Source organism: Shewanella sp. 5_MG-2023 (genome assembly GCF_030547465.1).
Taxonomy (GTDB): Bacteria; Pseudomonadota; Gammaproteobacteria; order Enterobacterales; family Shewanellaceae; genus Shewanella.
Map to the genome: position 1 here is coordinate 1 of NZ_JAUORC010000012.1, position 57671 is coordinate 57671.

A 57671-nucleotide genomic window follows, 5' to 3' on the forward strand; every position below is an offset into this window, starting at 1 on the left:
CATATCAGGACGCTATACTTTACCTAATGGAAGACGTTGCTTTCAGAGTTTTAGCTCTAAATGATTTCTGTCCAAAAGTGATTTAGGCGCTTAAATAATACTTGCCTACAAACTTCTCTAATACAAAAAAAGCAGCTAACCACGGTTAGCTGCTTTTTAAAATTCTTTAATTCTTATGTGTATTCAGAAGAATAAGTTTCTGAATAAGTATGAGAATACAGTTCAAATAGGTTTCCAAATGGGTCTTCTAGATAGACCATTTTGTAAGGCTTATTATCATCTTCTGGATGATAGCGCATGATGTCCATTCTGACTTTACCGCCGAATTTTTCAACTCGCTCGATAACGCCTTCAAAGTCATCTGTTTCTAACGAGTAATGGAAGATACCGATTTTAGTGAAGTCGACATTATGTCTTTCTTCGCGGTCTTTCATTTCAAATAACTCAAAACCGATGCCATCTGAAGTGACGAGGTGGGCGATGTTAAAACCTTTAAAACCCTCACCAAATACCGCAATACACATTCTACCAATGGCAGTTTGTTTTTCTTCGATGACTGCTGAATTGCCCATGACAATTTCAAGACCTAATGCTTGGGTATAAAACTCGACGGCTTTATCCATGTCACCAACCATAATACCTACATGACTCATTTTCATAATAATCTCGCCTAATACGTTAATTGCTAAGTTGTTGCTTGTTCGTTTTGATGGAAGAAGTATAGGGCGAAGTAATTATTTAATAAAATTATCAAATTTTATAAAGATAATAATATTTTGTTATTAAATGTATAGTTGGATCTAGTGCATGCTTGGGTCAATTGTATGGTTGGAGCCGAAAGAGATTTGCTGAAGCGGTTCGTGGTTAAGGCTTAGCACCTTTCGCCAGTCATCAGCTAACTGGCTTTAAAGGAGGTTTTGAATATAAAAGTAGATTACTGAGCTTTCATTGAGCGCCAAAATAATTCAAAGCTTGCTTGGCGCTGACTTGGGTCATTGCCCCATTGCGGGTTGTCAGTAAAGTAGCGAATAGCGGCAAGGTATTGGCCGTGACAGTTTTCAAGCATTAGCGCAACTGGAAAATCAGCAATAATCTTTTGTTGCTGGCCTTTACTAATAAGCTGCACTACAAAATGCAAAATACCGTTCATGGCTTGACCGCGAATTGCCGCATCAATGTCGCTGGACATAGAAAATTGCAAAAAGAAGCGCTGCTTAATAGGGTGCTTTAAGGCCCAATCAATCGCTTGTTGCCAAAGGTATTCGGCATCGGTTTTTAAATCTTCGCCAGCATTGTCAAAGGTGGACAATGCTTGAGTAATGTCATCAGCAAATTCTTGTTTAATTGAAACAAATAAATGATTGAGTAAATCATCTTTACTGGGAAAGTGATGAAATAATGTCCCAGTGGCGACAGCGGCTTTTTTAGCGATGGATGCGGTGGATGTGCCATGAAACCCTTGCTCAACAAATAGCTGTAAAGCGCTATCGAGTATCGCTTGTTTCTTGTCTACTTTAGGTTTTTTGTTGGCTACAGTTTGGGTCATATGCTGTTCGTATTTTCAATGAGCTATTTATTAATGGGCTCTTTATTAAAGGAGTGTTGATGAATGAGCGATTTATTAATCGGGATTTTGAGCGTGCGAGTTTATCACCAAGGCGATAATCGCACACTCAATTATTGGCATTTATCTAGCGCATTAGCGTAAGAAAAACTTCATCAACAAGGCTTGGATTTTAGTGCCATAAGGCGGGTGCACCAGTAAACCTGAATTGAACTTGCCGCTTTTTAACACCGTTTTCGCATGGCTAAAAGTCAAAAAGCCTTCTTTACCGTGATAATGGCCCATACCTGATGGGCCAATGCCGCCAAACGGCGCGTCATCGGCTGCCACATGGAAGATAGTTTCGTTAATACATACGCCGCCAGAGTGAGTTTGTTGGATAATATTTTGCTGGGTTTGACTGTTAAAACTCATGATATAAAGCGCTAATGGGCGTTCATTGTTATTGATATATTCAATGGCTTCATCAAGGTCTTTATACCCGATTATCGGCAGTAATGGCCCGAAGATTTCTTGTTGCATAATGGCCATATCTGCACTGACATTGGTCACTAGCTGTGTTGGTAATTTACGTATTTCGCTATCAATGTTGAACTCAGTTGCGGGGTGAATGGTCGCGCCTTTTTGTTTGGCGTCATCAAGTACCGCGAGTAAGCGACTGTATTGGCGCTGGTTAATCACATTGCCATAGTCTTCATTACTGGCAAAATCTGGGTACATGTTATTAAAACGAGTTTTGTAGGCACTGATTAGCGCATCGATTTTGTCTTCTGGACATAAAATATAATCGGGTGCGACGCAGATTTGGCCTGCATTTAAACACTTACCGTAAATAAGGCGCTCAACAGCAGTATCGATATCAATATCAGGCGCTACAATGACTGGTGACTTACCGCCTAGCTCAAGAGTCACTGGGGTGAGGTTATCAGCAGCTGCGCGCATGACATGGCGACCCACTGTTGTAGAACCTGTAAATAATAGGTGGTCAAAGGGTAGGGCTGAGAATTGCGCGGCAACATCGGCTTCGCCTTCCACTACGACCACTTCATCTTGGCTAAATATCTCTGCTAATAAGCGAATCAATACTTGGTTGGTGGCTGGGGTGAATTCTGACATTTTAAGCATGGCGCGATTACCTGCCGCAATGGCGGTAATTAACGGGCCAACAGCCAGCATGACTGGGAAATTCCACGGCACGATTATGCCAACAACGCCAAGGGGTTGGTAATGCACTGTGACCGAAGAAGGGGACAGTAATAACCCGGCATGGCGTTTATTGGGTTTCATCCATGATTTTAGATGTTTCAGACTGTAGTTGATGTTATTCACACAAGGCATGATGTCTGAAATCATGGTGTCATTGGCTGAGCGATGGCCATAATCTGTGGCTAATGCACTAACAAATTGCTCACTATAACTGAGCAACCCGGCTTTGAGTTTATTGAGTTTATCAACTCTGGATTGGTAACTAGGCGCAGGCATTGACTGATAGGCTTGGCGTTGCTGCTGAAGTAATTGTTGTAATGGACTTTGCTGAACATTGTTAGCGGCCATATTCATAAAGCGCTCCTAGAGTGATATTGATACTGACATCATTTCAATAAATTATAAAAACCGACTGATTAGTCGGTTTAGTATGTGCTGAGTTAGGTCTAATTGCAAGCCTTTGGATTCTTGAGCTGGGTCAAGGTGGTTTTTTACTATTTGCACTACACTTTAATTAGGAGGATATTTAAGTAGTTTGTATCTGAAACTATCATGTTAACGATGGTTATTTTTTATAACTATGGTCATGATTACAGTGATGATGCTTATGGAAAAGTGACTGAAATTGTTCATACTTTTAGTTTACTTTATACCGCTAGCTATATTTACTTAAATAAGTGGGATAAGTTTGTTTAATGCTAAAGCTCACTTATTTTATCTACAGGAGGAACTCACATGCGTTCACGTTCAATATTATGGCCAACAGATTTTTCTGAAACGGCATCCCATGCGCTGCGATATGCCATTGAAATGGCCAATTTATATGAAGTGGGTATTCGTATTTTACATGTGGTTTCTCAGCCCCTTGGTGACGAGAACTACATGATTTTGGCTATTACTCCTGAGGAACTCGCTAAAAGCATGGAAGAGGCTGCAGCCACCAAAATGCAAAATTTACTTGCTGATTTAAATACTGACTTGAAGGTCGAAACCGTAATTAGGCGTGGTGATGCCATTGAAGAAATTGTCGATGAGGCCAACAAAGGCGACATTGGTATGGTGGTGATTGCCAGCCATGGACGCAGTGGTCTAGCGCATTTTCTGCACAGTAATGTTGCTGAAGAGGTGGCTAATCAGGCCAGTTGTCCTGTGCTTGTGGTTAAGTAGCGCTAGTTAACAAGTGCTAGTTAACAAGTGCTAACTAGCGCTAACTCGCATTGGTTGATTATTTAGAGCCAGTTATTCACCATTAGCCAATATGCCATTAAGATAAGCGTTTATATCCAATTACGGTAATCTTGCTTAATGGTTTGCATGGCTTTTTCGGCAATGAATAAGGCGTCTTTTTCAGCGATATAGGGCAGAGTTAAGCTGCCGCTAGCTAGGCCAATTTCGATATAGGCATGACCGCTGCGTTGTTGCCCTTTTGTTTGGGTGATAGATACGTGCTGTATTTTTTCATAAGGGATCCGTTTCCAATGATGGCCAAATAAGCCGCTATGTTGCCATAACACTTCATCTTCAATCACATAGCCCCACTGCTTGTACCGCAAAAATGTTAGTCCCATAACCGCAGTAGCAATCAATAAAGCCACTTCAGAGATCGGATTTAAGCCGGTAAAGATTAAAATTAATAGCGCTGGAATGTACATTAACAAGCCGCGTCTTAAAAACCATGCCAAAGCAATAGCTTGGTATCGCGCTGGGATATTAGTTGTCCCGCCTGCTAATTGCGGTATTTGCGCCAATATTGCGGCAATCTCAGCAGTTTTAACGCTGGGCAGTAACATATGCTCAGTAGTTTTTTGCTCAACCTCTTGGCCTTTAACCTGCTTAAAATACAGTGTCCATAAGCCTAATAATTTAGCTAAAAATGGCTGACTAAAGTGCACTAGCTGCACTCGGCGAATAGCTAATGCGTCTTGCTGGTGGGAGATCACCCCGCCGCTGCGCTGCAGGGTTTGTTGCTGTTTATCTAATGTATATGGATGATATTTAAGTACTGCCGCCACAATAGAAATTATCGAAAACAGGCAATACACCAACAACAATGTCAGCATAATGGCAATGGCTTGTAGAGCAATACTTGGGCCGCTATAGCTGACAACAGCGCTCCAAAATTGTTGAATAATAGGAAGCTCGACTATCTGCTCCCATTTAATTTGTCCCATTATGGGGCCTGCTATCACCGCAAACCAAATCAAATTATTCTGGTAAAAACCGAATTGGATCAGCTGCTTTAAATTACGCACTACAATCGTGTTGTGGGTTTTATCGCTAGGTGTGTTAACACTATTGGCAGTGTTTTTAGTGCTGATTTCATCGACAGCGTCATTAGTTGCAAGCTGCTGGGGAGCGAGTTGCAGTAATTGCTGTTTAAGCTTGCTGGCTTGGGCTGCATCTAGCGCCGATAAATGCGCTTCGTCATCTTTTGAGCCTGCAGTTTCAACGATTAAGGTGCCGAGCTTAAATGGCTTGAAATAAAATGGCTGGCTGTAACGAATATTTTGAATTTTGTTGAGTGGGATTTCATCTTTACGGGTAAAAAACAGCCCACGTTTAATATTGAGTTGTTGCCCTGAAAGCTTAAAGCGGTAGGTTCGCCATTGAATGAATGAGAATATAGTCAGTAAAAGTATTGCTACAACAAAGCCGAGTAGACCCATTTGTAAATCAAAACCACTCTGCCAACCGGCATACACCACAGGAATGATGGCGTAACCATTAGATAAAATGGCTTTTGCGCTGCCAAAAATAAAGCTTAGCATTGACCAAGGAGACAGCGATTGCCATTGGGTTAAGGCATTGACATTTTTGTCAGCTGTAGTGGATTTTGAGCTTGACGTTGAAGTCGCTTTTTTTGCTTGTGATGAAGGATTCTCAGAGGTTTGCAGTGAAGAATGCGCTACTGAAATCTTGTTATCTTTTTGAGGCTCATTTGGCTGGTTACTCATCAGCGGCCTCTTTTGTTAGCGGCTTTTCAGTGTTTATTGCAGGGCTTATATTTGAGCTTGTATCTGAACTTATATCAGAGGCTATATTAGAGCTTATGTCGGAGCCTAAATTAGAGCTTATATTAGAGCTTGTATCTGAGCTTATGCCAGAGCCTATATTAGAGCTTATGTCAGAGCTTATATCTGAGGAGAGCGGTTGTTGATGATAAGAGGCTTTATTCAGTAAGTGCTGCCTTAACTTTTCTGCCAAGGTAAAGCTCAGTCCCGGGAGGAAAATCTCTGCCGCGCCACTGCCAGCACTGAAGCACTTTATGGTGGCTAAGTTGAAGCGCCTTTGCAATGGGTTTTGCGACAAACTCACGTGCTGCAAGCGGCTATAAGGTAAAGCTGTGGTCTTTATCCACCATAAGCCTTGGCGTATTAATATTTCATGTTCAAGTACGCCGTAGCGCAACTTTTTAGCCGCCAAAAAGCGGATCAATGTCAGCACGACTCCGGCAATCAATACTCCACTAATGATGAGGTATTCATTACGCCCTAAGGCTTGGTTTAATGTCATGACGACAACTAACGCGGCTAATATTAACAGTAACAGCCCAATGCTTTGGCTGAATATTTGCTTCGGGTAGTTTTTATCTACCTTGGTTAATGTCACTTCTGTATAGCTCTGCCACTTTGCCTCAGCTATGAGCAGTTTTTCTGAGGTGCTAGCTACTGTCACATCTGATTCTGGTGTGGCCGACATATATAAATCCTTTTGCTAAGTTAGTCGCAACTGTTTGCTAAAAGCTTGTTTACTAAAAGCTTGATTGGTAGAGATTGATGAATAATAAGTGTCGATTAGTCTTTCTTAACCACTCATAATCCATTACTTTAAGCTTATATAGTATATGGGATTGAGTAATATGGAAAAAGTAACTGCTGCAGCGGCTAATAATGGATTTTTAGTGCGACCTGTCTCTAAAGCGCAAAAAGCATTTTTACGTAAAATCTATCTGGCGGGACTCATTGAGCAGCAACAGCATAATTTGTTGTCATTACAAAAGCAGACCCAAATGCCAAGACGCACCTTGCAAGACAACATAGCAGCTTTCACTGACATAGGCATTGATGTGCAATTTGTACAGCAGGGGCAAAGACACAATGCGGGTTTTTATCAGCTGCTGGATTGGGGGCCGATTAATGGAGCTTGGGTAAACAGTCATTTTGATAAAATTACATTAGCACTTGAGCTATCTTTAACTGGCGACGCTATGGGTTAATGCCTGTTCACTATTACATATTCTGTTTCTGCCGGCTCGTTTAGCTTGATATAGGTGTTTATCGGCTTGTTCAATTAAGGCTGGTAATTGATAGATTTCAGCATTACTGGTCACTATGCCAATACTGGCTGTAACCTGCACTTTAACGTGTTGGTGCTGCAAATTGAGTTTGGCAATATTTTCACAAATCCGCATTGCTAAACTATCGGCCTCTTGTGCAGCCGTTTGCGGTAAAAAAACAATAAACTCTTCGCCACCCCAGCGCGCTACCACGTCATTTTTTCGTAGGGTATCTCTAATGATAGATGCGACTTTAACCAAGACTAAATCACCAAAAATATGCCCATATTTATCATTAATATCTTTAAACTTATCGATATCAATCATTACGATAGAAGGGGTATTACTCGGCGATTCCATAGTGCCATTGGCTTGATTAAATTGCGGCTCCACTAATTGGTAAAAAGCGCGGCGATTATTAAGCAGGGTTAACGGATCCATTTGAGCCATCTTTTCTGCGATCAGTTTTTCATTTTCGATTCGTCTAAATCGCTCAGTTAATGCTAATGCCAGTAAAAGTACATCAATACCTACCCCTATTTCAGCAGCGCGATAAGTTAAGTCATTAAATGGAATATATGACCACACCGCAAGCGCGGTTATGGCAATACCTATCATTGATGATATTGAAGCCAGTAAAAATAACCGTGCGGAAATATTGCCGAAATTTAATGACAGCACCCCTAATACAATCATCAAGCCACTGAATAACAGCATCAAATCAAAAGCAAAAATCAACCCTAATACTCGGTCTTGCAGTATCACTGCCAACAGCATCAATATTGGAAAAAGTACGCATAAGCTTTTTAAGATCTTATGTAATAGCGGCAGTTGATATCGCAGACGTAAAAAGTGGCACGCGAATACAATGCCACTGGAGCAGAAGGTGACCATAAGGATTGGCACAGCCCATTGTTGCCAATAAGGCGAATTTGGCCAAAGCCATAACGAACCATGACCGCTATATGCCATATTTAATATTAGAAAGTTAAGCAGGTATAGGCAGTAGTAAAAGTAGCTTCTCAGACGTAAGCCTAAAAATAAAATAAAGTTATAAATCAGCAGCGCAATAATCGCGCCGTATAAAAAACCGTAACTATAGGAGTTAAATATACTGTTTTGAGCGCTTTGGCTTTCATCAAATAAATATACCGGAATGACCATGGCATCTAAGGTTTGAAGCCTAATTAATACCGTGGTTATACCTGGTGGATAGCTATATTGAAAATTATAGCTGGGTTGAAAAGTCGGTTGTTTATAAAATAGCGATAGATCACCTTGGTGCTCAAAATGAGCAATTCTATCTGAGCTTAGCCAATAAGCACTGACTTCATCGAGCCAGTAATTATCAAAGTGGATGATGCGGTTTATCTGAGTTTGAGTTGGATTATTAATGGATAGACTAATCCATACAGGGTTAGAGCCGATGCCGTAGTTGCTAATTTCCTCGCTGCCTGACTGGAAGTGGCCATTACGGAATAATTGATAAGCTTGCGATGCGTTAATACGATCTGTTTCGGTGTAATACCCTATAGATTGGCCTATTGGCGCGGTGTAAGTCTCAGTTAAGTTGAGCTTTTCAGCATGGGCATTGCTGATGTTGAACATGGCAATGCTTAAGCTGAACATAATGCTTAGATTGACAAGCAGATCCAATATCCATTTCATAAGTGCAATAAACTACCTTTATCTTTTATAGACTAACAGTGCTAAAACCGCCGATAAGATAGTGGCGGCGCTGCTGCAATGACGGTGTTGGGATAAACATTAAGGCGGTTCACCTAGCTTAATAAAACAGCTTACGTTGTAATTTTAGGCTCTCATAAAGTTTAGTGAGTTAATATTAAAAAAATGTAAAATAATTTATTGGTATACTAAAGGATTAGTCACAAAGTGTCGGTTGTCAACGTTAGCCTCTCTTTAAGAGGTAAAAGGAGGGCGGGGGTGAAACAAATCGAGTTTAAATTATCTGATCAGCACAGCAGTGACAATCAAAATAGCCCCTGCGCTAAATCCAAGAGCCATGGCGCGCCAATAACTGCGCCAATAACGTATATAAAGGGCTTTTTATCACGCGAGGAGCAGCAACAGTTGCTAGCCGATGCCGATAGCTACCCCTTTGAAAAACCGATAATTACGCTTTTTGGTAAACAGCATCCTATCCCTCGCGCTCAAGTATGGTTTGCTGATCCTGGTTGTGAATATCAATATTCTTCTTTATTAATTTCACCGCAGCCTTGGCCACACTTATTAGCAGATTTAAGGCAGCGGCTGCGGGATGAACTGCAGTTTAATTGCAACGGGGTATTGGTTAATCGTTATCAAAACGGTTTAGATTCTATGGGCTGGCATAGTGATGATGAGCCTGAAATAGTAGCCAATAGCGCAATTGTGTCAGTCAGTATTGGCGCCAGTCGAACTTTTGCCTTACGGCATAAAAGCCTCAATATAAAACAAAACGTTGAGCTTGAAAGCGGTGATTTACTCATTATGCATCAAGGGATGCAATCACAGTGGCAGCATGCAGTACCAAAGCGTTTAAAGGTTAAGAACTGTCGGTTAAATCTAACCTTTAGGCAGTTAATTGTCGGCTATCATCAATTGAAGGGATAATTCATCAGCGTAATCTTTAACTTACTAGGTTAGCTTGCATTGTTAACTAAAATTGCCACTTAAATCAGATTGCCGACTGGCTAGTTTGATTTATGGGGAGTTAAGCAGTAGTCTTCAAACTTTAAAATGTAGTTATAAAGAGTTTGTTATGTCAGTTGAACAAATCATTAGCGATAAACTGAACCAGTCTTTTAGTCCGATACATTTAGATGTGCTTAATGAAAGCAATCGCCACCATGTGCCGCCTAACTCAGAAACACACTTCAAAGTGGTGGTGGTGAGTGAGCAGTTTGAAGCGCAGCGATTAATTGCCCGCCACCGAGCAATAAATGCTGTGTTAGCGGATGAGTTAGCCAACGGCGTGCATGCACTTTCCATTAATGCATATACTCAGGCTGAGTGGCAAGCATTAGATGCAGTGCCTAAAACGCCAAATTGTAAAGGTTAATCCATAAGGCCATTTATGGTCATTGTAGATTAAGGCAAACTAGCCAAATTAGCTTAAAAATCAAAACCTCGTCTTTAGATGAGGTTTTTTGCTTTTTAGTCTTTAGTGTTTTAATAAAAGTAATAAGTATCGGTCATCAGTTTGTCACACAGACAGGTTATTACATGAAGATAACTCCGGTTTATCCCATGTTTACATAGCTGTCTGGTTTCAATTTTGATGCTATGATGCCAAACATCTTTTACTTAGCCTTAAGGAATGAGTCATGCCTTTACTTGATAGTTTCACTGTTGATCATACACGAATGGAAGCTCCTGCTGTGCGTGTCGCAAAGCATATGAGTACACCTAAAGGTGACACCATTACGGTATTTGACTTGCGTTTTTGTACGCCAAATAAAGATATTTTAAGTGAACGTGGTATTCATACCCTTGAGCACTTATTTGCCGGTTTTATGCGTGATCATTTGAATGGTGACTCGGTAGAAATTATTGATATATCGCCAATGGGTTGTCGCACCGGTTTTTACATGAGCTTAATTGGTCAGCCGACAGAGCGGGTTGTTGCCGATGCGTGGCTTGCAGCAATGGGTGATGTACTTAAAGTGGTTGAACAAAGTGAGATCCCTGAGTTAAATGAGTATCAGTGTGGCACTTATGACATGCACTCACTTGATCAAGCCCAAGATATTGCTCGTGCAATCATTGCCGCTGGTGTAAGTGTCAATCGTAATGATGACCTTAAATTGAGTGACGACATTTTAGGTACGCTATAGGCTAGCTGTTAATCCTAGGTTTTAGTTTGACACCAAAGCGGCTTCGGCCGCTTTGTTTTTTTTGTGGTTAATTTTATTAAAATACTGTTTTTATTTGCATGAAAACGTTATTGTTAAAAGTTAGTAATAGGATGTTATTTATAATAATAAAGGCGTAGCGGATTGCGATGCCGATGATGTATTTTGGGAGTTAACCATGTCTAAAGGCCAATTCAGCTTGTCTGTAATTGCTTCTGCTGTGCTGTTTGTGTGTCATTCTTCAAGTTTTGCTGCAAGCTCTGTGACGGCATCCTTGGATGAATCAAATAATACTGTTGTACTCGACCAGCCTCAGACAGCTCCATTTCATTATCGCAGCAGTACAATACCCCTAGCATTGTCAGGAATGACAATCATGCCTGCTGCCATGGGGCAAACCACTGACATCAGTCATCGCGGCGCGGTCAATGGCATTGCGATTTCTCAAGATAGAGTATCCTTTTCACCGTCTCCTTATTCAGCGCCTCATTTAGTGTTACAACCGAATTTAGCCTTACAAACCCAAGTGACTACAGCCAGCATGACTGGAGTGACAAAAGGCGGTAAAGGGGCTTTTGGTAGTGTGGATTACACCACGGCGCAGATCAGCCCAACAAAATTAGATGCTCAGGCTAACATCGAAATTAATGATAATGGTGGTGGCCGCGTGGGCGCCATTGCCAGTGGCTTAAATAAAGAATACGGCATGCTGTTTGCGGTGGATTACCAAAATACCGCCGAAGAAACAGGTTTTGTGACCAACCTTGATAGCGACCACAGCCAAACCGATATCATGTTCAAAATTAATGCTGATAGTCTTGCTGGCGCTAGAAACCCACAAACGACAGAGTTTATGTACCAATACACTAACTCAGAAAATGATCACTCCAATATCGGTTTAACCAGCCAAGATTGGCAGGCTAAACCGGGTAGGGCGTATTCGGCTACCGAAAATGATAACCGTGAAGGCCAGCGCCATAAGTATCAAGTGAGCCATATTGTTAATCTTAGTGATGGCTCGGTGGTGATGTCCGATTTTTATTACCAATCCTATGATGAGCAAATCTCGCAATTAAACTCGTTATCTGGCGTGTTTATTGGTACAACAGAATTATCAGCGATTTCAGCTTTTGATAAAGCCCCGACTACAGGCGGTTTGGCTTTAGGCTCTATGCTTGAAGATAATCAATATTCGGGCTATGGCTTGCAAACGGAAGGTGTAAGTCAATATGGCGCTCATCAAGTGACCTATGGTGCGCTGTTTCATTCAGATAAAGCCAAAATGCGTTTTGGCCAGCAAGATTGGACCTGGAGCCAAGATAGAAGTCTTGCGAGCACCAATATTGATAATGCGCTGCTAGCTTATATCGACGATGTTAACGTACTCATTACCAGCGCTGACGCCAAACTCAACTATGGCGCTTTGTCGATAAACTTAGGCTTGAGCTTTGAAAGTGTCAGTACTACTCGCGAAATTGACGTTGAAGCCTATGGCATAGAGGCGGCTGATTTTTCTGATGATGGCTGGATCCCGGCAATCGAAATTGCCTATACCACAGGTGCTTGGAAAGCGGCTGTTTCAGCTAAGCAAGCTTGGACAGCTGCATCAGCGGGCAATGCATTGCAACAAGCGCAGGAGTCGCTGCAGTATCAATTAGCACTTGGCTATAGCAATGATGCACTAAATATTGGTTTAAATGCTTACGTACAAGACTTTGATAATCAACATGTGACTTGTATGTGGAGTATGGCGTGTGATTATTCACAGCGTTATGTACAAGACAATTTTAACGATACGTCCGTTAACGGCATCGACTTGTCGGTCGATTACACTGTCGGCTTTGATAGCTTTTCAATCCCTCTTTCTGCTCAATACCAATACAGCCAAGCTGAGTTTGGAGACTCTGGTTTTAACGACTTAATCGGTCTTTATGTAAAAGGCGAACAACTTCCTTGGGTACCTGAGCAACAATTAGCTTTAAATGCGGGCTTAATAATGGGTCAATTTAGTGTCATCGCCCAAGCTTTATATCAATCAGAAATGGGTTATGCCACTGCCATTAATGGCGGTGAACAAATTGATACACAATGGAAGCTAGACTTAGCAGCTAACTATCATATTTCTAATGTGCACGAAGTTTATTTGCGTATAGAAAACTTACTTGACGAGGATTTAGTCAGTCAACAGTCTAATTTAGGCATTACTTCTCAAGGCGAGATGCTGAGTTACCTTGGATATCAGGCCAGATTTTAACTGTCTCACCTCTTCTTCCTCTTGTAGGTGCTTGTTTTAATTCTGCTTTAGTATGGGCTATTTTAGCTCGTACTAAAGCGAATTTTGTTAACAAATCCGTAAATCACTTCTTATATTATTTCTTTTAAAATTAATGTTATAGTGCCTGTGTTACTGAAATGTTGCATTCAATGACGTTAAATCAGACTGTTCCACACCCTATTTGAGTGAATTGTTTAAAAATGAACAATCTAAAAATTCAATCACTGGTTTTTTTCGTGGCGATAGCGCACATTTTGGGGTAAAATGCGCGCGACCAGCGTGATTGCGATCGCATTTCCGTGATAAATCTGCGCTAGCTCAACACTGAAGTGTTTGTTAACACTTTGTTTTCTTTTGGGTAGGAACGCGGCGCATTGTCTTTCCTTCAAACGTAGTGCTTGTGGATATGATTACAATAAAGAAAGGATTGGAACTACCTCTAGCAGGTGGCCCTGAGCAAGTTATCCATAATGGCCCAGCCATTAAGAACGTAGCGACTTTGGGTGAAGAGTATATTGGCTTACGTCCAACGATGAAAATCAAGGTTGGCGAAAAAGTCTTGAAAGGTCAGGTGATTTTTGAAGATAAAAAGAACCTTGGCGTTAAATATACTGCTTTAGCTAGTGGTACTGTATTAGAAATTAACCGGGGTGCGAAACGTGTACTTCAGTCAGTGGTTATTGGCGTTGAAGGTGATGATAAAGTCAGCTTTACTCAATATAGTGCTGATGAACTTAACACGTTAGATGCTAACGTTGTCAGAGAAAACTTGATTGAATCAGGTCTTTGGACAGCTTTACGAACTCGCCCTTTCAGTAAAGTACCTGCTGTTGATTCAGTCGCTGCAGGTATTTTCGTCACCGCAATTGATACTCAACCACTTGCTGCAGATCCTGCTGTAGTGATTGCTGAGCATAAAGATGATTTTGCTAACGGCTTGACGCTACTAGCGAAATTAACAGAAGGCAAACTTTTCCTTGCTAAAGCGCCTGGTGCTGATATCCCTTCTGGCAATGCTCAAGTTGAAGAGTTTGCAGGTATACATCCTGCTGGCCTAGTGGGCACTCACATTCATCATCTTCTTCCTGCTTCTGCAACACGTACGGTTTGGCATATTGGCTACCAAGACGTGATTGCTGTTGGTCAATTATTCACTCAAGGTGAACTTAACACTCAACGTGTTATTGCGATTACTGGCCCTGAAGCTAAAAACCCACGTTTAGTTCGTACAGTATTAGGTGCTAGCACTGTTGAATTAACTGCTGGAGAAATTGAAACTGACAATGTTCGAGTTATCTCAGGTTCAGTATTAAGCGGGCGCCAAGCGGCGGGTCCTCATGGCTATTTAGGTCGCTATCATCAACAACTTAGCTTGTTGAAAGAAGGCAATGAAAAAGAATTATTTGGTTGGGCTATGCCTGGTGCTGATAAGTTCTCTATCACTCGCGCATTCTTAGGTCACTTAAACCGTACAGGTCTGTTCAATATGACCACAACTACGGGTGGTTCAGATCGTGCCATGGTGCCAATTGGTAACTATGAACGTGTTGTTCCATTAGATATCTTACCGACAATGTTACTTCGCGATCTTGTTTCTGGTGATTATGACGGTGCTGCTGCACTGGGCGCACTAGAGCTAGATGAAGAAGATTTGGCATTGTGTACCTTCGTATGTCCAGGCAAGTATGACTATGCATCATATCTGCGTGATTGTTTAGATACGATCGAGAGGGAAGGCTAATGAGCTTGAAAGATTTTATCGAGCGTATTGAACCGCAATTTGAAAAAGGCGGCAAGTACGAGAAGTGGTACGCCCTTTATGAAGCGGCTGCTACTGTGTTTTACACTCCAGGTAAAGTAAACAAAGGCACCACGCACGTGCGTGACAGCCTTGATCTAAAACGTATGATGATTACGGTTTGGGCCTGTACTTTCCCGGCAATGTTCTTTGGTATGTACAACGTTGGCTTGCAAGCTCAAGATGCGCTGATGGCTGGCTTTGCAACTCCTGATGTATGGCAAGTCAGCCTATTCAGCCTATTTGGTACTGAATTAACCGCAAGTTCAGGTGTGCCTGCACTGATGTGGTATGGCGCTTGTTGGTTCCTACCTATTTATGCGGTGACTTTTGCCGTTGGTGGTTTCTGGGAAGTCTTATTCGCGTCTGTACGTGGCCATGAAGTTAACGAAGGTTTCTTTGTAACTTCCATTCTATTTGCGCTGACCTTACCAGCAACTATTCCATTATGGATGGTTGCACTGGGTATTACCTTTGGTGTTGTGGTTGCAAAAGAAGTGTTTGGCGGCACAGGTCGTAACTTCTTAAACCCAGCGTTAGCGGGTCGTGCATTCTTATTCTTTGCGTATCCGTTAAGCATGTCAGGTGACACAACATGGGTTGTGGCTGACGGTTTCTCTGGTGCTACGGCATTGAGCCAAGCTGCACAGGGCACGTTTGAATATACTAGCGCTAACTGGTGGGATGCCTTCTTAGGTTTCATTCCAGGTTCCGTGGGTGAAGTCTCTACCTTTGCTATTTTGCTAGGTGGTGCAGTTATCGTTTATACCCGTATCGCCTCATGGCGTATTATTTCAGGTGTGATGTTGGGCATGATTGCAGTTTCTTACCTACTTAACTTTATCGGTAGCGACACTAATGCAATGTTTGCAACACCTTGGTATTGGCATCTTGTTTTAGGTGGATTTGCCTTCGGTATGATGTTTATGGCGACGGACCCAGTTTCTGCGTCTTTCACTAACAATGCTAAATGGGCTTACGGTATCTTAATTGGTGCAATGGCAGTGTTTATTCGCGTCATTAACCCAGCGTTCCCTGAAGGAATGATGTTAGCCATCCTGTTTGCTAACTTATTTGCACCGTTATTTGACCATTTCGTGGTTCAAGCAAATGTGAAGCGGAGGATTGCTCGTGGCCAGTAATAAAGAATCAATCGGCAAAACATTATTTGTTGTAATCGGCCTGTGTTTTATCTGCTCAATGTTGGTATCAACTGCAGCAGTATTACTTAAGCCAATTCAGCAAGAGAATAAATTGCTAGATAAGCAAAAGTACATTCTTGAAGCGGCAGGTTTAGTGGATACTAAAGCTGGCAAAGTTGAGAAAGACGTTATTATTGCAAAGTATGGTAAGTACGTTGAAGCTCGTCTTGTTGATTTAAAAACCGGTGAGTTTGTTGAAGGTGATGCTGATACTTTTGATGTTGAAAAAGCGGCACGTACGCCTGCAACGTCTTTTAAGCCTGAAAATGACATTGCCTCTGTTAAGCGCGTTGCAAATCAAGGTGTTGTTTATCTAGTTAAAGATGACAACAATGAACTACAAACCGTGATTATTCCTGTTAAAGGCTACGGTTTATGGTCAACCATGTTTGCATTCTTAGCGGTTGAAGCGGATATGAATACCATTCGCAGCTTAGTGTATTACGACTTCACTGGTTCTGGTGAAACACCGGGCCTAGGTGGTGAAGTTCAAAACCCTCAGTGGATTGCTAAGTGGGAAGGTAAAAAACTTTATGACGACAATGGCGACTTAGCTATTCAAGTCACTAAGATCCCGACAATTGCATCTTCAGTTCACGGTGTTGATGCCTTATCTGGTGCGACGTTGACCAGTAACGGTGTTCAGTACTCGCTAACGTTTTGGTTAGGTGAAGAAGGTTTTGCACGCTTTATCGAAAAAGCACGCAATGGAGGACTAGGCTAATGGCTGACGTTAAAGAACTTAAACAGGTTCTGACTGGACCTATCATTAATAACAACCCAATTGCTCTGCAAATTCTGGGTGTATGTAGTGCACTGGCTGTTACCGCTAAAATGGAAACCGCTATTGTAATGACATTAGCATTGACTGCGGTGACCGCGTGTTCGAACTTATTTATTTCGTTACTACGTAATCATATTCCAAGCAGCGTTCGTATTATTGTGCAAATGACAATTATTGCTTCATTAGTAATTGTTGTAGACCAAGTATTGCAAGCTTACGCCTATGACGTAGCGAAGCAATTATCAGTATTTGTTGGCTTGATTATCACCAACTGTATTGTAATGGGTCGCGCAGAAGCATACGCAATGAAAACGCCGCCTCTGATGAGCTTTATGGACGGTATTGGTAATGGCTTAGGCTATGGCGCCATCCTATTATCAGTTGGTTTCTTCCGTGAACTACTCGGTAATGGTTCATTGTTCGGCGTTGAAATCCTCAGCAAAATCTCTGACGGTGGTTGGTATCAGCCTAATGGCTTGTTACTTCTTCCTCCAAGTGCGTTCTTCTTGATCGGTATGCTGATCTGGATTATCCGTACTTATAAGCCAGAGCAAGTAGAAGCAAAAGGGTAGGCGCAATGGAACATTATATTAGTCTGTTAATTCGTTCGATTTTCATTGAGAACATGGCGTTAGCCTTCTTCCTCGGTATGTGTACTTTCTTGGCGGTATCAAAGAAAGTCACCACTGCTATGGGTCTAGGTGTTGCGGTAATTGTGGTACTGGCAATTTCAGTGCCTGTTAACCAAATCATCTATCAAGGTTTACTGGCTCCTGGCGCATTAGCTTGGGCCGGTGTACCTGATGCAGATTTGAGCTTCTTGAAGTTCATTACCTTTATTGGTGTTATTGCTGCATTAGTACAGATTCTGGAAATGGCATTAGATAAGTACTTTCCACCTTTGTACAACGCATTAGGTATTTTCTTACCATTGATCACGGTTAACTGTGCAATTTTTGGTGCGGTTTCATTCATGGTTGAGCGTGATTATAACCTTGGCGAGAGCTTGGTATTCGGTATCGGCTCAGGTGTTGGTTGGGCATTAGCAATTGTATTGCTTGCCGGTCTACGTGAGAAAATGAAGTATTCTGATGTGCCTAAAGGGCTACGTGGTTTAGGTATTACCTTCATCACTTCTGGCTTAATGGCGCTAGGTTTCATGTCGTTCTCAGGTGTGTCTCTTTAAGACACCCGTACGACGTATTAATTTGAACCTTAAAGGATAAGTTAATGGATATTCTTAAAGCTACTCCGATAGATGTTTATCTAGGTGTGAGTATGTTTACCGCGATTGTACTGGTTTTAGTATTAGTGATTTTATTTGCTAAATCTAAACTAGTAGCCAGTGGTGATATCACTATCTCAATTAATGATGATAGCGAAAAAGCAATTAAAACCGGTGCTGGTAGCAAGCTGCTCGGCGCACTAGCTAACAATGGTATTTTCGTTTCAAGTGCTTGTGGTGGCGGTGGCTCATGTGGTCAGTGTCGGGTAAACATTAAGTCTGGTGGTGGTGATATTCTGCCTACTGAACTTGATCACATAAGCAAAGGTGAAGCACGTCAAGGTTGTCGTTTAGCCTGTCAGGTTAACGTTAAAACTGACATGGAAATCGAACTTGATGAAGAGATTTTCGGCATCAAAAAATGGGAATGTGAAGTTATCTCTAACGATAACAAAGCGACGTTCATTAAAGAGCTTAAGCTGCAAATCCCTGATGGTGAGTCTGTGCCGTTCCGCGCGGGTGGCTATATTCAAATTGAAGCCCCAGCTCACCACGTTAAATATGCTGACTTTGATGTACCAGCGCAATACCGTGGCGACTGGGAACACTTTGGTTTCTTCAACTTAGAATCTAAGGTTGATGAAGAAACTATTCGTGCATACTCAATGGCTAACTACCCAGAAGAGTTTGGCATCATCATGTTGAACGTGCGTATCGCTACGCCGCCGCCAAGAAACTTAACTTTACCTTGCGGTAAGATGTCATCGTTTATTTGGAGCCTCAAAGAAGGTGACAAAGTAACGATTTCTGGTCCATTTGGTGAGTTCTTTGCTAAAGATACCGATGCTGAAATGGTGTTTGTCGGTGGTGGTGCAGGTATGGCGCCAATGCGTTCACATATCTTTGACCAACTTAAGCGTTTACAGTCTAAACGTAAGATGAGTTTTTGGTATGGTGCTCGTTCTAAGCGTGAAATGTTCTACGTAGAAGATTTCGATGGCTTAGCGGCTGAGAATGAAAACTTTAAGTGGCATGTTGCGTTATCTGATCCGCAAGCGGAAGATAACTGGGATGGCTACACAGGCTTTATTCATAACGTATTGTACGAAAACTACTTACGTGACCATGACGCACCAGAAGATTGTGAGTTCTACATGTGTGGACCTCCAATGATGAATGCTGCGGTAATTGGTATGCTTAAAGACTTAGGCGTTGAAGATGAAAACATCTTACTCGATGACTTTGGTGGTTAGTGACTAACTGCTAACCCTTTGCAAAAGACATTGAACGTCATAAATTGCAGCTAGCTGACACGGTGGTCACCATTGTTAAGCTAGCTGCAATTTTTATTTTAGGGACTTTGTAGTTTAGTCGTTGTTGCTTTAGCCACTGTTGCTTTAGCTAAGAATGATTTAAACATTAACCATATAAAAATTGAGAATTTGAACATTTACATGATAAAAATTTCGATGAAGACGCTGGCAGTATTTTTTGGTTTGTTGATTTTAGTCGGCTGTGGAACTGAAGATAAGATAGTGTCACTGTCAGGCAATACCATGGGGACCACTTATCATATAAAAGTGGTACGTAATGAGCGCCTGCCAACCACTCAACTACTACAAGCTGAAATTGATATCGCTCTTGAGTTAGTTAATGATCAAATGTCCACTTACAGACCGAAGTCAGAACTATCACGTTTTAACCAGCTAGGTGTTAATCAACGCCTGAAAGTTTCAGCGGATACAGCCAAGGTTTTAAATGAAGGCTTACGCCTTTACGACACGACTCAAGGCGCGCTGGATATTACCTTAGGGCCATTAGTTAACCTATGGGGCTTTGGTCCTGATAAGCGCCCAACAGCGATCCCAAGCGCTGAAACGATTGCCGAGATGAAAGCTAAATCGGATATTCATGGTTTTAGTGTCAAAGATTTAACTGTCACCAAGTTAAGCCCTGATCTCTACATTGATTTATCTTCCCTTGCTAAAGGCTATGGTGTCGATAAAATTGCTGCACTACTCAATAAATACCAAGTAGAGGGATACTTAGTGGAAATTGGTGGTGAGATTAGCGTTAAAGGTGTTAAAAATGACGGCAGCCCATGGCGTGTTGCAGTTGAGAAACCTTCGAGCCAAGGGGCGGCTATTCAACAGGTGATAGAGCCTGGTAATATGGCGCTAGCGACATCTGGCGATTACAGAATTTATTATGAAGAAAACGGCGAGCGTTTTTCGCATTTAATTGACCCTAGAAGCGGTTATCCAATAAAGCATAAGTTAGCGTCAGTAACCGTTTTGCACCCTAGTAGTATGACTGCAGACGCTTATGCAACTGCAATGATGGTATTAGGTACGGAAGAGTCTTTAGCGTTAGCTGAGCGTGAGAAACTGCCAGTTATGCTGATTGAAAAAGACGACGATAATTATGACGTATTTTATAGTGAGTCGTTTGCACCTTACATTCGTTAATGGCATTTAAAGATTTATTTGATGACCAATTTAGCTTGGAGAATATGATGAGTACTTTTATCGCAGCATTTGTGGTGTTGTTATTATTTTTTTTATTAATGTCCGTGGGCTATATCGTGAAGCGCAAGGCGGTTGAAGGCAGTTGTGGTGGTTTAGGTGTTTTGGGTATTGAGAAAGCTTGTGATTGTGATGACCCATGCGATAAACGCAAACGCCGCATGGCTGAAGCTGAAAGAGAAGCAAAACTGAATCAAAACCGGATTATCTAGTGCGCCAGCATTAACTTTAAGCCCACTTTCAAGTGGGCTTTTTTACGACTGTTACAAAATTTACAAAACTAATTACAGCTAACATTTACCCTTACTAGTGTGATTATTGTCACTATTAAAAACCAGCAGAATTAGCTAGAGATGTGATTCTATTAAGAAATATTCAAACGTGAAAATGCTGAAGCGAGATAAGAACCTAAGTTATAATGATAATAGTTATCAATGACTAAGTTTATGATAATAAAGGGGAATTGTTTTTTGAAGTCACATGTACTATGCTGGTCGAAATTGATCCAGATCAATCTAGCATTTAAGGACTAAATCATGAAAGGCCATCCAAAAGTAATTAGTCAGCTTAATCGTGTACTGACATGTGAGCTCACTGCCATTAATCAATATTTTCTTCACGCGCGTATGTTCAAGCATTGGGGACTCGAAAACCTCAATGAGAAAGAATATAAAAAATCTATTCAAGATATGAAACATGCAGACAAGTTAATTGAGCGGGTATTGTTTTTGGAAGGTTTACCTAACCTTCAACAATTAGACAAGTTACGCATTGGTGAGCATTGCGAAGAAATGTTTGATTGTGATCAGCAAGCGGTAGTCGAGCAGTTGGTCGTTTTACGAGAGGCGATTAAGCTTTGTGAAACAGAGCGCGATTACGTTACTCGTGATTTATTAGAAGATTTACTTGAAGATGAAGAAGAGCATCTAGACTGGATTGAAACCCAAAAAGAGCTGATTAACCAAACCGGTATTCAGAACTATCTTCAATCACAAATTAAAGATTAATAGGACATTATCATGAAAGGTAATCCAGAAGTTATTGCAGCTTTAAATGCATTATTAACCGGTGAGTTGTCAGCGATGGATCAATACTTTGTACATGCACACATGTACGAAGATTGGGGATTTGATGAGCTTTATACGCGCATCTTACATGAGTCAGATGACGAAAAAGCCCATGCTGCTAAGTTAGTTCAGCGCATTCTTTTCTTGGAAGGCACGCCAGATGTTGCAAGTCGTGAAGCATTAAACATCGGTAAAGACGTAGAAGAGATGCTTAAAAATGACTTGAGCTACGAATATCAAGTTGCTGATCATTTACGTGAAGTCATCGCTTTATGCGAAGTAAAAGGCGACTTCCAAACCCGTGAAATCTTAGAAGTACTACTTGATGATACTGAATCTGATCACATGTATTGGTTAGAAAAACAAATTCGATTAATTGATCGCGTTGGTTTACAAAATTATCTGCAAACCAAAATGTAATCATTGAGTTTGCTACAAAACAAAAGCCTAACTGAGTTAGGCTTTTTTTATGGGATTTTTAAGCGTTATATGTATTGGTAACGCTATAGTTTGAACTGATTAATCATATTGGTTAGCTCCACATTGATTGTGGCAATATTATCCGTTTCATTTCGCTGCATAATGCCTTCATCATTTAAGGTTTCAACCATATCGTGAATTTGGTGCATGCTTCGATTAATTTCCTGAATAACAATATTTTGCTCATTTGCTGAGGTGGATATCTGGCTATTGAGGGCATTGATTTGAGCAACAATAGTACTCATGGTTTGTAAATTATCAGAAGTATTACTGACCTCAGTAACCGTGTCTGAGCAGGCTCGTTCAGTACTGCCAATGGCCGCCACCACCGCAGTGGCTTCAGCTTTTAATTTTGCCAGCGCGATTTCAATTTCACTGGTACTTGTTTGGGTGCGACTGGCAAGGGCGCGCACTTCATCTGCAACCACAGCAAAACCACGCCCTTGCTCTCCGGCCCTTGCAGCTTCAATCGAGGCATTAAGCGCTAACAGGTTGGTTTGCTCTGCAATACTCCCAATCACATCAACAATGCTTTGAATACTGCTGGTTTCATTATTCATGTGCTCGACATTACCAGCAGTTTGATGGATTTCAGCAGCTAAACCTTGGATACCCACTTGGGTTAAGTTAATGGTCTTCAGTGATTGCTCGCCAGTAATATTAGCCTCATTAGTATGCTTGGCTGCGGTTTCGGTATTCTCAACCACAGTGACAGCGGTATTTGATAGCTCTTCAATGGCGGTCACAATTTGGGTTGTTTCATTGGTATGGGCTGTCAAAATTTGTTCGCTGTTTTGGCTATAGTGCTGCAGCTTATCAATACCGGTAGATAATTTAATTGTCGATTTATTGATGGCTAACAACATGGTTTGTAGTTGTGAAATAAAGGCGTTAATTCCGAGGGAAATTTTTCCGATATCGTCATCATTTTTGACTTCCAAACGACGGGTTAAATCACCATTACCTTGAGATAAGCCAGTGACTAAGTCACGTAGTTCATTAATCGGTTGATAGAGCTTATTCAGTAGTATTAATAACGCCACAACAGATAAGCCAAGTACCAATAATATGATGCCGCTGAGTTTTAATGTGGCATTAACAAGCGGTGCGAAAGCTGTTGCTTCATCGAGGGTGACAATCACATACCATTGGTTGTTATCAATTAAAGGGATTTTTTGACTAGCAATAATCGTGCTAACGTCATTTATATCACTGAGCGCCCATGAGCTATCCTGACCGAGAATACTTTGATAGATCTCGCTTAGTTGGCTATTGCTGCTGATATTGTCTTTTTGATTAGTTAAGGCTGAATTAGAGGCTAACACTAAGCCATTTTTATCAATAATAAAGCCAGTGGCACCTTCAATATCTGCTAATGCTTGTAGTTGCAGTTGCAAGTAGTCAAAACGTAAATCCGCCATGATGATCCCGCCATCAATTGGATGCATAACCCCGACCATAGGTATACCGTCTGTACGGGTAAAAAACACTTCGCTGAGGGACAAGGTATTTTTTTGTTTGCCGTTTTGGTACCAAGGACGAGTGCGGGGATCATATTTATCGACTACACCGACGCCGTCAGGAAAAGACTCTGAAGCAATAGAGGCAAAGGATTGGCCATCATCAAACCCCATAATGACTTTAGAGACGCCACCTAATTTGGCTGTGTATTGAGTCATGGCGACATGGCCGGCATCCACATTGTTATGACGGTATAGACTCGCGAGTTCAGTTACCGCGGAAGTGGTGCGATTAAATGAGTTTTCTATTTCACTGACTTTGGTTTTTATTTGGTGGTGGATGTCGGTTGTCAGCTTGTCTGTTATTTGTTGTTTTAATAATTGGTGAGTGACCAGCCCGCTAATGATCAAGGCGAAAGCTAATAGAATTGTTAACGCAAATAGTAAACTCGCTTTAAAGCCAAACTTGTTCATAACTCACCTAATTGTATTATTATTTTTGTTTGATTGTACCTGCTTATAAATCAAAATATACCCTAAGCTCATAAAAAAGTTAGTGATTTGCATCATGTAATGTTGATTTTGTTTTTGTGTTGTCTGATGTTTAGTGTTCTTACTGTTATTTATTTGTATTGCAAATTAGCGCTATTTTGTAATTTGAAGCTTTCAACGCGACTGGTGATAAAGGTTTAATTTGAACACTGTTTTTATATACAGTATCATGATGTCATTCAGTGACTTCTTTATGAAAACGCCATGCGTAAAATTATCCACATTGATATGGATTGCTATTATGCCGCAGTTGAAATGCGTGATTTTCCACAATTGCGTGGTAAACCTATTGCTGTAGGTGGGCGCAGCGATCGCCGTGGTGTTATCAGTACCTGTAGTTATGAGGCGCGTAAATATGGCGTTCGTTCTGCTATGTCGAGTTATCAGGCATTAAAACTCTGCCCAGATTTGATATTGGTGCCAGGCAGGATGGAGGTTTACAAAGCGGTTTCGCTGCAAATCCGTGAAATATTCCATCGTTATACAGAATTAGTTGAGCCGTTATCATTGGACGAGGCGTATCTTGATGTTACTGATTGTGATGCATGTAAAGGTAGCGCCACCTTAATTGCTGAGCAGATCAGAGCTGAAATCTTTACGGTAACCGGGCTTACTGCTTCCGCGGGAGTCGCACCGATTAAGTTTTTAGCTAAAATAGCTTCTGACTTAAATAAGCCTAATGGTCAATATGTGATCACGCCTGCTGAGATCCCTTCGTTTATAAAATCATTATCCTTAAGTAAAATCCCTGGGGTGGGAAAAGTAACCTCGGCTAAGCTTGCAGCGCTCGGGCTTGAAACCTGTGAAGACGTGCAGCGCTACCCGAGTGACAAGCTCATCAGCGGTTTTGGTAAATTTGGCCGCGTGTTAATTGAGCGCACTCAAGGTATCGATACACGTCAAATAAGCCCAAATCGTATCAGAAAGTCGGTTGGGGTTGAGACCACCTTAGCCCAAGATATTTTTACTATAGAGCAATGCAGCAATGTCATGCCGCAGTTAATCCAAGAGCTTATTAGCCGGGTGCATCGCAGTGCTAAAGACCGGCAAATTCATAAACAGGTAGTAAAACTTAAATTTAACGATTTCAAGCAAACTACCATTGAGCATCGCAGTGATGAAATGTCGCTTAACTTATTCCAGACATTGTTAACTCAAGCACTAGAGCGGGCCAATGGCCGAGGTATAAGATTAATCGGTGTCAGTGTTGGTTTAGCTGATAATAGCCAGCCAGAAGTGGTTACAGATGATAATAGCGAGCAATTAGATTTGCAGTTCTAGTGATTATCGCTAGAAACAAAAAGGCTGCCTTTTCTTATATCAAGAATAGAGCAGCCTTTTTATTAAGCGCGTAATTTAATAGAGAGTTAAAGCTCAGCCTTTTGCTGGAATACGCTCTAGTACCGCAAGCAGTAGTTCCCAATATTGGCCAACAGTGGTGATATTCACCATTTCGTCTGGGCTATGTGGGAAACGAATGGTTGGGCCAATAGAGACCATATCCATGGTTGGGTATGGTTCTTTAAATAGTCCACATTCAAGACCGGCATGGATAACCATAATCGTCGGGTCTTTCTTATAAATATCATTATACGTTTCACGGACAATGGCCATCACTGGTGAGCTATTATCAGGCTTCCAACCAGGGTAAGCGCCTGATAGATCAATGCTAGCACCTGAAAGGTTTGCTAATGCCGTTAATTGCGTTTCAATTTGCACTCGGCCTGAGTCAATCAATGAGCGGATAAGACATAGCACTTCAACAGATTCGTTGTCAGTGTTAATCACTCCGACGTTAAGCGATGTTTCAGTCACACCTTCAACTTCATCGCTCATACGCATTACGCCGTTAGGGCAGGCGTGCAGTAAATCGATTAAGGTATTTTGCGCATCTTCACTCATGACTTTTGCTGGAGCGTCAATGGCTGCAAGTGTTAGCAACATGTCAGGGTCAGCAATTGCCAGCTCTTCACGAACAATCGCTTGATATTGAGCAATGGCTTGCTCAAGCTTGGCTTTATTTTCGCTTGGCAGCATAAAGTTGATGCTAGCTTCACGGGGGATAGCATTACGTAAAGAGCCGCCAGTGAAGTTAACTAATTCAATTTGTAAATCATCACCATAACTAAATAAGAAACGGGCTAATAATTTATTGGCATTGCCGCGACCTAAATGAATGTTGACGCCTGAATGGCCGCCCTTTAAACCTGAAAGGGTTAAGCTAAAGCTGGCATTGCTTTGCTCAGGTGCTTGCCATGACATAGGAACGCTTAGCTGTGCATCAACACCGCCAGCGCAACCCATGTAGATTTCGCCTTCTTGTTCTGAGTCAGTATTAATTAAAATATCAGCATCAAGGTAACCAGCTTCAAGGCCGAAAGCGCCAGTCATGCCCGCTTCTTCATCAATGGTAAGCAGCACTTCTAATGGACCATGTTTAATGTTGTCAGCGCCAAGAATTGCTAACGCTGAAGCCATACCAATACCGTTATCAGCACCTAAGGTGGTGCCCTTGGCTTTTAGCCATTCGCCATCTACATAGGCTTCAATAGGATCTTTTTCAAAATCATGCACTTTATCGGCATTTTTTTGTGGAACCATATCAATGTGGGCTTGTAATACCACAGTCTTGCGTTCTTCCATTCCAGCATACGCTGGCTTTTTAATGATCAAGTTACCGACTTTATCTTCGACGACAGGCAAACCTTTCGATTTAGCCCATTGCTGGATATGTTCACTAAGTGCTTGTTCAAACTTGGATGGATGCGGAATCGCACAAATTTGTTCAAACCATTGCCATAATGGCTGGGGATATAATTGATTAATGGCGGTCACGAAGACTCCCTAAATGCTATGAATGTGGGAATAGATGCGCTGAAGTTTACCATATTGTCGTTACTAAGTAGTGACCTAGAGCAAGTAGAGAGGCTGGGTTAAATTAATTTTTGTAAATATATTTTAACTCTATCGTAAAGCTAAGCTTATATACTTTAACCACCATTGGTCGTTATGATTTGTGATTCAGCACCTGAAATTACTGATTAGCAAGCAATAATAACAATCTATTTAAAAAGGATGCCCCATGTTTCAAGTCAATATCGTTGATGTAGCAAATGATCAAGCCATTTTTGAAGGCCATGGCTGGGACGCCGTAGTGGTAGTCGCCACCGATTTAGCCGCCATTGCCCAAGATGAAATAAAAATACTCGCCAAGCATGCGAAACAAATCGATCAGCGCATTGGTCAGTCGGCAACATTGTTACTGGCGCCCGGACTTGCGGGTGGCAGACTGATTGTCGCCCCAGTTGTTAATGCCACTAATGAATACAGTGATGTGAGTGTGTTTGCCAAAGCAGCTAGAGAAGGCGTTGTTATTGCTAAGGCTGCGGGAGCAAAACAACCGCTGTTGGTGGTAGAAACCAGCCAAGATAAGCGCTATCAATTTGCTAAACAGGTTGCTGCACTTGCCTGTGGTCAGGAACTATGGCAATCACTGGAGCTGCGAGAAGCCACAGCAATTACCCCAGCATTTAGCGCCATTGGTTTGCTTGGCAGCGACAATTGCAGTGGCCTGCTCAATGCTGTCGAAGCCGGTAAGATTTTGGCAAGGGATCTATGCGGCACTGAGCCAGAAAGAATGGCGGGGCCAGCATTTGCTGATTATTGCGTTGAGGCGCTAAAAGACAGTGGCTTAGCAATCAGAGTCATTGAAGAACGTGAAGAGTTAGAGCGCGATTACCCGCTGCTTTGCGCAGTAGGGAGAGCCTCATTTAATGTGCCTCGGCATCAACCTCGCGTGGTTAAACTGGAATATGTGGCAGAGGGCGCCATTGATCGCACCTACTTGTTTGCTGGTAAAGGAGTTATTTACGATACTGGCGGCGCAGATATTAAAGTCGCCGGTGGCATGGCGGGTATGAGCCGAGATAAAGGCGGCGCTGCAGCGGTGGCAGGCTTAATGAAAACCTTATCTATCTTAAAGCCCAAAGGCATTAGAGTGATAGCAGAGTTAGGTTTGGTGCGAAACAGTATTGGCAGCGATGCCTTTGTTCCTGATGAAATCATTACCAGCCATGGCGGTGTTAGAGTGCGTATTGGTAATACTGATGCCGAAGGGCGCTTAGTGCTGGCAGACTTATTATCTCACTTAAGACTTCAGGCAATGACAGCAATTAAGCCGCAAGTATTTTCTGTGGCAACCTTAACCGGCCATGTGGTGCGCTGTTATGGCGGCTATACCGCACTAGTCGAGAACAAAGTGGCACAACAAGCTGGTATGGGTCACACCCTAGCTGGCATTGCTGAGCAATGGGGCGAACCATTTGAGTTATCTAGCTTGCGTCATGATGATTTTGCCAAGGTACATAATATCTCTGGCCAAGGGGAGTTATTGTCATCTAATAACGGCCCTTCTGCCATTACTGCCAGAGGCCATCAATATCCCGCAGCATTTTTAATTAATGCTTCAGGCTTGGGCCAACATGGCACAGGCTCTGCCATGCCATTGCCTTTTGCGCATCTTGATATTGCCGGTAGTGCCACAGAAGGCCATAGTTTGTATGGGAAACCCACAGGCTCGCCTTTGGTAACTTTATTACAAAGCGTTTTGGGCGGCAATGTGTAGTTTGTTTTTTGCTCAACCACTATATATTGTGCTATTTAGTGGTTGATTGTTTGCTAATGAGAACTCTAAATTCTTAATTTGTCATACAAGTGTGCTTTTATTTCATTTTTTGATTGAAATATAAAATAATTAAATAAATACTTGTAATAAAATTACACTTTGGTATTATTCCTCTCGTTGGACAGCGACGGTGCTTTCCAATTCTAGTTAATCCAGGATGGATATAGTCTCCAAGGAATCGAGTGATGAGTTGTCTCAATGGATTGAGAAAAGTTTGTTCCAAGGAACCGAGCCAAGCAAGACTAGGTTTTCGCAACTTTATTTGGAGTATGATTATGTCTTCTACAGACAGCTATACTATTTATGGACAAGGCACTTGGTTAAATCCAGCTGTTCTGTCTTTTGGCATTTATGCCATGACGTTTAAGGGCTAACCCTCCTTATTCATTGATTTACCGTATCAACCCTTTTTTCTGTCGCCTTTGGGCGGTTTTAGACAACAAGTAAATTGGTTCTCTATTGCCAATTTACTTTTTAAGTTTTATCACTTAATTGTGATGCAGTTTTCCTCTCCCCATACGGAAAACTTTTAACTTGTCTGCCTACTCTTTTGAGTAGGCATTTTTTTTGCCTGAAATTTATCAACCACTGGCTTTTCATTGAGTTAAATTGTCTTTCATACGAATATAAGTGTTTAGTTATCTAACATGGCTATAAACCTTATAAGTACCTATAATCCGAACGAATTAATTCACCTCTGATTTTGACTGTAATTAGCCAGTAGCGGCTATAGCAGCCAATTACACCCCCTTTTCAAGGAACAAGGCTTCATGTTAGAGAAACTGTTTAAACTCAAAGATAATCAAACGAATTTAAAACAAGAAGTTGTCGCGGGTCTCACTACCTTTCTCACCATGGCTTACATTATTTTTGTTAACCCTATGATGTTAGCTGATGCCGGCATGGATCATGGTGCAGTGTTTGTGGCCACTTGTTTAGCCGCGGCAGTGGGCTGTTTAGTGATGGGCTTAGTGGCCAATTACCCCATCGCATTAGCGCCGGGTATGGGGCTTAATGCTTTCTTCACTTATACCGTTGTCGGCGAAATGGGCTATAGCTGGGAAACTGCACTTGGCGCAGTATTTATGTCTGGTATTTGTTTCTTAATTTTATCTTTGGTGAAAATTAGAGAATGGATAGTTAACAGTATTCCAATGAGTCTGCGATTAGGTATTGCCGCGGGTATCGGTTTGTTCTTGGCCTTTATTGGCCTTAAAAGCGCCGGTATTGTGGTGGCAAGTCCGGCAACATTAGTCACTATGGGGGATATCACTTCATTCTCAGCTGTGATGGCTGCGGTGGGGTTTTTCTTGATCATTGCTATGGTACAGCGTGGCTACAAAGCGGCGGTGATATTAAGTATTTTCATTGTCACAGCCATTGCATTGTTAGCTGGTGAAGTGAGTTATAACGGCGTTATGTCGATGCCACCATCGATAGCACCGACATTCATGAAAATGGATTTATCCGCAGTGCTTGAAATCAGTATGATTTCAGTGATATTTGCCTTCTTGTTTGTGGATTTATTTGATACCTCAGGCACCTTGGTTGCAGTCGCGCAGCGTGGCGGATTTTTAGATGAACAAGGGCGTTTACCAAGAGTGAAACGCGCCTTAAGTGCAGACAGCTTAGCCACCATCGCAGGGGCGACGTTAGGAACATCAACGACCACTAGTTATATTGAAAGCACGGCAGGCGTTAGCGCCGGTGGCCGTACTGGCTTAACCGCTGTTGTCGTCGGTTTGTTGTTTATTGCTGCATTATTTTTTGCCCCACTTGCCGGCATGGTACCCGCTTATGCTACCAGTGGCGCCTTGTTTTATGTGGCGATTTTGATGATGTCTGGCTTAGTCAATGTTGAGTGGGAAGACTTAACAGAAGCGGCGCCTGTGGTCATTGTGTGTTTATTGATGCCATTAACCTTTTCAATTGCTAATGCCATAGGGTTTGGTTTTATCTCTTATGCGGTGATTAAACTACTTACTGGCCGTTTTAAAGAGTTAAATCTTGGTATCTTGTTTATTGCGGCACTATTTTTAGCTAAGTTTATTTGGGGTTAACCTTGGCTTTGCTCGCCATAACACCTGCTGAGTAAGCTCATGTGTGGGTTATCAAGCTGTAATTAAGCAGCAATGATAAATTAGTGATTTTTGTTAAGGGTTATGCAATGCATAGCCCTTTTTTATGCTGTATAACAAATAAATATAGTATTTGTTTACTCAATTATGGGCTTTACTATGAATTATTCGCTGAATTAGGTATAAAAATATTTCAGTCAATATTTTTGAGTTTGAAAAGGCAGTCATGACTTACAAGCGGGTCGTCGTAAAATTAGGTACCAGTGTCTTAACTTCGGGCAGTAACAAGCTCGATAAAGCACATATGGTGGAACTGGCCAGACAAATGTCTGTGCTTGTGCGTTCAGGTATTGAAGTTGTATTGTGCACATCTGGCGCAATAGCGGCTGGTCGCGAACATCTGCAATACCCCGTATTGCCCGATACTATGCCCAATAAACAATTATTAGCCGCCGTGGGTCAAAGTCAGCTTATTTTAGCTTGGTCAGAACTGTTCAGTATTTATGGTTTGCACGTGGGGCAATTATTGTTAACCCGCGCCGACTTACATGATCGTGAACGCTATCTAAATGCTCGAGATACACTCAATGCATTGTTAGATAATAATATTATTCCGATTATTAATGAAAATGATGCCGTTGCCACCAATGAAATTAAAGTGGGCGACAATGACAATTTATCAGCTAGGGCCGCATTATTATGTGATGCTGACTTATTAGTGTTATTGACTGATCAAATCGGCTTATTTGATGCCGATCCACGCAATAACCCCGATGCCAAGTTAATTACTTCAGTGGTCAATATTGATGATAACTTACGCTTGTTAGCGGGTGGCGCTGTTTCAGGTTTAGGCACTGGCGGCATGGCGACTAAGTTAGAAGCGGCCGATGTGGCTAGGCGAGCAGGTGTTGAAGTGGTCATTGCTTCAGGTCATTTGCCTAATGTGATTTCACAAGTAGTCAGTAAAGAATCGGTCGGCACTCATTTTAGTGTCACTAAAAATCCCCTTGAAAGCCGAAAACAATGGATTTTAGCTGGCCCTGCAACAGAAGGGCGGCTGATATTAGATGATGGCGCCTGTAAAGCGGTCGTTGAAAATGGTCGCAGCTTATTGCCTAAAGGGATTGTCAGCGTAGAAGGGCAATTTGAACGTGGCGCAACTGTGTTGATTGCCGATAAATCAGGTCACGTGCTTGCTAAAGGCATGAGCCGTTATTGTGCTAAAGCATTAACGATAATTGCAGGAAAGCACTCCAACGAGATTGAAACATTACTTGGCTATGATTACGGCGTAGCAGCAATACATCGTAATGACATGGTGGTACTAGATAGTGAATAAATTAAAGGACGAAAACATGTCACAGCAGCAATATTTAACCACGCTAGGTAAGCAAGCAAAAGCAGCAAGCTTTGCCCTTGCTAATTTATCGAGCCAAAACAAAAACGCTTTGCTTCGTTGTATTAGCGAGCAACTAACGCTAAATACCGAAGCGATTTTAGCGGCGAACGACCAAGACGTGCAGGCAGCAAGAGCCAATGGTTTAACCGATGCGATGATCGATAGATTATTGCTAGATAGCGAGCGATTAGCTGGCATTATTGCTGATATTGAAAATGTGATTAATCTTGCCGATCCTGTGGGCAGTGAATCAGCTAGCCAGTTATTAGATAACGGTTTACGTTTAACTCAACGCAAAGTGCCACTGGGAGTTGTTGGGGTGATTTACGAAGCACGCCCTAACGTCACTGTTGATATTGCCGTACTAGCACTAAAAACCGGTAATGCAGTGATCCTTCGTGGCGGTAAAGAAACCTTAACCTCAAATAAAGTTTTAAGTGAGGTGATCCGCACAGCGCTGACATTACAAGGTTTACCTGAAGATGCTGTGCAGCTGATTAACTCTACCGATCGCGACTTAGTGACTGGCTTACTGCGCCTTGACCAATATGTGGATATGATTATTCCTCGCGGCGGCCAAACCTTACAACGCCTTTGCGCTGAAAAAGCCACTATTCCGGTGATTTTAGGCGGCATTGGTATTTGTCATTTATACCTTGATAAATCAGCGGATTTATCTCGCAGTGCTGAGGTGATCATTAATGCAAAAGTGCAGCGTCCAACAGTGTGTAATGCCTTAGATACCTTACTGGTTCACGAAGCTGTTGCGGCTGAGTTTTTAGCAGATTTGTTTACGCAGATGTCGGCATTAGGCGTGAGTTTTTATACTTGTGAAAAAACGCAGCAGTTATTTGCAGCAAGTCAGTTTGATATTCATCCTGCAACGGATGAAACCTTCAGTACTGAGTGGTTGTCATTAACACTTGGGGTTAAGATTGTGACTGATATTGACCAAGCGATTACCCATATTCGTCAACACTCTAGCGGTCACTCTGAAGCGATTTTATCTGACGATATTAATGCGACCTGCCACTTTATGAATCAAGTAGACTCAGCAGCGGTATATGTCAATGCCAGCACCCGTTTTACGGATGGCTCGCAATTTGGTTTAGGGGCTGAAGTGGCGGTCAGTACCCAAAAGCTACATGCTCGCGGACCAATGGCTCTTGATGCACTAACGACTTATAAGTGGTTGGCAACTGGTGATTATACTTCTCGCAGCTAAAATAAACTAACCCAAGCCAGATTTGAAGCTGACGATGCTGTGAGTGACAAACTGACTTGATTTGCGCTTAAAACTTAAAAAGCACCTCGGTGCTTTTTTTGTTTTTTTGAGCACTGAAATAGCAGCAGCTTTGAAATGTGCCGCTAGAGGTTATTGTCGCCAGAGGTTATTGCCGTTATAGGATTATTGCAGGTATAGCCCATGGCTGGAAATCGCAGGAGTAGATAAACGTATATAAGTGGTGTAACACCAAATCAAAAAGCTGCTCAGCGTCATAAATATGCTTACAAGCCTAGCTGCTTGAACATACTCCATGATAAGCGGGAAGTACTTTTCTTGTATGCTATTAGTGAAGTAGACCGCAGGAAAAACAAAAATACATATATACATGGCGGGGTATTGGGTTGAGATATCACCGTTGAGATATTCATAAAGCATAATAGCCGCGGTAAGCATTAAGCTATAGCTGCGAATTTTATTTTCAGTGGTGTCACTTAAATTCCATCTCGGCATTCCCATTGCCAATCTCCTCCTTGAAGCATCCTTTGTATCTTGTACACCGTATTAACTGCACACCTTATTAATAGCAACTAACTGCCATGTTGACAATAAAGTTTAAATTTTAATCGTTTAAATATCGTAAAATGCTTTAACCACTGCTACTTATTATGCTTATGGCTGATCTTTAAACTGGATTTTCTCAACAGCTGTGGGATTACCTTTTGCAATATTAACCCCGTTAAAATAAAGCATAGACCAATATAGGTACTGCTGGCGATTTGCTCTTTTAAGATTAGCGCGATAAACCCAACAGACAGCACAGGGGTTAAAAATACAAGCGTGGTGATGTTAGAGGTTTTCTCGGTGCTTTTAAGTGCCATAAGCCATAAAACAAAGGTGATACCCATTTCAAATAGCCCCACATACACTCCAGCAGTTAGCGCTTGCCAACTAAAGTCGCTTATGGGTTGATGGATTAGCATGGCAATAGTCACTAAAGGTAAACCAATTAAAAAGCTAAGTAATAAGCTTACAGTGGCATCGCCGTCATCCTTGGTATTGGTTACCCAATATAAGCACCAAATCACCGTACTGCTTAATACAAAAGCAATCCCTTTAGGGCTATCAAAGTTAAATGCGGTGATATTGCCGCCGGTTGCGATAATGTAAACGCCGCTATAGGCAATCAGCGCGGCAATGACATCAACCTTTGTGAGCTTATGACCCAGCAAAGGGACAGCTAAAATGGGCAATAAAATCGCCCAAGTGTAATTAAGGGATAAGGCTTGTTGAGCTGGAAGTAAATCGTAAGCTTCAAACAGCACAAAGTAATAAAGAAACGGATTCAGAATACCGCTAAGCAAATAAAATCCTGGGCGACGTTTAAATTGTCGCAGCATTAATGTGTGCTTTCTTTGCCATAGGATAATCACACTCAATGCAATAATAGAGGTGAGCACTGCAACAAATACCAATTGTAAGGGTGTATAAAAACTTAGCGCGACTTTAAATGCAGTCGCGACTGTCGACCAAAGTAAAACGGCAACTAAACCATAGACATAGGCAAGAGAAGTGTTTGACAAAATCATTCCTAATAATAGTAATTATGCATAATATCCAAGGGGTGGATTAGCAAAGCAAGCAAGTATGGACAGATTGTATGCAATATACAAAATGAGGTCACGGGATATTTACTTAAGATATTTTTAATAATTTTTTTGATCAGCCCTTGTATTTTAGTTAGCTGTCCCAATATATGCAGTAAGGCTGATATGAGAGGCAAAAATTAGGACTTGAAAAATCAATTCCTGACCCCATATCAACAAACATAATCAAATTAGTTACATTAAAATTTTATATTTCGGAGATCCTCATGGGCAAAATTATTGGTATTGACTTAGGCACAACTAACTCTTGTGTGGCTGTCCTTGATGGCGGTACTGCTCGCGTAATCGAGAATGCTGAAGGCGAACGTACAACAGCATCTATCATCGCATATACCGATGACGAAACATTAGTAGGCTCACCTGCTAAGCGTCAAGCAGTTACAAACCCAACAAATACTTTTTTCGCGATTAAGCGTTTAATCGGTCGTCGTTTTAAAGATGACGAAGTTCAACGTGATGTTGACATCATGCCTTTCAAAATCATTGGTACTGACAATGGTGACGCATGGGTTGAAGCTCACGGCAAGAAAATGGCACCACCACAAGTATCTGCTGAAATCTTGAAAAAGATGAAGAAAACAGCTGAAGATTTCTTGGGTGAAGAAGTAACAGAAGCGGTTATTACTGTTCCTGCATACTTTAATGATTCACAACGTCAAGCAACTAAAGATGCTGGTCGTATTGCTGGTCTTGATGTTAAACGTATCATCAACGAGCCAACTGCTGCTGCACTAGCTTACGGTATCGACAAAAAACAAGGCGACAACGTTGTTGCAGTATACGATTTAGGTGGTGGTACTTTTGATATCTCTATCATTGAAATTGATAGCAACGATGGTGACCAAACTTTCGAAGTACTTGCTACTAACGGTGATACTCATTTAGGTGGTGAAGATTTCGATAATCGTCTAATTAACTATTTAGCTGATGAGTTCAAAAAAGAGCAAGGTCTAGACTTACGTAACGACCCGCTAGCAATGCAACGTGTTAAAGAAGCTGCAGAAAAAGCGAAAATTGAACTTTCAAGCACAACACAAACTGAAGTTAACCTGCCTTACATCACTGCTGATGCAACAGGTCCTAAGCATTTAGTGGTTAAAATCACTCGTGCTAAGTTAGAGTCTTTAGTTGACGACTTAATCCAACGTTCTTTAGAGCCATTAAAAGTTGCGCTAGCTGATGCAGACTTATCTGTTTCAGACATCAACGAAGTGATTTTAGTTGGTGGTCAAACTCGTATGCCTAAAGTACAGGCTGCAGTAACTGACTTCTTCGGTAAAGAGCCACGTAAAGACGTTAACCCAGATGAAGCCGTAGCCGTAGGCGCAGCAATTCAAGCTGGTGTACTTTCTGGCGACGTGAAAGACGTATTGCTACTTGACGTTACACCACTATCATTTGGTATCGAAACCATGGGTAGCGTAATGACTAAGCTTATCGAGAAGAACACCACTATCCCGACTAAAGCGAGTCAAACGTTCTCAACTGCTGAAGATAACCAAAGTGCAGTAACAATTCACGTACTTCAAGGTGAGCGTAAGCAAGCTAGCTACAACAAATCTCTAGGTCAATTCAACCTAGAAGGTATTGAACCAGCGCCACGTGGCATGCCACAAGTTGAAGTATCTTTCGACATCGATGCTGATGGTATCTTAAACGTATCAGCAACTGATAAGAAAACCGGTAAAGCGCAAAACATCACTATTAAAGCTAACTCAGGTCTAAGTGACGAAGAAGTAGAGCAAATGGTTCGTGATGCAGAAGCTCACGCTGATGAAGATGCTAAATTCGAAGAGCTAGTGACTGCACGTAACCAAGCTGATGGCATGGTTCACGCAACTAAGAAGCAAATCGAAGAAGCGGGTGAAGCATTACCAGCTGAAGAAAAAGAGAAAATTGAAGCAGCAATGGCTGACGTTGATACCGCAACTAAAGGTAACGACAAAGAAGCAATTGATAAAGCGACTCAAGCATTAATGGAAGCGTCTGCTAAGTTAATGGAAATCGCTCAAGCGAAAGCACAAGCGCAACAAGGTGAAGCTCCAGCACAAGATGCGCAAGAAGCTAAGCCTGAAGATGACGTTGTTGATGCTGAGTTTGAAGAAGTAAAAGACGACAAAAAGTAAGCTAAATTAGTTAGTTAACTTTCAGGCGGGCGTTGGGAGAAATCTCTAACGCCCGTTCGTACAATACCTGCTTGAGAAAACTGAGATTATGTCAAAGCGAGATTATTACGAAGTTCTAAGTGTCGGTCGCGATGCCAGTGAACGAGAAATCAAAAAAGCCTATAAGCGTCTAGCGATGAAATATCATCCTGACCGTAACCCAGGCGACAAAGAAGCTGAAGTTAACTTTAAAGAAGCTAAAGAAGCTTATGAAATTTTAACTGACGCGAATAAGAAAGCGGCTTATGACCAATTTGGTCATGCAGGCGTTGATCCTAATCGTGGCGGCGGTCAAGGTGGCGGCGGTGATTTCGGTGATATCTTTGGTGACGTGTTTGGCGATATCTTTGGCGGCGGTCGTCGTGGCGGTGGACAACGTCAAGCGGCTCGCGGTAGTGACTTACGTTACAACTTAGACTTATCACTTGAAGAAGCGGTTCGTGGCCTTACTAAAGAGTTACGTATTCCTACCTTAGCATCGTGTGATAGCTGTGATGGCAGCGGCGCTAAGAAAGGCTCGTCAGCAACCACTTGTGGTACCTGTCATGGTCAAGGCCAAGTACAAATGCGTCAAGGCTTCTTTGCTGTTCAGCAGGCGTGTCCGACTTGTCATGGCCGCGGCAAGATCATTAAAGATCCTTGTAAGAAGTGTCATGGCGAAGGCCGTGTTGAAAAGAGCAAAACCTTATCAGTTAAAATACCAGCTGGTGTTGATACTGGCGATCGTGTTCGCTTAACCGGTGAAGGTGAAGCGGGTGAGTTTGGCGCGCCTCCGGGTGACTTATATGTACAGGTGAGCGTTCGTGAACATAATATTTTTGTTCGTGATGGTAATAACCTCTACTGCGAAGTACCAATTTCATTCAGCAAAGCTGCATTAGGTGGCGAGATTGAAGTGCCAACACTTGATGGTAAAGTGAATTTGAAAATACCTGCAGAAAGCCAAACTGGCCGTATGTTCCGCTTGCGCGGTAAAGGTGTTAAATCGGTTCGCAGCCACGCCGTTGGTGACTTACTTTGTAAAGTCGTCATGGAAACACCAGTTAAACTTAACGAAAAGCAAAAAGAGCTACTTCGTGAGTTTGAAGCGACCTTAACCGGTGAGTCAAAGAAGCACAGCCCTAAAGCTGAAGGGTTCTTTGATGGCGTAAAAAAGTTTTTTCACGATTTAAATAGCTAAATTTATTTATTAAATTTAGCTATTAGCGAGTCGATTAAAAGGTTAATTACTGCAAAGTAATTAGCCTTTTTTATTGGCAAGTTTTTAAAGCACTTTGCAGGCTATTAAACAAACACAGCTTAAGACAATGACGTCAGTGTGCGGTAGACTGCATCTCATTGCTTCTTTGGATCACTATTTCGATGTCTTTTTTACAGTTAAACCTCAATCCAAGCCTTATCTCAGCTTTACCTAAGCAGTTAACAGCGGCCACTAAAATTCAAGCGCTGGCCATTCCTGCTGTGTTATCAGGTAAAGATGTATTGGCTTTAGCACAAACAGGGAGCGGTAAAACATACGCCTTTGGTTTGCCTATGCTGCAAGCTATTGATCTAGATAAAGCTGACCCTGTTCAAGCGCTAGTGATTGCGCCGACTCGTGAGCTGGCTAATCAGGTTTATCAAACGCTTAATCAGGTTGCGAAGCCTTTAGGCATAAAGGTGCAGCTTTTATGTGGCGGCATTGATGTTGAAGCCCAAGTCGCTGATTTGAAGAGACCGCCGCAGATTATCATCGCCACCCCATCAAGGTTAGTGCAGTTTATAAAGCTGGAACATGTGTCTTTATTAGCGCTGAAGTTGTTAGTACTTGATGAAGCAGACCGGTTATTAGATATGGGCTTTTGGGCAGACATTAAAACCATAGTGCAGCAAACGCCGGTAAATAAGCAGACACTATTATTTTCAGCCACCATAGATGACACAGTAGCTAAACAAGTTAGTGTGATTTTGAAACATGATCTGATCCGTATTGAAGCTGATAAAGCCAATTCAGTGGTAGATCACATTGAAGAGCAGCTTTATTTGGTCAATAAAGGCAGTAAAGCACAAGCACTGATTGCGCTAATAAAGCAGCATCAATGGCAGCAAGTGTTGGTGTTTAGCAATACTAAAGATAGCGCAGATGCACTAACCAAAAAGCTGGTAAAAGCTGGAGTTAATGCGGCAGCATTGCATGGCGATAAAGAGCAAGCGATACGCACTAAAACCTTAAAGGACTTCAAATCAAAGGCGTTAACCGTATTAGTGGCAACTGATGTGTTAGCCCGCGGTATAGACATTGATGCATTACCTGTGATTATTAATGTGGATTTACCCGCAAGCGCAGCAGTGTATGTGCACCGCATTGGTCGCACGGCAAGGGCGGGTGCTAATGGTTTGGCGCTATCGTTAGTGTGTCATGGTGAATCTGATGCACTACAAGCTATCAGAACCTTAACTGAGCGCGCACTGCCAACACTCGTCTTAGCAGATTTCCCGGTGACGGATAAACCGAGTTCGGGTAACAGTCAACGGCCAAAAAAAGATAAGCAAGCAAATCGCCGCAGTCAGAAAAAGCGCAGTATTAAGGACTTTAAAGGTAAATAAACACCAAGGTAAGCTGCTGTTTTTAGTGATTGCTGAGCTAAAAATGACTTACAATAGCGCGCAATAGGTTCATTTGTAATCAATCTATTGAGTACTAAATATATGATGAACTATTGCCAACGCTCACAAAATAATAAAAGGATAATTATTATGAAAGCCGGTTTTTGGGGGCTATTTGCCACCATTATTATCTCAGGTTGCGCAACCCACAAATCCCCAACTGGCCGCAGCCAAATGCTGTTATTTGATGAGTCTCAAATGTCGCAAATGGGGGCGCAATCATTCGATGCGATGAAAAAAACGGAAAAAATCAGTACCGATAAACAGCAAACCGCCTATGTGAACTGTGTTGCCAATCGCATTACTGCAGTATTACCTGATCAAAGCTTAAACTGGGAAGTTGTGTTATTTGATTCAGAGCAGATAAATGCTTTTGCACTGCCCGGTGGACATATTGGCGTGTACACAGGATTACTTAAGGTGGCGAGCGATCAAGACCAGTTAGCGACAGTAATAGGTCATGAAGTAGCCCATGTGCTAGCAAGGCATGGTAATGAGCAAGTTTCGCGTTCACAAATGACCAATGCAGGTATGCAAATGGCTGATATAGCCCTAGGTGCTGGCGGCGTGGCCAATAAAGATCTTTATATGGCGGGCTTAGGCTTAGGTGCGCAAGTCGGTATTTTATTACCCTTTGGCCGCGATCAAGAAAGTGAATCCGATGAGCTTGGTTTAGAGTTAATGGCTAAAGCGGGTTTTAATCCTGCTAAAAGCGTTACGCTTTGGCAAAATATGGCCAAAGCCGGTGGTGAACAAGGCCCTGAGCTATTTTCAACCCATCCATCTCATTCGACACGTATTGCCGATTTAAAAGCCCTTCAAGCTAAAGTGACACCAGTGTATCAAGCAGCTCTAAAGAAGACGCTTGCCAAGTGTCATTAAGGCTACTGAAAAATAGTCATAATCGAGGTAGATTAGCACCCATCAGCAACGAAAGTGTGGTAAACTGCCCCGCAAATTTTAACCGATGAATTAAGAGTAAATACGATATGTCAGAGTTCAACACAATGGAACAGCAAGCAAGTTACGGTGTAGGTCGTCAAATGGGTGAGCAATTAGCAGCTAACCCTTTCGAAGGCATCGATATCCCTGCTGTACAAGCTGGTCTAGCTGATGCATTCGCTGGTAAAGAAAGTGCTGTAGCTATGGAAGACTTACAAGTTGCTTTCACTGAAATCAGCCGTCGTTTACAAGCTGTTCAAGAAGAAGCTGCTGCTGCAGCATCTGCTGAAGGTGAAACATTCCTAGCTGAAAATGCTAAGCGTGAAGACATTATTGTTACTGAGTCAGGACTTCAATACGAAGTTATCACTCAAGGTGAAGGCGAAAAGCCAACGCTTGAATCAACTATTCGTGCACATTACCACGGTACTTTCATCAACGGTGAAGTATTCGATAGCTCTGTAGCTCGTGGCGAGCCTGCTGAATTCCCAGTTTCTGGTGTTATCGCTGGTTGGACTGAAGCATTACAACTAATGCCTGTTGGCACTAAGCTTAAACTATTCGTTCCACAACACTTAGCTTATGGCGAACGTGGTGCTGGCGCTTCTATCCCGCCATTCTCGGCGTTGGTATTTGAAGTCGAATTATTAGCAATCGTTTAATGAAAAGCGCCTAAGTTTACTTAGGCGTTTTTGTATCACTGGGAGAAGTAAATGACTGCAAAAGTAAGAGTCGCTGTTGTTGGTGCCAGTGGCCGTATGGGTCGCACACTGATTGAAGCTGCAAAGCAACATGAGGTCATATATTTGGGTGCTGCTATTGAGCGTACAGGTTCAACACTGATTGGTGTTGATGCTGGTGAGCTTGCTGGTGTTGGTACTATGAATGTCGCGATTACAGATTCATTAGATATTGCATCAGAACATTTTGATGTATTAATTGATTTTACCTCTCCAGAGTCGTCGTTAGTTCACCTTGATTGGTGCGCTAAAAACCATAAGGCGATTGTGATTGGTACTACTGGGTTCAATCATGCTCAAAAAGAATTGATTGGTGCTTATGCTGAGCAAACACCGGTTGTGTTTGCACCGAATATGTCAGTAGGCGTTAACTTAACGCTGAAACTATTAGAGTTAACTGCAAAAGTAATGGGTGATTACACCGATATCGAAATCACCGAAGGCCATCATCGCTTTAAGAAAGACGCCCCTTCAGGGACGGCATTAAAGATGGGCGAAGTTATCGCTGAAACTTTAGGTCGTGATCTTGAAGAGTGCGCTGTATATGGTCGTGAAGGTATGACAGGCGAACGTGATAGAAATACCATTGGTTTTTCTACTATTCGTGCCGGTGATATTGTTGGCGACCATACGGTGATGTTTGCCGATATTGGTGAGCGAGTTGAAATAACGCATAAAGCCACCAGTCGCATGACCTTTGCAAATGGCGCAATGCGCGCCGCCTATTGGCTGTCCGATCAAGATGCTGGTCTGTATGACATGCAGCAAGTATTGGGACTCAATTAATATTTAAAGAAAACCACCGTTGGTGGTTTTTTTTTGGAAAATATTGTTCCCAAAAAAACATAAATCAAGCATAGACGCTTATACATAATTCATATAGAATCGCCGGAATTTGCCAAATTTTCGTAATTTTGTAAATCTGTAGAAATTAAAAATAAATAATTTCAGTGGTTTGACTCTTATTTTTGGAGGTCACGTTGACACAGTCTGCCTTACTTGTACTCGAAGATGGAACCGTATTCTCTGGCACAGCAATTGGTGCCGATGGACTAACTGTTGGTGAAGTTGTATTTAATACTTCAATGACAGGTTATCAAGAGATTTTAACGGATCCGTCATATTCTCGCCAGATTGTCACTTTGACTTACCCGCACATTGGTAACACCGGAACAAACGATGAAGATACCGAATCTGATTCAGTTCATGCCTGTGGTCTAATCATCCGAGATCTCCCTCTATTAGCTAGCAACTTCCGTAATCAACAATCCTTAAGCGATTATTTAAAAGCGAATAATGTTGTTGGTATCGCTGATATCGATACCCGTAAATTAACTCGTATTTTACGTGAAAAGGGTGCCCAAGCCGGTTGTATTATGGTCGGCGATATCGATGAAGCTAAAGCATTAGCAGCAGCCAAAGCATTCCCTGGTTTGAAAGGCATGGATTTGGCTAAAGAAGTGACCACAGAGTCGACCTACCAATGGCGCAAAGGCACTTGGCGCTTAGTGGGTGGTTTACCGGACGAAACTCCAGCGTCAGAACTTAAGTTTAAAATTGTTGCTTTTGATTATGGTATCAAGCGCAATATTTTACGCATGCTAGTTGACCGTGGTTGTGATGTTACTGTTGTCCCTGCACAAACACCGGCAGCTGAAGTATTAGCAATGAATCCTGATGGGATTTTCCTATCAAATGGCCCAGGCGACCCAGAGCCATGTGATTATGCGATTACGGCTATCCAAGAAATTTTAAAAACTGAAATCCCAGTATTTGGTATTTGTCTTGGTCACCAATTACTTGCATTAGCATCTGGGGCAAAAACTTTGAAAATGAAGTTTGGTCATCATGGCGCTAACCACCCGGTAAGTAATATTGAAAAAGGTAATGTGATGATCACCAGTCAAAACCACGGTTTTGCTGCTGATGAAGCGACGTTGCCTGCGAACATCAAAGTGACTCACAAATCGTTATTTGATGGGTCTTTGCAAGGTATTCACCTTACTGATAAACCAGCGTTTAGTTTCCAAGGTCACCCAGAAGCAAGCCCTGGACCGACCGATGCGTCACCACTGTTTGATCACTTTATTGAGTTGATTGAACAATATCGTCAAAACGCTAAATAGTTAGGTCATTCGGAGAATAGATAAGCAATGCCAAAACGTACTGATATTAAAAGTATTCTGATCCTAGGCGCTGGCCCAATTGTGATTGGTCAAGCCTGTGAATTTGACTATTCTGGCGCACAAGCGTGTAAAGCGCTGCGTGAAGAAGGTTATCGAGTTATCTTAGTTAACTCTAACCCTGCAACCATTATGACAGATCCAGAAATGGCTGATGCGACATACATCGAGCCAATTCACTGGGAAGTTGTGCGTAACATTATCGCTAAAGAAAAACCTGATGCGATTTTGCCAACTATGGGTGGCCAAACCGCACTTAACTGTGCACTGCAGCTAGAAGCTGAAGGTGTACTAGAAGAGTTTAACGTTGAAATGATTGGCGCGACAGCTGACGCAATTGATAAAGCTGAAGACCGTAGTCGTTTTGATACAGCAATGAAGTCAATTGGACTTGACTGTCCTCGTGCTGGTATTGCCCATACAATGGAAGAAGCTTACGGTGTTTTAGACCAAGTTGGCTTTCCGTGTATTATTCGTCCATCTTTCACCATGGGTGGCAGTGGCGGTGGTATTGCGTATAACAAAGAAGAGTTTGAAGACATTTGTTCTCAAGGCCTTGAGTTATCGCCAACTAGCGAGCTGCTAATCGATGAGTCACTAATCGGTTGGAAAGAGTACGAAATGGAAGTGGTTCGTGACCGCAATGATAACTGCATCATTGTGTGTGCCATTGAAAACTTCGATGCCATGGGCGTGCATACCGGTGATTCAATCACTGTTGCACCAGCGCAAACACTGACCGATAAAGAATACCAATTAATGCGTAACGCTTCTTTAGCGGTACTGCGTGAAATTGGTGTTGAAACCGGTGGTTCAAACGTTCAGTTTGGTATTTGTCCAAACACTGGCCGTATGGTCATTATTGAAATGAACCCGCGTGTTTCTCGCTCTTCTGCGTTAGCTTCTAAAGCAACCGGTTTCCCGATTGCTAAAATCGCCGCGAAATTAGCGGTAGGTTTCACCTTAGATGAGCTAATGAATGATATTACTGGTGGTCGCACCCCAGCATCATTCGAGCCTGCAATTGATTACGTTGTGACTAAAGTGCCGCGCTTTAACTTTGAAAAATTTGCTGGCGCTAATGACCGTTTGACGACGCAAATGAAGTCAGTGGGTGAAGTCATGGCCATTGGCCGTACTTTCCAAGAGTCATTACAAAAAGCATTACGTGGACTTGAAGTTAACCGTAACGGTTTTGACCCGATTGTTGACCTTGCATCGCCTGAAGCAATGCAAACAATTCGTCATGAGTTAAAAGAGCCTGGTTGTGACCGTATTTGGTACATTGCTGATGCCTTCCGCGCTGGTCTAAGTCGTGATGATATCTTCAAGCTAACTAATGTTGATCATTGGTTCTTAGTCCAAATTGAAGATCTTATCGCCCAAGAAGCTAAAGTGGCTGAAGTGGGGATGTCAGGTCTTAACGAAGCCTTCTTACTGCAACTTAAGCGTAAAGGTTTCTCTGATGCACGTTTAGCACACATCTTAGGTGTCAGTGATAGCGAAGTGCGTAAAATTCGTGACCGCTTTGATATGCACCCAGTGTATAAGCGTGTCGATACCTGTGCGGCAGAATTTGCCACAGACACTGCTTACATGTACTCAACTTACGAAGAAGAATGTGAAGCCGCGCCATCAACCCGTGAAAAAATCATGATTCTTGGTGGCGGCCCTAACCGTATTGGTCAAGGTATTGAGTTTGATTACTGTTGTGTTCATGCGGCATTAGCATTGCGTGAAGACGGTTACGAGACCATTATGGTTAACTGTAACCCTGAGACAGTTTCGACCGATTATGACACCTCAGATCGCTTGTACTTTGAGCCAGTGACCTTTGAAGATGTGCTGGAAATCGTTCGTATTGAGAAGCCAAAAGGCGTTATCGTACAGTACGGTGGTCAAACACCGCTAAAACTGGCACGTGAACTAGAAGCGGCAGGTGTACCGATTATTGGTACAAGCCCCGATGCCATTGACCGCGCTGAAGACCGTGAGCGTTTCCAGCAAGCGATTCAACGTCTTGAAATGAAGCAACCTGAAAACGATACCGTAACAACGGTTGAAGGTGCGGTACTTTCTGCTGCCCGTATCGGTTACCCGTTAGTGGTTCGTCCATCTTATGTATTAGGTGGACGCGCAATGGAAATCGTTTATGACGAGCAAGACTTACGTCGCTACTTCAATGAAGCAGTAAGCGTATCTAACTCATCACCAGTATTGCTTGACCGTTTCCTCGATAATGCCATTGAAATCGATATCGATGCAGTTTGTGACGGCGAAATCGTGGTTGTGGGTTCTATCATGGAGCACATTGAACAAGCGGGGGTTCACTCAGGTGACTCAGGTTGTTCGTTGCCGCCATACAGCTTAAGCGAAGATGTTCAAAACCGTATGCGTGAGCAAGTGGCTAAATTAGCCATGGAGCTGGGCGTAATTGGTTTGATGAACGTTCAGTTTGCGGTTAAAGATGACGAAATCTACATGATTGAAGTCAATCCACGTGCTGCGCGTACAGTGCCATTTGTCTCTAAAGCAACCGGTATCCCGCTAGCGAAGATTGCTGCACGTGTAATGGCTGGTCAAAGCTTAGCATCGCAGAACTTCACTAAAGAAGTGATCCCACCATACTTTTCAGTAAAAGAAGTGGTATTGCCGTTTAACAAGTTCCCAGGTGTTGACCCAATGCTTGGCCCTGAAATGCGCTCTACAGGTGAAGTTATGGGTGTGGGTGAAACCTTTGCTGAAGCTTATGCTAAAGCCCAGCTTGGTGCCACAGCTGAAGTACCTAAGTCTGGCCGTGCATTAATTTCTGTGCGTAACAGTGATAAAGCGCGTGTGGCTGAACTTGCAGCTGAACTGATTGAGCTAGGTTATCAAATTGATGCAACTCATGGCACTGCAGTTATTCTAGGTGAAGCAGGTATTAATCCGCGCCTAGTTAACAAGGTACATGAAGGCCGTCCACATATTCTCGACCGTATTAAAAATGGTGAATACACTTACATCATTAATACCACTGAGGGGCGTCAAGCGATTGAAGATTCTCGTCAAATTCGTCGTGGTGCACTGCGTTATAAAGTGAACTACACCACAACATTGAATGCTGCATTTGCTACCTGTATGGCCCATTCAGCAGATGACCGTAATAACGTCAATTCAGTACAAGAATTGCATGAACGAATCGCTAAAAGTTAATAATATTTAATTTAACGTCGATTCGGTTAAAAAGGCTGCAGTCATGCAGCCTTTTTTATTACTATTTTTTGACACTCACTAGTAACTACTCGCAAGCTTATGTAAGCTTAGCTATCATCATTTGCTAGCCCTTCAGCGCGCGAGACTGTTTTGTTGCCACATGTCGCTATAAGTGAATGTGAGCATGACGACTCGACGTTTAATAATATAGATTTTACTGTGTTGATATGCGTGTCGACACGGGGTGCTTTTGTTTTTAAAGGAGACATAAGACATTATGAATACCGTCCCTATGACGATCATCGGAGCTGAACAGCTGCGTAAAGAATTAGATGAATTAAAATTTGTGCGTCGTCCAAGCATTACTGAAGCTATTGCTTCTGCACGTGAATTAGGCGACTTGAAAGAAAATGCTGAATATCATGCAGCCCGTGAAGAACAAGGTATTTGTGAAGCACGTATTCGTGATATTGAAGGCAAGTTATCAAATGCACAAATCATTGATGTGACATCAATGCCAAACAATGGCCGAGTGATTTTTGGCACAACAGTGACCATTGTCAATGTTGATACCGATGCAGAGTCAACTTACCGTATCGTCGGTGATGATGAAGCAAACATTAAAGAAAATCTTATTTCAGTGAATTCACCGATAGCGCGGGGATTAATTGGTAAGAACCTTGATGATGAAGTTGCCATTACCACACCTGGTGGCACCGCAGAATATGAAATTATCGCTGTAGAATACGTTTAATAAGTTACGACTTAAGACTGGTTTGCTATAGCGATAAAAAAACCACTGCATGGCAGTGGTTTTTTTAGGTCATATTCAATACCAGTTAATCAACAATCGACTAATATTAAGTAACCAGATGTTTGACGAAATTATTTTGCTTTTGGAACGGCAATTTTCATTTCAGCAGACTGACGGAAAATAACTAAGGTGTGACCGATAAGCTGTACTTTGGTAGATTGAGTTTCGCGAATAATCGCGTCAACTACAGCATTTTTAAGCTCTCTATCAGAAGAGCCTACTTTCACTTTAATTAGTTCATGATGAGTGAGTGCACTATCAATTTCAGCCAGTACACCTTCGGTCAAACCATTAGCACCAAGCAGCACTACAGGCTTTAAATTATGCGCCAGGCCTTTTAAATGCTGTTTTTGTTTGGTTGTTAAGTTCATTTGTACCAACTTTTTAAATGTTACTGTTGAAAAACGGCTATTCTACCCTTATATAAGCATGATGTAACTCCAAATCGTTACGGAATTTAAATGGCAACGAAGAAACGCTCGGCAAGTTCAAGCCGATGGATGCAAGAACATTTTGATGATCACTATGTAAAACTGTCTCAAAAGCGAGGTTTACGCTCTCGAGCTGCATTCAAGTTGGAAGAAATCCAACAAAAAGACAAATTAATTAAACCTGGTATGACAGTAGTAGACTTAGGCGCAGCGCCTGGCGGTTGGTCTCAAATTGCAGTTAAACTAGTGGGAGAAAAAGGTAAATTAGTCGCATGTGATATTTTACCTATGGATCCCATCGTGGGCGTCGACTTTTTACAGGGCGATTTCCGTGAAGAAAAAGTACTTGATGCTTTACTTGACCGCGTTGGTGAAGATAAAGTTGATGTAGTACTATCAGATATGGCGCCTAATATGAGTGGTTCAGATGGTGTGGATCAACCAAGGGCAATGTATTTAGTAGAATTAGCATTAGATATGTGTCATCAAGTTTTGGCATCTAATGGTAGTTTTGCAGTCAAAGTTTTTCAGGGGGAAGGCTTTGACGAATATATGAAAGCAGTGCGACAAGCTTTTACAACAGTGAAAACACGCAAACCAGATTCATCACGACCACGTTCACGTGAAGTTTATATAGTGGCGACTGGTTACAAGTTATAGTAGTCTAACGATTAATTATCGTGGGTCTTCAAGAGGTCTAACAATTTGAGTGACATGGCAAAAAATTTAATTCTCTGGGTTGTCATCGCCGTCGTGTTGATGTCAGTGTTTCAGGGCTATTCCCCCTCTTCTTCGTCAACGCAGAAGATGGATTATTCCGTATTCTTAGATAGTGTCCGAAACGGCAATATCAATTCGGTAGAAATTAAAAGTGATCAACGTACCATTGAAGGAGTAAGACGCTCTGGAGAGAAGTTCACTACAATCATGCCAATGTATGACCAAGATTTAATCAATGATCTTGATCGTAAAGGGATTTCAATGAAGGGCCAAGAAGCTGAAGAGTCAGGCTTCCTAACCCAAATCTTTATCTCTTGGTTCCCGATGCTGTTATTAATTGGTGTGTGGATATTCTTCATGCGCCAAATGCAAGGGGGTGGCGGTAAAGGCGCGATGTCATTTGGTAAGAGTAAAGCCAAATTGATGAGCGAAGACCAAATTAAAACTACTTTTGGTGATGTTGCAGGTTGTGACGAAGCAAAAGAAGACGTAAAAGAATTGGTTGATTACCTAAAAGAGCCAACCCGTTTCCAAAAGCTTGGTGGCCGCATTCCTACCGGTGTTCTTTTAGTTGGCCCACCGGGTACGGGTAAAACCTTACTTGCAAAAGCCATTGCTGGTGAAGCTAAAGTTCCGTTTTTCACTATTTCTGGTTCTGACTTTGTTGAAATGTTTGTCGGTGTCGGTGCATCACGTGTACGTGACATGTTTGAGCAAGCTAAAAAGTCTGCACCATGTATCATCTTTATCGATGAAATTGATGCTGTAGGTCGCCAACGTGGCGCTGGTGTTGGTGGAGGTCACGATGAGCGTGAGCAAACCTTGAACCAAATGCTGGTTGAAATGGATGGTTTTGAAGGTAACGAAGGTATTATTGTTATTGCTGCGACCAACAGACCAGATGTGTTGGATGCTGCATTGCTACGTCCAGGTCGTTTTGACCGTCAAGTGGTTGTTGGCTTACCGGATGTTCGTGGTCGTGAACAAATTTTAAAAGTTCATATGCGTAAAGTACCGTTAGCAGATGGTGTCAAAGCCAGCGTTATTGCTCGTGGTACCCCAGGGTTCTCAGGTGCTGATTTAGCAAACTTGGTGAATGAAGCTGCGCTATTTGCTGCTCGGGGTAATCGCCGCGTAGTGAGCATGGAAGAGTTTGAAAGTGCTAAAGACAAAATCATGATGGGTGCTGAGCGCCGCACTATGGTGATGTCTGAAGATGAAAAAGAAATGACCGCATACCATGAAGCAGGTCATGCGATTGTTGGTTGTTTAGTGCCTGAGCATGATCCTGTGCATAAGGTTACTATTATTCCACGTGGCCGTGCATTAGGTGTGACTTTCTTCTTACCTGAAGCTGATGCAATTAGTCAAAGTCGCCGTAAACTTGAAAGCCAAATTTCAGTTGCCTACGGCGGACGTTTAGCGGAAGAGATGATCTACGGTACAGAGCGCGTATCGACAGGTGCTTCACAAGACATTAAATATGCAACGTCAATTGCACGTAACATGGTGACCCAGTGGGGCTTCTCTGAAAAATTAGGCCCGGTACTTTATGCTGAAGATGAAAACGAAGTATTCCTAGGACGCAGTATGGGTAAAACCCAACATATGTCCGACGATACCGCCCGTATCATCGATGCCGAAGTAAAACACTTAATTGATTCAAATTACGATCGTGCGCATACTTACTTAAATGACAACATGGATATCCTCCATGCCATGAAAGATGCGTTAATGAAATTTGAAACCATCGATGCCGATCAAATTGATGATTTAATGAATCGTCGCGAAGTTCGTCAGCCAGCCGATTGGGATGCTGATGACTCAATTGATGATAAAGATAAAGGCACGCCTGCAAACACGACAGAGACTAAAGCTGACTCTGAAGCTGCAGACGCAGATAAAGCAGATGATAAATCAGAATCGACACCAGATACTGATGCGCCAGCTAAATAACGCTGAGTTAAATTAACGTAAAAAACCCCGAAAGGGGTTTTTTTATATTTATTGCTTTGTGAACAAAAGTATTTTAATTCAGCTAATAGAGTTAAATATTATCTAACTCATTAAATTGAGTATAAGTGAGGTTGTGTGTTTGAACTTAAATCGGGAGATAAAACCCTCTCGCTAGCCAGTCCGATTGTTATGGCTATCATTAATGTAACCCCAGATTCTTTTTCTGATGGCGGTCAACATGCCACGTTTGAAAGTGCTTGTCAGCAAGTTGATAAAGTCATCAGTCAAGGGGCTAAAATAGTTGATATTGGCGGCGAGTCAACCAGACCAGGTGCTACAGCAGTTACTTTAGAAGAAGAGCTCGCTAGAGTTATTCCTGTCATCGAATATACTGCCCAAAACCATGATGTGTGGATTTCAATCGATACCAGTAAGCCGCAAGTCATGGAAAAAGCAGTTGCTGCAGGCGCCCATATTATTAATGATGTTCGTGCGCTACAAGAGCCCGGCGCGCTGGCAATGGCAACTATGCTCGATGTGCCCGTATGTTTAATGCATATGCAAGGGCAACCAAAAGATATGCAAGACTCACCAGAATACGACGATGTTATCCAACAAGTTAATGACTTTTTGTCGCTAAGGGTAGATTATTGTTTAGCAGCAGGTATGTCTCGAGAAAATATCATTTTAGATCCAGGCTTTGGCTTTGGTAAAACTCTTGAGCATAATTATCAGCTGTTAGCCAAGTTACCGGAACTACATAGTTTGCATTTTCCCGTGCTGGTAGGTTTATCAAGAAAAAGCATGATCGGGGATTTATTACAGCGTGATATTAATAATCGCTTAGCAGGTAGTCTTGCTGGGGCGATGATTGCGGCGCAGCAAGGGGCGCAAATTATACGGGTACATGATGTTGAAGAAACCGTGGATGCACTCACTGTGATGTCAGCGACAATGGCAAGTTTACATAACTAACCTTTTCAGTCATTTTAAACATGCATTTTTTGCCTAGGTTACGTTATCAAGTGGTATGAATTCACTTTGAGAGGTACACATGCAGCAAAGACAATTTTTTGGAACTGATGGTATTAGGGGCAAGGTCGGCGCGGGTAAAATGACCCCCGAGCTTGCTCTTAAGCTTGGCTGGGCAGCGGGAAGGGTGCTTTCACGCAGTGGCACCAAGAAAGTGATTATCGGTAAAGACACACGGATTTCGGGTTACCTGTTTGAATCCGTACTGGAAGCCGGCTTATCTGCCGCTGGCTTAAATGTATTATTGGTTGGGCCTATGCCGACGCCAGCTATTGCTTATTTAACCCGAACTTTTAGGGCCGAAGCTGGCATTGTTATTAGTGCCTCCCATAATCCCTATTACGATAATGGTATTAAGTTTTTTTCAGCTGACGGCAGTAAGTTAGATGATGCGCTTGAATTAGAAATAGAGCATGAACTTACCAAAGACTTAGTTTGTGTTGAGTCTCATTTATTGGGCAAAGCGGCAAGAATTGATGATGCAGCAGGACGCTACATTGAATATTGTAAAGGTCATTTCCCTGCTGAGCTGACTTTAGCTGGGCTTAAAATTGTGGTTGATTGCGCTCACGGCGCAACATATCACATTGCTCCTAGTGTTTTTAAAGAGCTTGGCGCAGAAGTGATCACCATTGGTGATAAACCTAATGGATTAAATATTAATGACAATGTTGGCGCGACATCCATGGCGTCAATATGCGAGCAAGTGCTGCTAGAACAGGCTGATGTCGGCATTGCCTTAGATGGCGATGGTGATAGGATCATGATGGTGGATCACCAAGGTAATGTGATTGATGGCGATCAAATTCTTTATGTGCTTGCCGCTAATGCACTTAATAATGGCACTTTGAAGGGCGGGGTTGTTGGCACCTTGATGTCAAATTTAGGCTTGGAGTTGGCATTTAAGAGATTGAATATCCCCTTTATGCGCTCAAAAGTAGGTGACCGTTATGTCATGGCGTTGATGCGTCAACACCACTGGCGTATTGGCGGCGAAAGCTCTGGACATATACTCGATTTAGATCACGGCACGACAGGGGACGGTATCGTGGCGGGAATTTTAGTGTTAGCGGCAATGCAGCAGCAACAATTATCGTTAGCACAGTTGGTTAAACCGCTAAAAATGTTGCCTCAAGTATTAATTAATGTCACTTTTAATAGTGAGACTGATCCATTATCAGCGTCAGCGGTCATCACTACCCTGCAGCATGTAGAGCAGCTATTAGGTAAAACCGGTCGAGTTTTACTTAGAAAATCCGGCACTGAGCCCTTAATAAGGGTGATGGTTGAAGGTGAAGATGTGGCATTGGTCACATCTTTTGCACAACAGATTGCTGATGCAGTGCAACGCGTTAGTAAATCCTAAATGTTATATATTAATTGTTTATTTATTAATACTTAATCGTACCGAGTAAAAAAACAACACTCTGACACGTTATAGTAATTATTCCTAACTTAGGTATTGTAACTTGTTTGGTGGTTCGTTATTATTCACGCCGCTTTGAAAGGAGACAGTAATGGCACTCAGACGTCCTATGGTAGCTGGCAACTGGAAAATGAATGGCAGTTCGGCTTTAGCCCAAGAGTTATTCAGCAAGTTCGCTACAAAGCTCCAAAATGATTCTGCTGAAGTAGTTTTGTGTCCACCTTCAATTTACCTTGAAAGTGTAAGACAACTACTTGAAGCAAATAAGCAAACCTTAGATGGCGCGCTTGTAAGAATGGGCGCACAAAACCTTAGTCAGCATGACTTTGGAGCCTACACTGGTGAAGTTTCCGGTAAAATGCTAAAAGATTCAGGATGTCGATATGTGATTATCGGCCATTCCGAACGCCGTCGTATGTATGGCGAAACAAGTAATATCGTTGCAGAGAAATTTGCTGCAGCACAGAAACATGGTTTAACGCCGATTCTTTGTGTTGGTGAATCTGGTCCAGCTCGTGAAGCAAGACGTACTTTTGAAGTGATTGCCGAAGAGTTAGACATTGTGATTGAAAAGAATGGCACCATGGCTTTTGATAATGCCATTATTGCTTACGAGCCTTTATGGGCTGTAGGTACTGGTAAGAGTGCAACTCCAGAGCAGGCACAAGAAGTCCATGCGTTTATTCGTCAAAGACTTTCTGAAGTGTCACCGTTCATCGGAGAAAATATTCGTATTTTGTACGGTGGTAGTGTTACGCCTTCAAATGCAGCCGATATTTTTGCACAGCCAGATGTTGATGGTGGACTGATTGGCGGTGCTAGCTTAAACTCTAGCGAGTTTTTAAGTTTATGTTCCATAGCGATGAGCGCTTAATATTATGTATGAAGTTTTAATTGTAGTTTACTTGGTTGTTGCGATTGGTCTTGTTGGCCTAATCCTTCTTCAGCAAGGTAAAGGTGCTGATATGGGGTCTTCTTTTGGTGCTGGTGCATCAGGAACTCTATTTGGCTCAGGCGGTTCAGGTAATTTCCTGACACGTAGCACAGCTGTGCTAGCGATTGGTTTTTTCACTTTAAGCCTAGTATTAGGTAACTTAAGTGCTAACCATTCAAAGCAAGATGATGCATGGAATGATTTAGGTTCTGCAGTAGAGCAAGTTGAACAAGCTCCTACTCAAACTGAAACAAAGATTCCAGACTAAACAACAAATTGAGGCAACATAGTTTGTTGCTTCCATTAAGTTTTGTCTCTATTAGCTAAGTTAAGTTTCCTTCTCTCAAACTTAACCTCAAATTAGCTAATAGAAAATAGTAACAGTTACATATGCGGATGTGGCGGAATTGGTAGACGCGCCATCTTGAGGGGGTGGTGAGCTATGCTCGTGTGGGTTCAAGTCCCACCATCCGCACCAAATTTGATTAATCAAAGTTAATTGGATTAATCATTGCAAGAGAAGACGTAAGTTAATATAATTGCGCAAGTTGACGCGGGGTGGAGCAGTTTGGTAGCTCGTCGGGCTCATAACCCGAAGGTCGTCGGTTCAAATCCGGCCCCCGCAACCAGCTTATTGTCGATTGATTTTACGAAATTGCGTAAAACATTCTTCAATTAAAAGGTTCTATATTAAGACCTCGTCATTACGGGGTTTTTTGTTATATGGAGCTTGGTAACTCCGTGATTATACGGACTTTTTTGGGGCTTATGCCCTTTTTTTCGTTTTTGGGGGTCATTTTTGGCAACATTAGAAACTAAACTGACAGAAATGCTGACAGTACCTGTTGAGGCTATTGGTTTTCAACTTTGGGGTATTGAGTTTGTCCATGCTGGGCGTCATTCAATATTACGTGTATTTATTGATGGTGAAAGTGGTGTCAATATCGAAGATTGTGCCGAAGCCAGCCGTCAAGTTAGTGCTGTTCTAGATGTTGAAGACCCAATCTCGACAGAATACACATTAGAAGTTTCTTCGCCTGGGGTTGATAGACCTTTATTTACTGCAGCGCAATACACTGCATATATTGGCGAAGATGCAAAAGTACAATTGACGATGCCAGTAGCGGGTAGTCGTAATTTAAAAGGTGTCATCACGGCAATCGAAGGGCAAATGCTAACGATAAACGTAGATGGTGAAGATTTGATAGTGGCTTTAGATAATGTACGCAAAGGCAACATTATTGCGAAGTTTTGATAGTTTCAAGGTGAACGAGGCAAGACATAATGAATAAAGAGATTCTGCTAGTCGCAGAGGCGGTATCAAATGAAAAAGCCGTCCCGCGTGAAAAAATATTCGAAGCGCTAGAAATTGCTCTAGCCACTGCAACTAAGAAAAAGTATGAAGGCGAAATTGAAGTTCGCGTTGCTATCGACCGTAAAACTGGCCACTACGACACTTTCCGTCGTTGGATGGTTGTCGATGATCAAGGTGAAGCTTTAGAAAACCCTTACAGCGAAATCACACTTGAAGCTGCGCGATATGAAAATCCAGAAATTCAACCTGGTGAGTTCATCGAAGATGAAATCGATTCAGTTGTGTTTGACCGTATTACGACGCAAACCGCGAAGCAAGTTATCGTACAAAAAGTACGTGAAGCTGAACGCGCTCAAATCGTTGAACAGTTCATTGAACGTGAAGGCGAGATTGTTACTGGTGTCGTTAAGAAAAGCACCCGTGAAAGCGTTGTTGTTGATTTAGGTAATAATGCTGATGGTGTTATTTACAAAGAAGACATCATTAGCCGTGAATCATTCCGTCCTGGTGACCGTGTACGTGCTTTACTTTATGCAGTTCGCCCAGAAGCTCGCGGTGCGCAGTTATTTTTAACGCGTAGCAAGCCTGAAATGATCATTGAGTTATTCAGAGTAGAAGTACCTGAAATCTTAGATGAAGTGATTGAAATCATGGGTGCAGCACGTGACCCAGGCGCTCGCGCTAAAATCGCCGTGAAAACCAATGACAAACGTATCGATCCTATCGGTGCTTGTGTTGGTATGCGTGGCGCACGTGTTCAAGCTGTTTCAAATGAGTTAAGTGGTGAGCGTGTTGATATCGTTATGTGGGATGACAATCCAGCACAATACGTTATTAACGCAATGGCACCTGCTGATGTTGCTTCAATTATTGTTGATGAAGACAACCACTCAATGGACATTGCTGTTGAAGCAGACAGCCTAGCACAAGCGATTGGTCGTAATGGTCAAAACGTACGTTTAGCGACTCAGTTAACAGGCTGGGAATTAAACGTAATGACTGTTGAAGACCTTAACAAGAAGCATCAGGCTGAAAGCGCTAAAATCGTTAACTTATTTGTTGAAACACTTGAAGTTGACGAAGATTTTGCAACAGTACTTGCAGAAGAAGGCTTTACGTCTTTAGAAGAAATTGTTTACGTACCTGAAACAGAATTATTAGACATTGATGGTTTTGACGAAGACATCGTAACTGCGCTACGCGAACGTGCAAAAGCGGCGATTTCAACTAGAGCATTAGCGTCAGAAGAAGCACTTGATGGTGCTGAACCGGCTGCAGATTTATTAGCGTTAGATGGTTTAGAAAAGCATTTAGCATATGTTCTTGCAAGTAAGGGTGTAATTACCTTAGAAGACTTAGCGGAACAAGGCATTGACGATTTAATTGATATTGAAGAATTGACAGAAGAAAAAGCAGGTGAGCTCATCATGGCTGCCCGTAATATCTGTTGGTTTGGCGAAGAAGCATAAGTCGATCAACAGGGGGATTTAATTGATGGCAGATACAAGTATAGATAAATTGGCCGCGGAAGTGGGCAAAAATGTAGACAGACTGATTGAACAGTTTGCCGACGCAGGGATCAAGAAAACCAAAGCTGATTCAGTTTCAGAAGCTGAAAAGCAAACATTGCTTGATCACTTGAAAAAGCAACACGGTGGCGATCAAGCGCCGCAAAAAATGACATTACAACGCAAAACCGTTTCAACACTCAGTGTTAATGCCGGTGGCGGGCAATCTAAAGACGTTAAAGTTGAAGTACGTAAAAAACGTACTTTTGTTAAACGTGACGATAGCGATGCAGCGAAAGAAGCTGAACTAGCAGCGCAAAAGCAGCAAGAAGCAGAAGCTGCG

51 protein-coding genes and 2 tRNA genes (1 of these 53 running past the window's edge) are annotated in these 57671 nt (G+C 42.2%); 42 read left to right on the plus strand and 11 right to left on the minus strand.

The window, feature by feature from the left end; all coding sequences use genetic code 11:
• Nucleotides 1–173: 173 nt before the first annotated feature.
• The 3 genes from Q4557_RS08545 to Q4557_RS08555 all read right to left on the minus strand — a co-directional run bounded on the left by Q4557_RS08545 (nt 174) and on the right by Q4557_RS08555 (nt 3124).
• On the minus strand, nt 174–659 hold the full coding sequence (locus Q4557_RS08545) for a VOC family protein (RefSeq protein WP_303412090.1): 486 nt from the start codon (nt 657–659) through the stop codon (nt 174–176).
• A gap of 275 nt (nt 660–934) precedes the next feature.
• A complete protein-coding gene (locus Q4557_RS08550) occupies nt 935–1546 on the minus strand; it encodes a TetR/AcrR family transcriptional regulator (RefSeq protein ID WP_102477138.1) in 612 nt (203 codons plus the stop codon).
• 153 nt (nt 1547–1699) lie between these two features.
• A complete protein-coding gene (locus tag Q4557_RS08555; protein WP_102520123.1) occupies nt 1700–3124 on the minus strand; it encodes a coniferyl aldehyde dehydrogenase in 1425 nt (474 codons plus the stop codon).
• 198 nt (nt 3125–3322) lie between these two features.
• Between Q4557_RS08555 and Q4557_RS08560 the strand changes: the two genes are divergently transcribed.
• Both Q4557_RS08560 and Q4557_RS08565 read left to right on the plus strand, forming a co-directional pair.
• Nucleotides 3323–3466 (plus strand): hypothetical protein, encoded by a 144-nt coding sequence (locus Q4557_RS08560; RefSeq protein WP_303412094.1) that lies wholly within the window; start codon nt 3323–3325, stop codon nt 3464–3466.
• A gap of 39 nt (nt 3467–3505) precedes the next feature.
• Complete coding sequence (locus Q4557_RS08565; RefSeq protein WP_102437970.1) at nt 3506–3937, plus strand: universal stress protein; 432 nt, start codon at nt 3506–3508, stop codon at nt 3935–3937.
• Between the two features lie 110 nt (nt 3938–4047).
• Here Q4557_RS08565 and Q4557_RS08570 read toward each other — a convergent pair whose 3' ends face one another.
• On the minus strand, nt 4048–5724 hold the full coding sequence (locus tag Q4557_RS08570; protein WP_303412098.1) for a PH domain-containing protein: 1677 nt from the start codon (nt 5722–5724) through the stop codon (nt 4048–4050).
• Entirely contained in the window at nt 5717–6469 is a 753-nt protein-coding gene (locus Q4557_RS08575; protein ID WP_102477141.1) for a PH domain-containing protein, read from the minus strand. Before Q4557_RS08575 ends, Q4557_RS08570 begins: the two co-directional genes overlap by 8 nt.
• A 160-nt stretch (nt 6470–6629) precedes the next feature.
• On the opposite strand from Q4557_RS08575, the gene Q4557_RS08580 reads away from it, so the two are divergent.
• Complete coding sequence (locus Q4557_RS08580) at nt 6630–6986, plus strand: winged helix-turn-helix domain-containing protein (protein ID WP_102437967.1); 357 nt, start codon at nt 6630–6632, stop codon at nt 6984–6986.
• Here the strand turns inward: Q4557_RS08580 and Q4557_RS08585 are convergent.
• On the minus strand, nt 6963–8654 hold the full coding sequence (locus tag Q4557_RS08585; RefSeq protein WP_303412101.1) for a diguanylate cyclase: 1692 nt from the start codon (nt 8652–8654) through the stop codon (nt 6963–6965). The genes Q4557_RS08580 and Q4557_RS08585 overlap by 24 nt on opposite strands.
• A gap of 336 nt (nt 8655–8990) precedes the next feature.
• On the opposite strand from Q4557_RS08585, the gene Q4557_RS08590 reads away from it, so the two are divergent.
• The 14 genes from Q4557_RS08590 to bfr (Q4557_RS08655) all read left to right on the plus strand — a co-directional run bounded on the left by Q4557_RS08590 (nt 8991) and on the right by bfr (Q4557_RS08655) (nt 22196).
• Nucleotides 8991–9659 (plus strand): alpha-ketoglutarate-dependent dioxygenase AlkB, encoded by a 669-nt coding sequence (locus Q4557_RS08590; protein ID WP_303412103.1) that lies wholly within the window; start codon nt 8991–8993, stop codon nt 9657–9659.
• A 148-nt stretch (nt 9660–9807) separates the two neighbouring features.
• A complete protein-coding gene (locus Q4557_RS08595) occupies nt 9808–10107 on the plus strand; it encodes a BolA family transcriptional regulator (RefSeq protein WP_102437964.1) in 300 nt (99 codons plus the stop codon).
• Nucleotides 10108–10372: 265 nt separating this feature from the next.
• Nucleotides 10373–10882, plus strand: a complete 510-nt coding sequence (luxS, locus tag Q4557_RS08600; RefSeq protein ID WP_102437963.1) for an S-ribosylhomocysteine lyase — start codon at nt 10373–10375, stop codon at nt 10880–10882.
• A gap of 196 nt (nt 10883–11078) precedes the next feature.
• The gene (locus Q4557_RS08605; protein WP_303412107.1) at nt 11079–13154 is read left to right on the plus strand and encodes a TonB-dependent receptor; all 2076 of its coding nucleotides are present in this window, start codon (nt 11079–11081) and stop codon (nt 13152–13154) included.
• Between the two features lie 427 nt (nt 13155–13581).
• Nucleotides 13582–14916: a Na(+)-translocating NADH-quinone reductase subunit A gene (locus tag Q4557_RS08610; protein ID WP_102437983.1), complete on the plus strand. Its 1335-nt coding sequence runs from the start codon at nt 13582–13584 to the stop codon at nt 14914–14916.
• A complete protein-coding gene (locus Q4557_RS08615) occupies nt 14916–16115 on the plus strand; it encodes an NADH:ubiquinone reductase (Na(+)-transporting) subunit B (RefSeq protein WP_102437961.1) in 1200 nt (399 codons plus the stop codon). Before Q4557_RS08610 ends, Q4557_RS08615 begins: the two co-directional genes overlap by 1 nt.
• Entirely contained in the window at nt 16105–16899 is a 795-nt protein-coding gene (locus Q4557_RS08620; RefSeq protein ID WP_102437960.1) for a Na(+)-translocating NADH-quinone reductase subunit C, read from the plus strand. Before Q4557_RS08615 ends, Q4557_RS08620 begins: the two co-directional genes overlap by 11 nt.
• Entirely contained in the window at nt 16899–17531 is a 633-nt protein-coding gene (locus Q4557_RS08625; RefSeq protein ID WP_076542777.1) for an NADH:ubiquinone reductase (Na(+)-transporting) subunit D, read from the plus strand. The genes Q4557_RS08620 and Q4557_RS08625 overlap by 1 nt, the downstream gene beginning before the upstream one ends.
• A 5-nt stretch (nt 17532–17536) precedes the next feature.
• Complete coding sequence (gene nqrE / locus Q4557_RS08630; RefSeq protein ID WP_076542779.1) at nt 17537–18145, plus strand: NADH:ubiquinone reductase (Na(+)-transporting) subunit E; 609 nt, start codon at nt 17537–17539, stop codon at nt 18143–18145.
• A 44-nt stretch (nt 18146–18189) separates the two neighbouring features.
• Nucleotides 18190–19437, plus strand: coding sequence for an NADH:ubiquinone reductase (Na(+)-transporting) subunit F (gene nqrF / locus Q4557_RS08635; RefSeq protein WP_102437959.1), 1248 nt, complete (start codon nt 18190–18192; stop codon nt 19435–19437).
• Nucleotides 19438–19653: 216 nt separating this feature from the next.
• Nucleotides 19654–20652 carry an FAD:protein FMN transferase gene (locus Q4557_RS08640; protein ID WP_241903506.1) on the plus strand — a complete coding sequence of 333 codons (999 nt, stop codon included), beginning with the start codon at nt 19654–19656 and terminating at the stop codon, nt 20650–20652.
• A 47-nt stretch (nt 20653–20699) separates the two neighbouring features.
• Entirely contained in the window at nt 20700–20921 is a 222-nt protein-coding gene (gene nqrM, locus Q4557_RS08645) for a (Na+)-NQR maturation NqrM (protein ID WP_076542875.1), read from the plus strand.
• Between the two features lie 324 nt (nt 20922–21245).
• Nucleotides 21246–21716 (plus strand): bacterioferritin, encoded by a 471-nt coding sequence (gene bfr / locus Q4557_RS08650; RefSeq protein WP_102520116.1) that lies wholly within the window; start codon nt 21246–21248, stop codon nt 21714–21716.
• Nucleotides 21717–21728: 12 nt separating this feature from the next.
• Nucleotides 21729–22196: a bacterioferritin gene (gene bfr / locus Q4557_RS08655; RefSeq protein ID WP_102437953.1), complete on the plus strand. Its 468-nt coding sequence runs from the start codon at nt 21729–21731 to the stop codon at nt 22194–22196.
• An 83-nt stretch (nt 22197–22279) separates the two neighbouring features.
• On the opposite strand, the gene Q4557_RS08660 is transcribed toward bfr (Q4557_RS08655), so the two are convergent.
• Nucleotides 22280–24190, minus strand: coding sequence for a methyl-accepting chemotaxis protein (locus Q4557_RS08660; protein WP_102530880.1), 1911 nt, complete (start codon nt 24188–24190; stop codon nt 22280–22282).
• A gap of 282 nt (nt 24191–24472) precedes the next feature.
• Here Q4557_RS08660 and dinB point away from each other — a divergent pair, with 282 nt between their 5' ends.
• Nucleotides 24473–25549: a DNA polymerase IV gene (gene dinB / locus Q4557_RS08665; RefSeq protein ID WP_102437949.1), complete on the plus strand. Its 1077-nt coding sequence runs from the start codon at nt 24473–24475 to the stop codon at nt 25547–25549.
• Between the two features lie 93 nt (nt 25550–25642).
• Here dinB and Q4557_RS08670 read toward each other — a convergent pair whose 3' ends face one another.
• Complete coding sequence (locus Q4557_RS08670) at nt 25643–27103, minus strand: aminoacyl-histidine dipeptidase (RefSeq protein WP_102530881.1); 1461 nt, start codon at nt 27101–27103, stop codon at nt 25643–25645.
• Between the two features lie 247 nt (nt 27104–27350).
• Here Q4557_RS08670 and Q4557_RS08675 point away from each other — a divergent pair, with 247 nt between their 5' ends.
• From Q4557_RS08675 to Q4557_RS08690, 4 genes are all read left to right on the plus strand, one after another.
• Nucleotides 27351–28892 carry a leucyl aminopeptidase family protein gene (locus Q4557_RS08675; RefSeq protein ID WP_303412123.1) on the plus strand — a complete coding sequence of 514 codons (1542 nt, stop codon included), beginning with the start codon at nt 27351–27353 and terminating at the stop codon, nt 28890–28892.
• A gap of 830 nt (nt 28893–29722) precedes the next feature.
• Complete coding sequence (locus tag Q4557_RS08680; protein WP_076542805.1) at nt 29723–31012, plus strand: NCS2 family permease; 1290 nt, start codon at nt 29723–29725, stop codon at nt 31010–31012.
• A gap of 244 nt (nt 31013–31256) precedes the next feature.
• Entirely contained in the window at nt 31257–32369 is a 1113-nt protein-coding gene (gene proB, locus Q4557_RS08685) for a glutamate 5-kinase (protein WP_102477151.1), read from the plus strand.
• A gap of 16 nt (nt 32370–32385) precedes the next feature.
• Complete coding sequence (locus tag Q4557_RS08690; RefSeq protein ID WP_102477152.1) at nt 32386–33654, plus strand: glutamate-5-semialdehyde dehydrogenase; 1269 nt, start codon at nt 32386–32388, stop codon at nt 33652–33654.
• Between the two features lie 183 nt (nt 33655–33837).
• Here the strand turns inward: Q4557_RS08690 and Q4557_RS08695 are convergent, their stop codons facing one another.
• Together Q4557_RS08695 and Q4557_RS08700 are read right to left on the minus strand one after the other, a co-directional pair.
• Nucleotides 33838–34167 carry a hypothetical protein gene (locus Q4557_RS08695; protein WP_241904024.1) on the minus strand — a complete coding sequence of 110 codons (330 nt, stop codon included), beginning with the start codon at nt 34165–34167 and terminating at the stop codon, nt 33838–33840.
• A gap of 146 nt (nt 34168–34313) precedes the next feature.
• Nucleotides 34314–35237 (minus strand): DMT family transporter, encoded by a 924-nt coding sequence (locus Q4557_RS08700; RefSeq protein ID WP_303412127.1) that lies wholly within the window; start codon nt 35235–35237, stop codon nt 34314–34316.
• Nucleotides 35238–35527: 290 nt separating this feature from the next.
• Here Q4557_RS08700 and dnaK point away from each other — a divergent pair, with 290 nt between their 5' ends.
• From dnaK to greA, 9 genes are all read left to right on the plus strand, one after another.
• A complete protein-coding gene (gene dnaK / locus Q4557_RS08705) occupies nt 35528–37447 on the plus strand; it encodes a molecular chaperone DnaK (protein WP_102437933.1) in 1920 nt (639 codons plus the stop codon).
• Nucleotides 37448–37535: 88 nt separating this feature from the next.
• Nucleotides 37536–38666 carry a molecular chaperone DnaJ gene (dnaJ, locus tag Q4557_RS08710; protein ID WP_102437931.1) on the plus strand — a complete coding sequence of 377 codons (1131 nt, stop codon included), beginning with the start codon at nt 37536–37538 and terminating at the stop codon, nt 38664–38666.
• Between the two features lie 182 nt (nt 38667–38848).
• Nucleotides 38849–40072 (plus strand): DEAD/DEAH box helicase, encoded by a 1224-nt coding sequence (locus Q4557_RS08715; protein WP_303412130.1) that lies wholly within the window; start codon nt 38849–38851, stop codon nt 40070–40072.
• 150 nt (nt 40073–40222) lie between these two features.
• On the plus strand, nt 40223–41014 hold the full coding sequence (locus Q4557_RS08720) for a M48 family metallopeptidase (RefSeq protein WP_303412132.1): 792 nt from the start codon (nt 40223–40225) through the stop codon (nt 41012–41014).
• Between the two features lie 107 nt (nt 41015–41121).
• Nucleotides 41122–41736: an FKBP-type peptidyl-prolyl cis-trans isomerase gene (locus Q4557_RS08725; RefSeq protein WP_102437925.1), complete on the plus strand. Its 615-nt coding sequence runs from the start codon at nt 41122–41124 to the stop codon at nt 41734–41736.
• 51 nt (nt 41737–41787) lie between these two features.
• Nucleotides 41788–42600: a 4-hydroxy-tetrahydrodipicolinate reductase gene (dapB, locus tag Q4557_RS08730; protein WP_303412135.1), complete on the plus strand. Its 813-nt coding sequence runs from the start codon at nt 41788–41790 to the stop codon at nt 42598–42600.
• 182 nt (nt 42601–42782) lie between these two features.
• The gene (gene carA, locus Q4557_RS08735; protein ID WP_102437921.1) at nt 42783–43940 is read left to right on the plus strand and encodes a glutamine-hydrolyzing carbamoyl-phosphate synthase small subunit; all 1158 of its coding nucleotides are present in this window, start codon (nt 42783–42785) and stop codon (nt 43938–43940) included.
• Nucleotides 43941–43967: 27 nt separating this feature from the next.
• Nucleotides 43968–47192 carry a carbamoyl-phosphate synthase large subunit gene (carB, locus tag Q4557_RS08740; RefSeq protein ID WP_102477158.1) on the plus strand — a complete coding sequence of 1075 codons (3225 nt, stop codon included), beginning with the start codon at nt 43968–43970 and terminating at the stop codon, nt 47190–47192.
• 277 nt (nt 47193–47469) lie between these two features.
• Nucleotides 47470–47946 (plus strand): transcription elongation factor GreA, encoded by a 477-nt coding sequence (gene greA, locus Q4557_RS08745; protein WP_076542843.1) that lies wholly within the window; start codon nt 47470–47472, stop codon nt 47944–47946.
• A gap of 131 nt (nt 47947–48077) precedes the next feature.
• On the opposite strand, the gene yhbY is transcribed toward greA, so the two are convergent.
• Nucleotides 48078–48377: a ribosome assembly RNA-binding protein YhbY gene (gene yhbY, locus Q4557_RS08750; RefSeq protein WP_076542846.1), complete on the minus strand. Its 300-nt coding sequence runs from the start codon at nt 48375–48377 to the stop codon at nt 48078–48080.
• 90 nt (nt 48378–48467) lie between these two features.
• On the opposite strand from yhbY, the gene rlmE reads away from it, so the two are divergent.
• From rlmE to infB, 11 genes are all read left to right on the plus strand, one after another.
• The gene (rlmE, locus tag Q4557_RS08755; protein ID WP_055023704.1) at nt 48468–49097 is read left to right on the plus strand and encodes a 23S rRNA (uridine(2552)-2'-O)-methyltransferase RlmE; all 630 of its coding nucleotides are present in this window, start codon (nt 48468–48470) and stop codon (nt 49095–49097) included.
• Between the two features lie 54 nt (nt 49098–49151).
• Entirely contained in the window at nt 49152–51113 is a 1962-nt protein-coding gene (ftsH, locus tag Q4557_RS08760) for an ATP-dependent zinc metalloprotease FtsH (protein WP_241901040.1), read from the plus strand.
• A 135-nt stretch (nt 51114–51248) separates the two neighbouring features.
• Nucleotides 51249–52088 (plus strand): dihydropteroate synthase, encoded by an 840-nt coding sequence (gene folP / locus Q4557_RS08765; protein ID WP_102437915.1) that lies wholly within the window; start codon nt 51249–51251, stop codon nt 52086–52088.
• A 79-nt stretch (nt 52089–52167) separates the two neighbouring features.
• On the plus strand, nt 52168–53511 hold the full coding sequence (gene glmM, locus Q4557_RS08770) for a phosphoglucosamine mutase (protein ID WP_102520106.1): 1344 nt from the start codon (nt 52168–52170) through the stop codon (nt 53509–53511).
• Nucleotides 53512–53662: 151 nt separating this feature from the next.
• A complete protein-coding gene (tpiA, locus tag Q4557_RS08775) occupies nt 53663–54445 on the plus strand; it encodes a triose-phosphate isomerase (RefSeq protein WP_076542857.1) in 783 nt (260 codons plus the stop codon).
• A 4-nt stretch (nt 54446–54449) separates the two neighbouring features.
• The gene (gene secG / locus Q4557_RS08780; RefSeq protein ID WP_076542859.1) at nt 54450–54773 is read left to right on the plus strand and encodes a preprotein translocase subunit SecG; all 324 of its coding nucleotides are present in this window, start codon (nt 54450–54452) and stop codon (nt 54771–54773) included.
• Nucleotides 54774–54897: 124 nt separating this feature from the next.
• Nucleotides 54898–54983, plus strand: a tRNA-Leu gene (locus tag Q4557_RS08785).
• Between the two features lie 74 nt (nt 54984–55057).
• A tRNA-Met gene (locus Q4557_RS08790) sits at nt 55058–55134 on the plus strand.
• A gap of 170 nt (nt 55135–55304) precedes the next feature.
• Nucleotides 55305–55760: a ribosome maturation factor RimP gene (gene rimP / locus Q4557_RS08795; RefSeq protein ID WP_303412147.1), complete on the plus strand. Its 456-nt coding sequence runs from the start codon at nt 55305–55307 to the stop codon at nt 55758–55760.
• A 29-nt stretch (nt 55761–55789) separates the two neighbouring features.
• Nucleotides 55790–57289, plus strand: coding sequence for a transcription termination factor NusA (nusA, locus tag Q4557_RS08800; RefSeq protein WP_076542863.1), 1500 nt, complete (start codon nt 55790–55792; stop codon nt 57287–57289).
• A 25-nt stretch (nt 57290–57314) separates the two neighbouring features.
• Nucleotides 57315–57671 carry the 5' end (the start) of a translation initiation factor IF-2 gene (gene infB, locus Q4557_RS08805; RefSeq protein WP_102477160.1) on the plus strand. Its footprint extends 2274 nt past the window's final position, so 357 of the gene's 2631 nt are visible here — the first part of the coding sequence; the start codon lies at nt 57315–57317; its stop codon lies off the right edge, out of view.

Bases quoted from the DNA above. Each gene is read 5' to 3' on its own strand.
- Q4557_RS08545 (WP_303412090.1), bottom strand. From the start codon at position 659: ATGAAAATGAGTCATGTAGGTATTATGGTTGGTGACATGGATAAAGCC.
- Q4557_RS08555 (WP_102520123.1), bottom strand. From the start codon at position 3,124: ATGAATATGGCCGCTAACAATGTTCAGCAAAGTCCATTACAACAATTA.
- Q4557_RS08690 (WP_102477152.1), top strand. From the start codon at position 32,386: ATGTCACAGCAGCAATATTTAACCACGCTAGGTAAGCAAGCAAAAGCA.
- nqrF (WP_102437959.1), top strand. From the start codon at position 18,190: ATGGATATTCTTAAAGCTACTCCGATAGATGTTTATCTAGGTGTGAGT.
- dinB (WP_102437949.1), top strand. From the start codon at position 24,473: ATGCGTAAAATTATCCACATTGATATGGATTGCTATTATGCCGCAGTT.
- dnaJ (WP_102437931.1), top strand. From the start codon at position 37,536: ATGTCAAAGCGAGATTATTACGAAGTTCTAAGTGTCGGTCGCGATGCC.
- Q4557_RS08725 (WP_102437925.1), top strand. From the start codon at position 41,122: ATGTCAGAGTTCAACACAATGGAACAGCAAGCAAGTTACGGTGTAGGT.
- Q4557_RS08695 (WP_241904024.1), bottom strand. From the start codon at position 34,167: ATGCCGAGATGGAATTTAAGTGACACCACTGAAAATAAAATTCGCAGC.
- luxS (WP_102437963.1), top strand. From the start codon at position 10,373: ATGCCTTTACTTGATAGTTTCACTGTTGATCATACACGAATGGAAGCT.
- Q4557_RS08585 (WP_303412101.1), bottom strand. From the start codon at position 8,654: ATGTTCAACATCAGCAATGCCCATGCTGAAAAGCTCAACTTAACTGAG.
- bfr (WP_102437953.1), top strand. From the start codon at position 21,729: ATGAAAGGTAATCCAGAAGTTATTGCAGCTTTAAATGCATTATTAACC.
- glmM (WP_102520106.1), top strand. From the start codon at position 52,168: ATGCAGCAAAGACAATTTTTTGGAACTGATGGTATTAGGGGCAAGGTC.
- Q4557_RS08675 (WP_303412123.1), top strand. From the start codon at position 27,351: ATGTTTCAAGTCAATATCGTTGATGTAGCAAATGATCAAGCCATTTTT.
- carB (WP_102477158.1), top strand. From the start codon at position 43,968: ATGCCAAAACGTACTGATATTAAAAGTATTCTGATCCTAGGCGCTGGC.
- Q4557_RS08565 (WP_102437970.1), top strand. From the start codon at position 3,506: ATGCGTTCACGTTCAATATTATGGCCAACAGATTTTTCTGAAACGGCA.
- Q4557_RS08570 (WP_303412098.1), bottom strand. From the start codon at position 5,724: ATGAGTAACCAGCCAAATGAGCCTCAAAAAGATAACAAGATTTCAGTA.
- greA (WP_076542843.1), top strand. From the start codon at position 47,470: ATGAATACCGTCCCTATGACGATCATCGGAGCTGAACAGCTGCGTAAA.
- nusA (WP_076542863.1), top strand. From the start codon at position 55,790: ATGAATAAAGAGATTCTGCTAGTCGCAGAGGCGGTATCAAATGAAAAA.
- Q4557_RS08625 (WP_076542777.1), top strand. From the start codon at position 16,899: ATGGCTGACGTTAAAGAACTTAAACAGGTTCTGACTGGACCTATCATT.
- Q4557_RS08610 (WP_102437983.1), top strand. From the start codon at position 13,582: ATGATTACAATAAAGAAAGGATTGGAACTACCTCTAGCAGGTGGCCCT.
- Q4557_RS08575 (WP_102477141.1), bottom strand. From the start codon at position 6,469: ATGTCGGCCACACCAGAATCAGATGTGACAGTAGCTAGCACCTCAGAA.
- dnaK (WP_102437933.1), top strand. From the start codon at position 35,528: ATGGGCAAAATTATTGGTATTGACTTAGGCACAACTAACTCTTGTGTG.
- nqrM (WP_076542875.1), top strand. From the start codon at position 20,700: ATGAGTACTTTTATCGCAGCATTTGTGGTGTTGTTATTATTTTTTTTA.
- proB (WP_102477151.1), top strand. From the start codon at position 31,257: ATGACTTACAAGCGGGTCGTCGTAAAATTAGGTACCAGTGTCTTAACT.
- bfr (WP_102520116.1), top strand. From the start codon at position 21,246: ATGAAAGGCCATCCAAAAGTAATTAGTCAGCTTAATCGTGTACTGACA.
- Q4557_RS08580 (WP_102437967.1), top strand. From the start codon at position 6,630: ATGGAAAAAGTAACTGCTGCAGCGGCTAATAATGGATTTTTAGTGCGA.
- Q4557_RS08615 (WP_102437961.1), top strand. From the start codon at position 14,916: ATGAGCTTGAAAGATTTTATCGAGCGTATTGAACCGCAATTTGAAAAA.
- dapB (WP_303412135.1), top strand. From the start codon at position 41,788: ATGACTGCAAAAGTAAGAGTCGCTGTTGTTGGTGCCAGTGGCCGTATG.
- nqrE (WP_076542779.1), top strand. From the start codon at position 17,537: ATGGAACATTATATTAGTCTGTTAATTCGTTCGATTTTCATTGAGAAC.
- Q4557_RS08560 (WP_303412094.1), top strand. From the start codon at position 3,323: ATGTTAACGATGGTTATTTTTTATAACTATGGTCATGATTACAGTGAT.
- ftsH (WP_241901040.1), top strand. From the start codon at position 49,152: ATGGCAAAAAATTTAATTCTCTGGGTTGTCATCGCCGTCGTGTTGATG.
- yhbY (WP_076542846.1), bottom strand. From the start codon at position 48,377: ATGAACTTAACAACCAAACAAAAACAGCATTTAAAAGGCCTGGCGCAT.
- secG (WP_076542859.1), top strand. From the start codon at position 54,450: ATGTATGAAGTTTTAATTGTAGTTTACTTGGTTGTTGCGATTGGTCTT.
- Q4557_RS08680 (WP_076542805.1), top strand. From the start codon at position 29,723: ATGTTAGAGAAACTGTTTAAACTCAAAGATAATCAAACGAATTTAAAA.
- Q4557_RS08715 (WP_303412130.1), top strand. From the start codon at position 38,849: ATGTCTTTTTTACAGTTAAACCTCAATCCAAGCCTTATCTCAGCTTTA.
- Q4557_RS08720 (WP_303412132.1), top strand. From the start codon at position 40,223: ATGAAAGCCGGTTTTTGGGGGCTATTTGCCACCATTATTATCTCAGGT.
- Q4557_RS08640 (WP_241903506.1), top strand. From the start codon at position 19,654: ATGAAGACGCTGGCAGTATTTTTTGGTTTGTTGATTTTAGTCGGCTGT.
- tpiA (WP_076542857.1), top strand. From the start codon at position 53,663: ATGGCACTCAGACGTCCTATGGTAGCTGGCAACTGGAAAATGAATGGC.
- rlmE (WP_055023704.1), top strand. From the start codon at position 48,468: ATGGCAACGAAGAAACGCTCGGCAAGTTCAAGCCGATGGATGCAAGAA.
- Q4557_RS08550 (WP_102477138.1), bottom strand. From the start codon at position 1,546: ATGACCCAAACTGTAGCCAACAAAAAACCTAAAGTAGACAAGAAACAA.
- Q4557_RS08595 (WP_102437964.1), top strand. From the start codon at position 9,808: ATGTCAGTTGAACAAATCATTAGCGATAAACTGAACCAGTCTTTTAGT.
- Q4557_RS08605 (WP_303412107.1), top strand. From the start codon at position 11,079: ATGTCTAAAGGCCAATTCAGCTTGTCTGTAATTGCTTCTGCTGTGCTG.
- Q4557_RS08660 (WP_102530880.1), bottom strand. From the start codon at position 24,190: ATGAACAAGTTTGGCTTTAAAGCGAGTTTACTATTTGCGTTAACAATT.